This window comes from Lacrimispora amygdalina, assembly GCF_900205965.1.
Lineage (GTDB): Bacteria > Bacillota > Clostridia > Lachnospirales > Lachnospiraceae > Lacrimispora > Lacrimispora amygdalina_A.
The window spans coordinates 1-57,671 of sequence record NZ_OAOF01000001.1; the positions used below are offsets into that span (position 1 = coordinate 1).

52 protein-coding genes (1 of these 52 running past the window's edge) are annotated in these 57,671 nt (G+C 43.6%); 14 read left to right on the plus strand and 38 right to left on the minus strand.

The genetic code is table 11. The features are described 5' to 3' along the window. Positions 1 to 622 precede the first annotated feature (622 nt). The 9 genes from CRO04_RS00005 to CRO04_RS00045 all read right to left on the minus strand — a co-directional run bounded on the left by CRO04_RS00005 (position 623) and on the right by CRO04_RS00045 (position 10,303). The gene (locus tag CRO04_RS00005; protein WP_097002185.1) at positions 623 to 958 is read right to left on the minus strand and encodes a hypothetical protein; all 336 of its coding nucleotides are present in this window, start codon (positions 956 to 958) and stop codon (positions 623 to 625) included. 15 nt (positions 959 to 973) lie between these two features. After that, on the minus strand, positions 974 to 2,956 hold the full coding sequence (locus CRO04_RS00010; RefSeq protein ID WP_097002186.1) for a deaminase domain-containing protein: 1,983 nt from the start codon (positions 2,954 to 2,956) through the stop codon (positions 974 to 976). 18 nt (positions 2,957 to 2,974) lie between these two features. Further along, complete coding sequence (locus tag CRO04_RS00015; protein ID WP_097002187.1) at positions 2,975 to 4,132, minus strand: pentapeptide repeat-containing protein; 1,158 nt, start codon at positions 4,130 to 4,132, stop codon at positions 2,975 to 2,977. Beyond that, positions 4,116 to 4,766: a hypothetical protein gene (locus tag CRO04_RS00020; protein WP_097002188.1), complete on the minus strand. Its 651-nt coding sequence runs from the start codon at positions 4,764 to 4,766 to the stop codon at positions 4,116 to 4,118. Before CRO04_RS00020 ends, CRO04_RS00015 begins: the two co-directional genes overlap by 17 nt. 13 nt (positions 4,767 to 4,779) lie before the next feature. Next, positions 4,780 to 6,162 carry a contractile injection system protein, VgrG/Pvc8 family gene (locus tag CRO04_RS00025; RefSeq protein ID WP_097002189.1) on the minus strand — a complete coding sequence of 461 codons (1,383 nt, stop codon included), beginning with the start codon at positions 6,160 to 6,162 and terminating at the stop codon, positions 4,780 to 4,782. Then, positions 6,155 to 6,661: a hypothetical protein gene (locus CRO04_RS00030; protein ID WP_097002190.1), complete on the minus strand. Its 507-nt coding sequence runs from the start codon at positions 6,659 to 6,661 to the stop codon at positions 6,155 to 6,157. The genes CRO04_RS00025 and CRO04_RS00030 overlap by 8 nt, the downstream gene beginning before the upstream one ends. A gap of 14 nt (positions 6,662 to 6,675) precedes the next feature. Continuing rightward, positions 6,676 to 8,082 (minus strand): hypothetical protein, encoded by a 1,407-nt coding sequence (locus CRO04_RS00035; RefSeq protein ID WP_097002191.1) that lies wholly within the window; start codon positions 8,080 to 8,082, stop codon positions 6,676 to 6,678. Between the two features lie 31 nt (positions 8,083 to 8,113). Continuing rightward, a complete protein-coding gene (locus CRO04_RS00040; protein WP_097002192.1) occupies positions 8,114 to 8,446 on the minus strand; it encodes a DUF4280 domain-containing protein in 333 nt (110 codons plus the stop codon). A gap of 300 nt (positions 8,447 to 8,746) precedes the next feature. Further along, positions 8,747 to 10,303, minus strand: a complete 1,557-nt coding sequence (locus CRO04_RS00045; RefSeq protein WP_097002193.1) for a flotillin family protein — start codon at positions 10,301 to 10,303, stop codon at positions 8,747 to 8,749. A 262-nt stretch (positions 10,304 to 10,565) separates the two neighbouring features. Here CRO04_RS00045 and CRO04_RS00050 point away from each other — a divergent pair, with 262 nt between their 5' ends. Then, the gene (locus tag CRO04_RS00050; RefSeq protein WP_097002194.1) at positions 10,566 to 12,107 is read left to right on the plus strand and encodes a class I SAM-dependent methyltransferase; all 1,542 of its coding nucleotides are present in this window, start codon (positions 10,566 to 10,568) and stop codon (positions 12,105 to 12,107) included. A gap of 58 nt (positions 12,108 to 12,165) precedes the next feature. Here the strand turns inward: CRO04_RS00050 and CRO04_RS00055 are convergent, their stop codons facing one another. Genes CRO04_RS00055 through CRO04_RS00065 form a run of 3 tightly spaced genes read right to left on the minus strand, consistent with a single transcriptional unit; the run spans position 12,166 to position 15,944 of the window. Next, positions 12,166 to 13,353 (minus strand): mandelate racemase/muconate lactonizing enzyme family protein, encoded by a 1,188-nt coding sequence (locus CRO04_RS00055; protein ID WP_097002195.1) that lies wholly within the window; start codon positions 13,351 to 13,353, stop codon positions 12,166 to 12,168. 17 nt (positions 13,354 to 13,370) lie between these two features. Beyond that, positions 13,371 to 14,720 (minus strand): APC family permease, encoded by a 1,350-nt coding sequence (locus CRO04_RS00060; RefSeq protein WP_097002196.1) that lies wholly within the window; start codon positions 14,718 to 14,720, stop codon positions 13,371 to 13,373. A 27-nt stretch (positions 14,721 to 14,747) separates the two neighbouring features. Beyond that, on the minus strand, positions 14,748 to 15,944 hold the full coding sequence (locus CRO04_RS00065) for a mandelate racemase/muconate lactonizing enzyme family protein (protein WP_097002197.1): 1,197 nt from the start codon (positions 15,942 to 15,944) through the stop codon (positions 14,748 to 14,750). A gap of 242 nt (positions 15,945 to 16,186) precedes the next feature. Between CRO04_RS00065 and CRO04_RS00070 the strand changes: the two genes are divergently transcribed. Continuing rightward, positions 16,187 to 16,927, plus strand: a complete 741-nt coding sequence (locus tag CRO04_RS00070) for a FadR/GntR family transcriptional regulator (protein ID WP_097002198.1) — start codon at positions 16,187 to 16,189, stop codon at positions 16,925 to 16,927. Between the two features lie 98 nt (positions 16,928 to 17,025). Beyond that, on the plus strand, positions 17,026 to 18,453 hold the full coding sequence (locus CRO04_RS00075; protein ID WP_097002199.1) for an amino acid permease: 1,428 nt from the start codon (positions 17,026 to 17,028) through the stop codon (positions 18,451 to 18,453). A 96-nt stretch (positions 18,454 to 18,549) separates the two neighbouring features. Here CRO04_RS00075 and CRO04_RS00080 read toward each other — a convergent pair whose 3' ends face one another. From CRO04_RS00080 to argC, 9 genes are all read right to left on the minus strand, one after another. Continuing rightward, the gene (locus CRO04_RS00080; protein ID WP_097002200.1) at positions 18,550 to 19,395 is read right to left on the minus strand and encodes a bifunctional 5,10-methylenetetrahydrofolate dehydrogenase/5,10-methenyltetrahydrofolate cyclohydrolase; all 846 of its coding nucleotides are present in this window, start codon (positions 19,393 to 19,395) and stop codon (positions 18,550 to 18,552) included. A 22-nt stretch (positions 19,396 to 19,417) separates the two neighbouring features. Next, positions 19,418 to 20,044 carry a cyclodeaminase/cyclohydrolase family protein gene (locus CRO04_RS00085; RefSeq protein ID WP_097002201.1) on the minus strand — a complete coding sequence of 209 codons (627 nt, stop codon included), beginning with the start codon at positions 20,042 to 20,044 and terminating at the stop codon, positions 19,418 to 19,420. A 110-nt stretch (positions 20,045 to 20,154) separates the two neighbouring features. Next, positions 20,155 to 21,063, minus strand: coding sequence for a helix-turn-helix domain-containing protein (locus CRO04_RS00090; RefSeq protein ID WP_097002202.1), 909 nt, complete (start codon positions 21,061 to 21,063; stop codon positions 20,155 to 20,157). 196 nt (positions 21,064 to 21,259) lie between these two features. Continuing rightward, positions 21,260 to 22,456 (minus strand): aspartate aminotransferase family protein, encoded by a 1,197-nt coding sequence (locus CRO04_RS00095; protein ID WP_420323203.1) that lies wholly within the window; start codon positions 22,454 to 22,456, stop codon positions 21,260 to 21,262. Continuing rightward, a complete protein-coding gene (argB, locus tag CRO04_RS00100; protein ID WP_097002204.1) occupies positions 22,449 to 23,345 on the minus strand; it encodes an acetylglutamate kinase in 897 nt (298 codons plus the stop codon). Before argB ends, CRO04_RS00095 begins: the two co-directional genes overlap by 8 nt. Positions 23,346 to 23,383: 38 nt before the next feature. Further along, entirely contained in the window at positions 23,384 to 24,610 is a 1,227-nt protein-coding gene (gene argJ, locus CRO04_RS00105; RefSeq protein ID WP_097002205.1) for a bifunctional glutamate N-acetyltransferase/amino-acid acetyltransferase ArgJ, read from the minus strand. 1 nt (position 24,611) lies between these two features. Beyond that, on the minus strand, positions 24,612 to 25,004 hold the full coding sequence (locus CRO04_RS00110; protein ID WP_097002206.1) for an ACT domain-containing protein: 393 nt from the start codon (positions 25,002 to 25,004) through the stop codon (positions 24,612 to 24,614). A gap of 16 nt (positions 25,005 to 25,020) precedes the next feature. Beyond that, the gene (locus CRO04_RS00115) at positions 25,021 to 25,467 is read right to left on the minus strand and encodes a GNAT family N-acetyltransferase (RefSeq protein WP_166432432.1); all 447 of its coding nucleotides are present in this window, start codon (positions 25,465 to 25,467) and stop codon (positions 25,021 to 25,023) included. Between the two features lie 31 nt (positions 25,468 to 25,498). Continuing rightward, positions 25,499 to 26,539 (minus strand): N-acetyl-gamma-glutamyl-phosphate reductase, encoded by a 1,041-nt coding sequence (gene argC / locus CRO04_RS00120; protein ID WP_097002207.1) that lies wholly within the window; start codon positions 26,537 to 26,539, stop codon positions 25,499 to 25,501. A 223-nt stretch (positions 26,540 to 26,762) separates the two neighbouring features. On the opposite strand from argC, the gene CRO04_RS00125 reads away from it, so the two are divergent. After that, on the plus strand, positions 26,763 to 27,980 hold the full coding sequence (locus CRO04_RS00125) for an argininosuccinate synthase (RefSeq protein WP_097002208.1): 1,218 nt from the start codon (positions 26,763 to 26,765) through the stop codon (positions 27,978 to 27,980). A gap of 169 nt (positions 27,981 to 28,149) precedes the next feature. Continuing rightward, a complete protein-coding gene (locus CRO04_RS00130; protein WP_097002209.1) occupies positions 28,150 to 30,198 on the plus strand; it encodes a methyl-accepting chemotaxis protein in 2,049 nt (682 codons plus the stop codon). 53 nt (positions 30,199 to 30,251) lie between these two features. Here the strand turns inward: CRO04_RS00130 and CRO04_RS00135 are convergent, their stop codons facing one another. From CRO04_RS00135 to nifS, 6 genes are all read right to left on the minus strand, one after another. Next, complete coding sequence (locus CRO04_RS00135) at positions 30,252 to 30,728, minus strand: GNAT family N-acetyltransferase (RefSeq protein ID WP_097002210.1); 477 nt, start codon at positions 30,726 to 30,728, stop codon at positions 30,252 to 30,254. A 40-nt stretch (positions 30,729 to 30,768) separates the two neighbouring features. Further along, entirely contained in the window at positions 30,769 to 31,659 is an 891-nt protein-coding gene (locus CRO04_RS00140) for a patatin-like phospholipase family protein (RefSeq protein WP_097002211.1), read from the minus strand. Between the two features lie 173 nt (positions 31,660 to 31,832). Then, positions 31,833 to 32,954: an N-acetylmuramoyl-L-alanine amidase gene (locus CRO04_RS00145; protein WP_242974294.1), complete on the minus strand. Its 1,122-nt coding sequence runs from the start codon at positions 32,952 to 32,954 to the stop codon at positions 31,833 to 31,835. Then, on the minus strand, positions 32,951 to 34,030 hold the full coding sequence (gene mnmA / locus CRO04_RS00150; RefSeq protein WP_097002212.1) for a tRNA 2-thiouridine(34) synthase MnmA: 1,080 nt from the start codon (positions 34,028 to 34,030) through the stop codon (positions 32,951 to 32,953). Before mnmA ends, CRO04_RS00145 begins: the two co-directional genes overlap by 4 nt. A 15-nt stretch (positions 34,031 to 34,045) precedes the next feature. Further along, the gene (gene nifU, locus CRO04_RS00155) at positions 34,046 to 34,483 is read right to left on the minus strand and encodes a Fe-S cluster assembly scaffold protein NifU (protein ID WP_097002213.1); all 438 of its coding nucleotides are present in this window, start codon (positions 34,481 to 34,483) and stop codon (positions 34,046 to 34,048) included. Between the two features lie 40 nt (positions 34,484 to 34,523). Beyond that, entirely contained in the window at positions 34,524 to 35,708 is a 1,185-nt protein-coding gene (nifS, locus tag CRO04_RS00160; protein WP_097002214.1) for a cysteine desulfurase NifS, read from the minus strand. A 169-nt stretch (positions 35,709 to 35,877) separates the two neighbouring features. On the opposite strand from nifS, the gene CRO04_RS00165 reads away from it, so the two are divergent. From CRO04_RS00165 to asrC, 6 genes are all read left to right on the plus strand, one after another. Continuing rightward, positions 35,878 to 37,419: a polysaccharide biosynthesis protein gene (locus tag CRO04_RS00165; protein WP_097002215.1), complete on the plus strand. Its 1,542-nt coding sequence runs from the start codon at positions 35,878 to 35,880 to the stop codon at positions 37,417 to 37,419. 455 nt (positions 37,420 to 37,874) lie between these two features. Next, positions 37,875 to 38,561, plus strand: coding sequence for a Crp/Fnr family transcriptional regulator (locus CRO04_RS00170; RefSeq protein WP_097002216.1), 687 nt, complete (start codon positions 37,875 to 37,877; stop codon positions 38,559 to 38,561). Positions 38,562 to 38,643: 82 nt separating this feature from the next. Continuing rightward, complete coding sequence (locus tag CRO04_RS00175) at positions 38,644 to 39,411, plus strand: formate/nitrite transporter family protein (protein ID WP_097002217.1); 768 nt, start codon at positions 38,644 to 38,646, stop codon at positions 39,409 to 39,411. Between the two features lies 1 nt (position 39,412). Beyond that, positions 39,413 to 40,432: an anaerobic sulfite reductase subunit AsrA gene (gene asrA, locus CRO04_RS00180; protein WP_097002218.1), complete on the plus strand. Its 1,020-nt coding sequence runs from the start codon at positions 39,413 to 39,415 to the stop codon at positions 40,430 to 40,432. After that, positions 40,422 to 41,216: an anaerobic sulfite reductase subunit AsrB gene (asrB, locus tag CRO04_RS00185; protein ID WP_097002219.1), complete on the plus strand. Its 795-nt coding sequence runs from the start codon at positions 40,422 to 40,424 to the stop codon at positions 41,214 to 41,216. The genes asrA and asrB overlap by 11 nt, the downstream gene beginning before the upstream one ends. A gap of 15 nt (positions 41,217 to 41,231) precedes the next feature. After that, complete coding sequence (gene asrC, locus CRO04_RS00190; protein ID WP_097002220.1) at positions 41,232 to 42,194, plus strand: sulfite reductase subunit C; 963 nt, start codon at positions 41,232 to 41,234, stop codon at positions 42,192 to 42,194. Between the two features lie 66 nt (positions 42,195 to 42,260). On the opposite strand, the gene CRO04_RS00195 is transcribed toward asrC, so the two are convergent. Beyond that, positions 42,261 to 42,593, minus strand: a complete 333-nt coding sequence (locus CRO04_RS00195; protein WP_097002221.1) for a phage holin family protein — start codon at positions 42,591 to 42,593, stop codon at positions 42,261 to 42,263. A gap of 164 nt (positions 42,594 to 42,757) precedes the next feature. On the opposite strand from CRO04_RS00195, the gene CRO04_RS00200 reads away from it, so the two are divergent. The 3 genes from CRO04_RS00200 (at position 42,758) to CRO04_RS00210 (ending at position 46,788) form a co-directional block, all read left to right on the plus strand. Beyond that, the gene (locus CRO04_RS00200) at positions 42,758 to 44,524 is read left to right on the plus strand and encodes a LytS/YhcK type 5TM receptor domain-containing protein (RefSeq protein ID WP_097002222.1); all 1,767 of its coding nucleotides are present in this window, start codon (positions 42,758 to 42,760) and stop codon (positions 44,522 to 44,524) included. Next, a complete protein-coding gene (locus CRO04_RS00205) occupies positions 44,505 to 45,224 on the plus strand; it encodes a LytR/AlgR family response regulator transcription factor (protein WP_097002223.1) in 720 nt (239 codons plus the stop codon). Before CRO04_RS00200 ends, CRO04_RS00205 begins: the two co-directional genes overlap by 20 nt. A 112-nt stretch (positions 45,225 to 45,336) precedes the next feature. Next, on the plus strand, positions 45,337 to 46,788 hold the full coding sequence (locus CRO04_RS00210) for a carbon starvation protein A (protein ID WP_097002224.1): 1,452 nt from the start codon (positions 45,337 to 45,339) through the stop codon (positions 46,786 to 46,788). A 45-nt stretch (positions 46,789 to 46,833) separates the two neighbouring features. Here CRO04_RS00210 and CRO04_RS00215 read toward each other — a convergent pair whose 3' ends face one another. The 10 genes from CRO04_RS00215 to CRO04_RS00260 form a co-directional block, all read right to left on the minus strand. Then, positions 46,834 to 47,820, minus strand: a complete 987-nt coding sequence (locus tag CRO04_RS00215) for a hypothetical protein (RefSeq protein ID WP_097002225.1) — start codon at positions 47,818 to 47,820, stop codon at positions 46,834 to 46,836. 15 nt (positions 47,821 to 47,835) lie between these two features. Beyond that, complete coding sequence (locus CRO04_RS00220) at positions 47,836 to 48,447, minus strand: Fe-only nitrogenase accessory AnfO family protein (RefSeq protein WP_097002226.1); 612 nt, start codon at positions 48,445 to 48,447, stop codon at positions 47,836 to 47,838. A 15-nt stretch (positions 48,448 to 48,462) separates the two neighbouring features. After that, the gene (locus CRO04_RS00225) at positions 48,463 to 48,753 is read right to left on the minus strand and encodes a PqqD family protein (protein ID WP_097002227.1); all 291 of its coding nucleotides are present in this window, start codon (positions 48,751 to 48,753) and stop codon (positions 48,463 to 48,465) included. 1 nt (position 48,754) lies between these two features. Continuing rightward, on the minus strand, positions 48,755 to 50,149 hold the full coding sequence (locus tag CRO04_RS00230) for a hypothetical protein (protein WP_097002228.1): 1,395 nt from the start codon (positions 50,147 to 50,149) through the stop codon (positions 48,755 to 48,757). Continuing rightward, positions 50,127 to 50,954 (minus strand): homocitrate synthase, encoded by an 828-nt coding sequence (locus tag CRO04_RS00235; RefSeq protein ID WP_097002229.1) that lies wholly within the window; start codon positions 50,952 to 50,954, stop codon positions 50,127 to 50,129. The genes CRO04_RS00230 and CRO04_RS00235 overlap by 23 nt, the downstream gene beginning before the upstream one ends. Next, complete coding sequence (locus CRO04_RS00240) at positions 50,929 to 51,912, minus strand: hypothetical protein (protein WP_097002230.1); 984 nt, start codon at positions 51,910 to 51,912, stop codon at positions 50,929 to 50,931. The genes CRO04_RS00235 and CRO04_RS00240 overlap by 26 nt, the downstream gene beginning before the upstream one ends. A 48-nt stretch (positions 51,913 to 51,960) precedes the next feature. Next, positions 51,961 to 52,269 carry a 2Fe-2S ferredoxin gene (locus CRO04_RS00245; protein WP_097002231.1) on the minus strand — a complete coding sequence of 103 codons (309 nt, stop codon included), beginning with the start codon at positions 52,267 to 52,269 and terminating at the stop codon, positions 51,961 to 51,963. Positions 52,270 to 52,282: 13 nt separating this feature from the next. Beyond that, complete coding sequence (locus CRO04_RS00250) at positions 52,283 to 54,913, minus strand: nitrogenase component 1 (protein ID WP_097002232.1); 2,631 nt, start codon at positions 54,911 to 54,913, stop codon at positions 52,283 to 52,285. An 18-nt stretch (positions 54,914 to 54,931) separates the two neighbouring features. Further along, complete coding sequence (gene nifE / locus CRO04_RS00255) at positions 54,932 to 56,287, minus strand: nitrogenase iron-molybdenum cofactor biosynthesis protein NifE (protein WP_097002233.1); 1,356 nt, start codon at positions 56,285 to 56,287, stop codon at positions 54,932 to 54,934. 83 nt (positions 56,288 to 56,370) lie between these two features. Then, a protein-coding gene (locus tag CRO04_RS00260) for a nitrogenase component 1 (protein WP_097002234.1) crosses the window boundary here: on the minus strand, positions 56,371 to 57,671 show its 3' portion. Its footprint extends 73 nt past the window's final position; 1,301 of the gene's 1,374 nt are visible here — the last part of the coding sequence; its start codon lies beyond the right edge, outside the window — the gene reads right to left on this strand; it ends in the stop codon at positions 56,371 to 56,373.

Here is a 57,671-nt window from a genome sequence, read left to right on the forward strand (position 1 = left end):
AGTCTTTTCCCGTTGCACCTGATAGCTGTTAGGATTGCAATTACCTCCTGTTCGTCTTCCGGTTGCTTTTTCAGAAAAATGTCGCATACAGACCAGTTTTTCATATCCCTCAAGTCGCAAAATCGCAACCATTTATAAATTCCTGAACTGGTAAATACTCGCCTTATTTTGCTTCAAAAGTAGAGATGAACCATGGGGTCGAAAATGAAGCAGGTTAAAGGCAGGTGCACCTTATGGCGCTCCTGCCGATTCGCAGCTGACGGCAACGCCGACTGCATAAGGATTTTATTTGGAATAATGTATTTTCACAGGTGGCTGTAAATTGGAAAAGAGGCACCTTTTAGGTGGCTGTCACTGCTCTGATATCAACCAAATTTAAAAGGGTTAAAGGTGGCTGTGTAGGTACACCGCATAAAATATCACCAATTTATTCTTATCAAAATATACCGTTCACCTTTTTAATTTGAGCGAAATTTTTTGACTCATTCAATATTGTAACTAAGTATTATATTTTGCCTAAAAAGATCTCTATACCTAAATAAATCTTTCATGCATTTCCAACTCCAAAATCCCAGAATTGCTATTCTACGGCAATTCCGGAACTTTAAAGCTAATTACATAATTATTTTTCATTTAGTAAATGATTCAGTAAAATTAAATCATTTTTAAAATCAACAAACTCTTCTTGTAACTCTTTCATGTAATATTCCATATTATCTTCGTTAATTAATTCTTGCAATCTTGCTTTCATAAATTCAATTTCTTTATTCTGTTTTAATAAGACTAATGCAAAATTAACATAAATACAACACTCGTCAGTTTGTGTGTAACTCTTAGAATACTCTGCCTCTCCTATTGTAGCATATAAAGTCTGATTTAAAGGATATCCAATATTATTATAGAATTCTTCAAAATCATCAAGTACTGCTTCTTTTCGTTCCATATAAGACATTATCATTTACAAAACTCCTCTCTATTCTCCTGCGTAGATATTTAATTTAATATTAGGAAACTTTCTTCTAAACTCAAATATTACATTTGTACAACTTTGACATGCAGGTGCTTCAGTAAATAGATTTATAGTCCCCTGTATACTAGGATTATCTATTTGTGAAGCAATATCTTCTAAAATTTTAACCTCAGTATCATGAAATCTAGAATATTCTGCTCCTGGTTTTCCAGCCTCAACATATGTACTAAACATTCTTTCCGATTCTGGCTTTAAGTATGAGAAGTCTCCCAATTCTGCACCTTTACTTGTGGAACTATTTATCTGACTATGTGCAATAAAATCCTTTTTTATTCCTTGTATATCCACATCTGCGCTAGCCATATTACCTTGATTTCTCAATTTGCTATTTGGCATTTGATCCCTTATTTCTGCCACTCTGCTACTAAGAGTTTTTTTAATATTACCCGTCCCCTCAGCAATAGCACCGGGACCATCTCCGCTCTTCTTAATGGACTTAGACAAATCATCCGCTTCTACCTTAGGTTTTATATTAACTTTATGATTTCCAGTACTATCCAGTTTATTCTTAACCATTTTCTTTACATTTGATAAATAATCTGTTATCAAATCTCCAGTATTGGATAATGAATCAAAATCTCCAACTGTTTCAAAGGCTAGTTTGGGTCCTTTGTTCATGCCCATTCTTATGTCATCGATAATATTTCCTGTTTTTTTCCCTGCTTTCATAATTGCATCATCAAAACTTTTTGCTGTTGCTTTTCCTAAGTTCTTTAACCATGCTTTATTTATCTTTGATGCAGTTTTTTCGATAACTGTTGATTTTGCTATTCTTAGAGAATCCTTTACTAATTCTGCCTTTTTAGTCAATTTTAATGTTTTTGATATTTTACCCACCTGAGATATGTCGTCTATCTTTTCAGCACCTTGGACCATTTTAGCCGTTTTTCCCACAGTAGTTCCTGTCTTTACCTCTCCAACGCCAATAAGCCACGTGGCAACCTCAAAAACTGCCTGTCCAACCACCTCCGCTCTGTCTTCCGGACTCCCATTGACTACCTTATCATCCCAAAAGGTCTTTACCCCATCACAGATAGCCGGAATACTTTCGTCTGGATGTGCAACAATGGAATTAATCCCCTCCAAAGCCGTAACCGGGTCTTCTATCAGGGTGGCAATTCCGTCTACTGTTCCCAGCAGTCCCTTCACCACAACTCCTCTGACCCCCGCACCAACTACTGAAAATGCATTACTTTCTGCCCCGGGACCTCTCTGATCGGTTAATTCTCCTACAAAATCAGATAATCCAGGAATATTCTGCTTATAAATAAATGAGCCTGCTGCTGCTCCCTTATTTGTGATTTGGTTTCTAATAAAATTCAGTGGTCCTCTAAGCACTGGAACCGGAAGCTCTAACATGGGATATTCTTCTATTACTGCTCTTCTGTACTTTAGAAAAAATTCCAGCAATATGGGACTGGTCGTTAATAATATATACTCAGGCGATGCTCCTTGAGTTGTTACTCCCCGCATCAAATCTGAATAGGTGTTTGCCAATTCTGCTTTCAACTTTTCCACAATCCGTTTATTTTTCGGCTCTGTCACCGTGATAAATTCGGATACCTTCTGGTCAACAGCATTCTGCATCTGGTCAACTGTTATTTTTGCCTGTCCAACCGCCGTATTAACTGTTTTTTTTATCTGGGCAACCTTGCCAGTAACCGAGTTTTTTATCTGATCAACCTTCTCTACGGCTTTTCTCTTGATAGGTTCTATTATCTTCGGTATGGCCGCCACAGCTTTCCTTGTAATCTGTCCAACCTTGACTGCACCGGCACGTACTGCTGAGGGAATGGAAGCCACAGCCCTGCCAAGTGCACTGTGGGCCACCTTCTTCGCAGCTGTTTTGACTGCCTTTTTCCCGGCATTTACTACTTTTGGGACCAGTGATTTTACTTTCTTCAGCGCATTTCCCAATCCAAGCATAGCATCTCTCCTTTCATTTTACGGCAGGAGCTTTATTTGATCAAGCTGTTCCTGACTGAATTCGCACTGTTCCAGCTGTTTTTTACTAAAACGACTCCGATATAGGACTGCATCTTTAAAGATTGCTCCCCTTAAATCAGCCCCCTCAAAATCTCCGCCCATTATCGTAGCTTTGCTGAAGTCTGCTTCCTTCAATATGGCATTCTTAAAACTCACCCCAGTAAATCCTGTATTCTTCCACTCGTTTGCATGATTTTTTCCAGTAAATGCCACACAGTACTGTAGATTTCCCCTGGTTAAGTCCGCTTTTTCAAAACATGCATCATGGATCATTGACACCATTAAACTGGCCCCTCTTAAATCGCTCTCTTTAAACCGAGCTCCTATCAGCAGACAATTCCTTAACCGTATTCCCTCCATGCTGCTCTTTCGAAAATCTGCATAACGTAAGTCTCTTCCGCAATAAGACTGCTCCTTTAAATCCAGATTCCTAAAATCCTGAAAACAGCAGGACTGATCCTTGCTCTCCTCTAGGCATCGTTTTCTCTCTTCCAAGTCCTTTTCCCGATCTTCCATATGTACCAGGTCACACAACTCAAAGTACTCCCCAGTCTGGATCTCAAAATGTTTCTCTTTGATAAAAGCCTCATACTCACTTATCTCCAGAACCTCCATCAGGCTGCAGCGCATCAGTTCCGTAACATATTTATGAAATGGATTTAACAGTTTCAGCATGATTCCTTCTATATCAGCAACATTAATCTGTCCGATATACTTTTTTGATTCACGCTCCAGTTTTTTCCATAGTTCTTCATAATGCTTATAAATAAATGAAAAGTCTGCTTCTCCTACTCGAACTCCCTCATTTACATACCAATTCTTGTCATAAACCATGACTGCATATGTATAGTCATGGTTTATGATATTGGTTCTAAGAAGATGAAAGATAAGAAATCCGATCCTGATTTGATCGTTCTCCTGAATTTTTGCAATATTTACACATATACTTTTAAAACTTTCTAAGTACTGTTTTTTCATTTCACTTAAATTATTCTGAAAATTGTGTTCCAAATCATTTAACGCCAGCTCCAGTGAGGGAAATATATCTTTTTCGTGAAAACGATTTAAGGCAGGTGACATATTATCTGATGGCATAAGATCACCTGCTTTCTGCATTCAGCCCTTTTTCCTGACCTGATTCCTCTGGCTGGAGCTTTTCTTTTATGGTCATCAGCATCTGCAATATTACCTTTTTCCATTGTTTTTTCTGATGAATACTGCAATTAAATGCCCCCATAAGCAGACAGCTCCGGTGCTCCATAAAAAACATAAGATTATATATCTTTCCATCTAGCAGCGGAACATCAAAGCCAAAATAGCTGATATCCTTTTCTCCTGCCTTAACCGTCTGACTATCCTCAATTTTTGATGCCGGATAAAGGCGGGCAATCTGCTTTTCCAGAATGTTTTTAGCCTCTTTTACTTCATCATTTTCTATCTGACCGCTTTCCTCCATTGTAAATGTTAAGTTGACTGTAGTATCCTCTCCGCTATAAATATAATCCGGACGATCTTCTCCTGGATATTTAACCTTAGCAAGGTCCTCATCCATCAATTTAAAATCAGATGGCATCATCATAGCCAGACTGCCATCCATGATTTCCTTTTCCTCTACGTCATACTTTTTGTACTTCACCACGATAAATCCGTTTTGGATATTGTTTTCCAGGGTATATATTTCCTGTTCTTCCCCCTTCTTTGCCTCCTTCAGCTTTCTCATAATTTCTTCTGAATCTGTTCTATTATTCATAGTTATCTCTCCCTCAGCCTTTTATATGTACAATATCATCAACAATAATGCTGGAAGTAGGAGTTGCAAGCACAATCTTCTCATTTGACTGCAACTCAATATCCCCAAAGCTACCTGATATTTTTTCAGCATTTAAATGAATATCAAGACAGCTCTTTATTCTGATTCCTGAACTTTCATCAAGCTTCATTCGAAGCGCATTTCCTCTGGTACTGATAGATATACTCTCAGGCTTGAAGGCCAGTTCATTTCCTTGCTCTGTACTAAAATATTTTACATTTGATTTTCTGGTTTTTGAATTTTTATCACCATCGGTACGAAGGACCATTCCGGCATAAGCGTCCTCTTCCTTTTCTGTTGGAAAACACAGAAGAACCTTTTCGCCTTCTTCCGGCATACTGTGCCATCCCGTAGAGCCTTCCGCTGCATAAGGTGTAAGAAATGGAAACCATGCAGCCTCTGATAAAGACTGGCTTTTATCTATGGATAAATGAATCTTTATTTTGTCTCTTTTAACAGCCAACACCGTTCCTTCTATAGCAGTCCCCTTTAACCCGGTATGATTAATGACATGCTCTTTCATCCCATTTTTATTTTTCAAAACATAGCGGCACTTTAAGAATCCGTCCTTCATTTCTATTGTTTTTTCTTCTATGATGAAAGAAAATCCTTCATAGGAAATCCTGTCTCCAATTCCATAATGTGTGGTGCTCTCAAATTCCCAGGATATTACATCCTGCTCCGTCCAGCCACTGAAATTACTGTCTAATATCAGGTATTTTCCTTCATTCTTAGTAATAACATGGTTTTTACCTGTCTCTGCAGCTGTCTCACCTGACGGTACCCCAACAAATATCTTAGGAATATCAAAACGGACGTCAGGATATACCTGGGCACCTGTCCGGGAAGCCGCTCTTTTTAAAAATTCCCAATCGGTTTCCCCATACTGAACCAATACGGACACTTGTGACTTGCCATGGGAAGCAAGATCCAGCACATCTCCTCCATATTCATTCAAAAGAGTTTCAAACAACCGGGAAAAAGGCTTGTCTTTATTTTGAAAGCTTTTGTTCTTCTTTTTAACATCCATTAAAAACGAAACACTTTTCATTATTATTTCTGCTTCATAAACGCTTCGATCCTGCCTTATAGTTATTCCTACAGGAATCCCGGAAAAAAGAGTCTCTTCGCCTGTATCTTTTTTAACCTTAATTCTTACAACGGTTTTACTGGTCAGTCTGTGAATTCCCTGATAACTTTCCTCTTTTAAAATACCTAATAAATAAGCCTTTCCGTGTTCACCCGGACATAGTTCTATCTTCAGTGATTTAATACAGCTGATTTCTATTGGAATATCAACTATGATATCCTCAAACGAATATTGTCTGTTATTCATTGTTTTCCTCCTGAAGCTTTACAGAAAAAAATCGGATTCCTGCAGGCTCTTTTCTTAGAATTGTTTCTGCCAGATTCAAAGATACGATCAGATACTCCTGCTTTTCAAAGGCTATCCGGAAAATATGCTTACCACTAATTCCATTTTTGTTTAAAGTTAGACTGGCATAGTTCATATTCTGTTCTTTAACTACACAATCCGCCAGTTCAATGGCAACCCGCCAGTATACCTTTTGCCCTTTCTGGTTCTTATCAGTTATAAAAACTGGAAAAGCATTCAGTTTATCTGAATAAAGATCTAAAAGCTCCTTAAAATCATCCGATACATAAAAAGCATGGCGAAACAACTGCCTGATTGGTAAATAATCTACAAACACAGTATCTTCTTTAAAATCAGCATAGACAGAACATGCTTCAGTTGTCTCAAAATCCACAGTATCTGGCTGAATTTTTAATCTATTTCCAATTCTCTCATCAGGCATCATCAAAAAATATTCCATAATTTCTCCTTATATCAATTGATTTTTACTTCCTCTCCGCATAGATCAATTTTATCGTCAATAAGAATCTGACTTGTTTTGCATTTTAAAAGGACCTGCTCCTTTGCAACAAGCTTTATTGTCTCATCCGCTTCCAGCTTAATTCCTTTGTCTGACTGAAACCGGATAGGACCGGAACTGATTATCTCTATACCTGATTCCTGATTAAGACGCAGATAAACTTCATCCTCTACACAGGTGATAAGGATTTCATCCGGACTAAAACGGATTTCTTTTCCATCTCTGGTCCGGAATATTTTAACATCAGGGTCTTCCATATCATCAGAATCTTCCTCTTTTACACGAACAGACCCGCTTCCTACTGCATCTGATTCATCCCATGTAGGAAATTGAATCAGCACAGTGTCTCCCTTTTCCGGCATACAGTACCAGCCAACACTGTCTCTGGCAGTATATGGGGATCCATAAGGAAATTCCCAGGCTGTTGATTTCTTTTGATCATGGTCTATTTCAAGATGAACTTTTATTTTATCCCGTATTATATCAATAACAGTGCCTTTCAGGGAAATCCCTGCCAACTGCCGGTTATGCAGCTCCTCTGTGCTAAATCCTTTTTTGGTGGACAGTTTATAATAAAAGTTGAGGATACCATGAACCACCTCTGCTCTTTTTGACTTTATGTATAAAGAGATACCCTGATAGACAATGTGATCTCCAATTTCATAATTATTTTCTGATTCTATGTGAAATTCCACTGCATCCTGCTCTTGAATTTCTGTATCTGAATTTTCAGAATACTTCATAAAGAATTCAACATCCTTTGTTATATGGTATCTGGGAGTTTCTATGGTTCCCCTGTCGATACCGGCTGAAATTCCAAACATGATTTTGGGAGAATCATGGAGAATTGAAGGTATTAGCCCTGTATGATAATGGGAAGCCAATCTTTTTAGTAATTCCCAATCTGTCTCCTGATATTGAAGAATCAGTCTATCCAGATTATTTCCCTCTGAAACATAGTCTATGATATCTCCACCCGGGTACTTTTTTTCAATACTCTGCAGAAGCTTCTTATAAGTCATGGTTTTATCCTGGTACGAATGGGACTCCTTTTTTAAATCCATTTTAAATGAATTGGAAACTGCAGAAACCTTTAGATAATATAATCCGCTTATGGTCTCTGTTTGGATTTCCCGTATCATACCCTTAAAAAGAACTTTAGAATCTTTTTCCTTTGTTTTTAAGGTAATTTGTTCATCCTTTAAATTTTTTTTCACATAACTATCCTTGCTTTTTTCATCCAGTATTGCAGTCAGATGCATTACTCCATGCTCATTAATTTCCTGAATTATTATTACTTCTTTTATCTGCTGAATACACTCCAAATTTGTAGCTAGCTGAGAATAGGTTATTACCGGCATATTAACTTACCTCCCTGATCTATTTCTATTTCTACTGCCCTGACTGGTTTATTTTTATAATTCCACCTTGCATACAAGGCAACATACACGTATTTAGCAATACCATTTCTCCCTGAAGCTGATGATCTTTTTTCCCATTGATCCATTTCAGCGCAATTAGTGGATTGCATGGAACCGGAGGGTCAGTCTTGGTACACAATCCAAAGGGCATAATATTTTCATTGGATATATGATCAGCCACCGTTGCCTGGTTCTTACCCCCAATCTTTGCCCCATGACTTTTAGGTACCATTAACTGGCTTGTTGATGTTCCAAAGGAACATTTCAATAAAGCGCCTTCTTTTACATAATAGATTTCAGCCATAACATTTTATCTCCTTTTTTCTAAAATCTCACTTTATAGAACATACAAGATTAAATTATTTTAATTATATAATAAATTGTTACAAAAAACTCATTCATGTAATAAATAACACCCTACATGTAATTTTTGGTAAGATTTTGTCGATCATATCAACTTTGGTATCAACTTTGGTCAATCTATAGGTTGTTCTGCATTACAACTGTAGACATTTTCATCACATGGTATCGCATTATTTATGGAAGTAAAAATTCCACATAAAAAGCGGTACCAGAGATTTTCTCTCCGATACCGCCATCTTCATTATTCTGTTGGTTCTGTATCTGTATCTATACCCTCATCTATATCTGCTTTTGCCTCTGTTTTCTCAACCACCGCCTTATCTTCCTGCTTAATGGTTATCTCCGGCACACCGCTGATGTTAATATTCCTGTTTACCTTCGCATCATAGGTTCCTGCCTTTACGATATCTCCTAAGTCAATCCCGGTAGTTTCCTTCATGGATTCAAACAGCTTTGCCATAACGGCCGGAACATTGCCGGATACGGAATCAAGGCTGCCGCCTTCCCCGCCTCCGATGATCGTGATCTTATCAATCTGGGAAAGGGGCTCTGCGATCTTACCTGCTACATCCGGTAATACCTTGATGATCATCTCGGCAACAGCCGCATTGTTGTATTTCTGGTATGCCTGGGCTTTCTTTTCCATGGCTTCGGCTTCCGCAAGACCCTTTGCCTTAATGGCTTCGGCTTCCGCTTCACCCACCATACGGATTCCCTGGGCTTCCTGCTCTTTTGTATAACGCTCGGCTTCTGCACTTGCTTTCTGGGCTTCTGCCTCCTGAACCTTTTCGAACCTTTTTGCTTCTGCGTTCTTCTGGCGCTCATAAAGCTCGGCCTCTGCCTTCTGCTGTCTGGCAAATTTATCAGCTTCCGCTTTCTTTCTGATTTCCGCATCAAGAGACTTTTCCATAACCTCGGCTTCCCGCTGCTTAATCAGTACTTCCTTCTCCTGCTTTGCAATATCTGCATCAGCCGATGTGATTTCAATTGTCTTACGCTGCTCTTCCTGCTGGATCTGGTATGCAGCATCTGCTTCTGCCTTTTTCACATCAGCGTATTTCTTTAAGTCAGATTTCTGAATATCAAGTTCATTGTTCTTGATCGCTATTTCCCGCTCAGAGTTGATCCTTGCGTCATTGGCCTGTTTGTCAGCAGATGCCTTTGCAATGGCAATTTCTTTATCCGCTTCTGCTTTTGCAATGGCTGCTTTCTTCTTGATCTGTGATATGTTGTCAATACCAAGGTCGTCGATGACACCATTGGCATCGGAAAAATTCTGTACATTAAAGCTGACAATATCCAGTCCCATGGCTGCAATGTCCGGCATGGCATTTTCCTTTACCAGTTCCGCGAATTTCATACGGTCGCTGACCATCTCTTCCAGTCTCATGCGGCCTACAATTTCACGCATATTACCTTCTAATACTTCTCGTGCCACCCGGGCTATGTATTCCGTATCCTGATTTAAGAAGTTCTCTGCTGCCAGAGAAAGGCGGGTTGGATCACTGCTGATTTTTACATTTACTGCTGCGTCAACCTGAATGTTAATGTAATCCGCAGTAGGAACTGCAGTGGATGTCTTAACATCAATCGGAATCAGTTTTAAACTTAATTTGTCAATTCGTTCAAGAAACGGAATCTTGATACTGGCTTTTCCGATCACTGTCTTTCTTCTTAAACCGGAAATAATAAATGCCATATCTGGCGGAGCCTTTACATAGCCTGACATCAGGATTGCCAGAAAACCTGCGATCAGAACAACGGCAATAATTGTGGAATACAAACTCATACTCATCATATTTTTTTCCCCTTCTATTGGTGTAGTATTTTGACCTTCTTTTTAATACAGTCATAGTTATTATAACAAATTAGACTCTTTCATTCAATTCAACAATACTTAAGCTTTTCTTAACAAATTATCCGAATTTTATATTATTAGCAATGTTTTTTCTATCAAATGCCTGTCCCGGCCGTGTTTCGCACATCGGCATGTACCTGGAGAATATACTGATAAGAGAGTAATAACATTATAGAAATATGAATATTTGAAAGGAGTTTTCATGGACATTCAGGATCTGCACCTTGAAGCTGCAAAAAACAGCAGAAACTATAAAACATATGAAGAAATGGGGGATTATTATCATCTGAACGGCAATCTCAAGCGGGCTTATCTTTGCTACGCTCACAGCCTGTTCTTATGCAGCAGTCCAAAAGACGTTAAAAGACTGACTGCAAGTATGAAGGACCTGGAAAAGGGCCATTCAGCCCAGATACCGGCTGCCGCTTTCTTAATTCCTTCTGTCCCCGGTCTAAATATGATGAAAGCAATTATACAGACATGCGTCTTAAACAGAGAAGGTGTAAAAACGATCATTGTTATGGATGATGAGAGTTCTGCCGATGTCTCCCAATGGCTGAAGGAGCAAAATGAAATCAGGATCATTTCTGTAAAAGGTCTGACACCTGGCGCAGCATTTAATAAAGCCAGTGAGCTTACTGATAAACAAGAAGATTTATTATTTCTGGGAAAAGGCTCTGCACTGCTTCCCCATGCTCTGTTCCATCTGCGCATGTCCCTTTATAAGGAAGATTCCATCGGAGCCGTTAATGCTGTCACTAACGGACCCGCCTTTGGTCTGACAGATTTTAATTCCCCTATTGACCGGGCCAGCATTTATGCTGATGAACACAATCTGCCCGGAGATGAACAGATGGATCCGGTTTTAATGCCTTCCTGCAACACCGTGCTTTTACGCAGAGATCTCTATGACGAAAGGGGCGGCTTTGATGAACAGTATCTGACCCAGGAAGTTACAGAAAAGGATTTTTCTTTTCAGCTTCTTAAACTGAAAAAAATCACTTATTTATGCCACCACGGCTATGTTTACACCTTTGGTGTGGAGCAAAGCAATCAGGCCCGCTGGAGCGATTACAATCATTTTTATCAGAAATGGAACGTACGGCTGAATTATTCCCTGTTCCCACGTCCGGATATTCTGGCACTGATTAAGGATCCTTCAGAAGCTCCCATAAGAGTCCTGGATGTAGGGTGTGCCTGCGGTGCCTCCCTGCTTGCCATTAAGAAGAAATACCCCTCTTCTGAGCCCCACGGAATCGAACTGGATGAAGGCGCCTGGAATATCTCATCTATGCTATTCCCTGTAACCCAGGGCAATGTGGAAGAAAATCTGGATTATGAGGAAGGATACTTCGACTATATTATTTTTGGAGATGTACTGGAACACCTTCATCAGCCTGGCGCTGTACTGGAAAATATGAAACGGTATCTGAAACCAGGCGGAGCCATACTGGCAAGCATCCCCAATATCATGCATATTTCGGTAGTCAGTAATCTGTTAAACGGATACTTTACCTATGAGGAAAGTGGAATACTTGATAAGACCCATCTGAGGTTCTTCACAAAAAATGAGATCACACGCATGTTCTCCCAGGCTGGTTATCAGCTTGAAGATATTGGAGTTAACAGGATCTATATCACACCTGCCCAGCAAAAGCTGATTGAACAGCTCTGCTCCATCAGTACCAGCAGTATGGATGCATTTACTACCTATCAGTATTTAATCCGGGCAAGGAAAAAATAATTATAGCAAAACAGGCTGTGAGCCATCTGCTTCACAGCCTGTTTTTAACCAGTTCCTTCTATTCAATTGACTGGAACATACGCGCACTGCTGATGGCTGACTCCAAAAATTCATTTCCAATACCCGGAAGCGTGGGCAGTGTAAAGAATCCATTTTCCGGCTGGAGATTGTATTTTGTCAGATTCTTTGAGGTTTCCATGCGATTGCAGACATGATGCTCATGTATGGTGAAATTGGGGATAGCTGCTTCTAAGTGAAGAGCCGCATTGGTTGCCAGAGGACTGCCTGCCACATGAATCTGAATGGCAACGTCATAAATATATGCCAGATCACAGATCTTCTTCACCTCTGTGATTCCTCCGCAGTTTCCAATATCCGGCTGGGCCAGCTGTATTAAATTCTTTTCAAAATAAGGAGCATACTGCCAGCGGCTGAATATCCTCTCTCCATTCGCAATGGGGACGGAAATATTCTTAGTAATATATTCTGATGTTTTGATACCAGGAGTATTAGGTTCTTCAAATGCCCATATCCCGTATTGCTCCGCCAGTCTTCCCAGCTGCACCGCACTTAAAGCATCCGGATAAGAATGATTTTCCATTATAATATCTACATCAGGACCAACAGCCTCTCTGACCGCTTTCATCCGGGCCTCAACCATTCTCAGTTTCTTCGGGTCGAGAAGTCCTGTAGTATCTAAGGAAGTCAGCTTTTCCCCCTTTTGGTTCCGGTCAAAAAAGTCTATCTTAATGGCATCATAGCCTTCTGCCACTGCCAGAAGGGCGTTTTTTGCATAATCGTCTGGAGTCACAGCCCAAAGCTGCTTCTCTCCTTCTTTCCCCCAGCCAAACTGCAGCTGACTGGCATAACAGCGCAGTTTATCTCTCAGCTTACCGCCCAGCAGAACATAACAGGGCACATTAAAATATTTCCCTTTAATATCCCAGAGGGCCACATCAATGGCTGCAATTCCTGAAAATACCACCGGACCGCCGTTCTGCCCCCAGAACGTACTTTTGTACATCTTCTCCCAGATTGCTTCCGTATCCAGGGGGTTCATTCCTATCACAAGCTCCGCCAGGTCACAAACCATGCCATATGCAGCACTTCCCCCTGTCCCGTAAGCCATACCTGCCTCACCGTCCCCAAAGATACCCTGATCTGTGTAAATGCGGCAGCCGATTGGACTGTTCATACGATTGTCAGCAGTTTGAAGGCGAAATACATCAATTTTTGTTATTTTCATAATTATTTACTTCCTTTCTATCCTAACTCTACCATTCCTTCTGTATCCACATGCGTCTTTCCTGATCTGTGGCGCAAAATGGCATATGTAAAGCAGATAATTAACGCGGTGATATTAAATCCAGCAAGTGCCGGTGTTAAAGACCGCATGGAATTCCAGGCGATTACTGCCTGAACAATAAATGCGACTGCGAGGACAGAATAATACAGCGGATTACTCATATGCATTCTGGCCTTTGCCCATTTAACCGGCATCTTTTGCGGAACCTTTGTCAGGGAATAAAACAACAGGAAATTATAAACAGACATAATCAGCATCATATTGTTTACAATGGTCTTTACTGAAAATCCAAGCAGCACCGGGATCAGCCCTACAATCAGCTGTATGGTGAGAACCACATAAGCTCCCCCTTTCCGGTTCACTGCTCCCAGTTTTTCCGGAAACCATCCGTCTCTGGAAGCTTTTAAAAATGGACCGCACATTGCACCATAACTGGAATTCATGGTTGTCAGAAGTGCCATGATAGGACCTCCAAACATAAACACGTAGAACAGTGCCTTTGGAAGAATCTCTCCTGCAGCCAGAGTAAGCGGCTGGCCGGCAACCGTCTCAAGAGGAAGTACCGTAGAATCTATGAGGGCGGCTCCGCAGTATACCACCAGCAGAACAGGTACTACAGCCAGCATGGATAACGGCATATTCCTTGTTGCATTCCTCGTCTGGGCACCGTAATTCACATTAAATTTATACCCCTGGCAGGAGTAGACCAACAGCATAACTGCCGCCCAGAACCCTTTACTCCCTCCTTTAAAAAATTCGCTGTTTCCAAAATCAAAGGCCGGTGTAAAATCAGCCTTACCTGCACCTGCGATAATGAACAGAAGAAGAGAGGCGATCAGAACCGCACTCATCACTTTTTGTGCCCTGGCCATGTTTGCAACACCCAGCATATTAATAAAGTAAAAGAAAAAGAGGAAAAAGATCCCTACAATCATTCCATTTGCATCAGGAAACATGGAATTTACATACCAGCCAAGGGCTGTGGCAAACAGTGACATCCCCAGAGTCTGCAGGGAAAATCCTACGATGTACATTCCACCAGCTTTCTGCCCCCCAAGCATCGTGATGATGGAATAATCTCCTCCGGAGTACTTTGTAACAGATGAAAAAATGATAATCGGCAGATTGGTGACAGCACCGAGACAGACCGCCACAAAGTAAGCCAGCCAGGCCGAATAACCGGTAAGACCTATGGCGGGTCCGATAAGGGTGATCACCCCTGCTCCGATTACCTGACCAATTCCAATCGCCCACAATTCCGTAAAACCAAGAACACCATCTTCCTGATGAACCCCATTTTTGCCCATAATAAATACCTCCTCCGCATGCGATTACTACATGGACCAGAACAACTTATCCCCTTCAATTGATACCTTTTCCCCATTGATAACAAAATCAGACAGCTCATTCCCTAGACCCGGAAGATCCGGAACTTTAAATTTACCATTTACAGGCTGATAATCATATTTGCATAATTTTTTATTAAAATCACACAAATTCACAATATGGTGCTCATGGATCACAAAATTAGGAATCACACATTCAATCTGAAGTGCTGCAGCCGTACAGATAGGACTGCCGCATGCGTGAATCTGCACTGCCACATCGTAGGTATAAGCCATGTCTGCGATTTTCTTTGCTTCCGTGATCCCACCACAGGTTCCAAGATCCGGCTGTATTACCTGCAGGGAGGCATTCTCAAAATATTTCGCATACTGCCATCTGGTATAGATTCTTTCCCCGCTGGCAATTGGGAAATTCAGGCTTTTTGATATGTACTGTGCTGTTACAGGATCCGGAGTATTAGGCTCTTCATAATAGAAAATATTGTATTTTTCAATTGCTCTCCCAAATTGTACAGAAGACTGCGCATCCAGGAAGGAATGATTTTCTATGATTAAATCTACCTTTGGTCCGATTGCGTTACGGACTGCCTCTACCCGTCCTGCAATTGTCTGAAGCCTCTCAGGCGGCAAAAGTGTGGTTCGTTCTGTATCGCTGTAGCTTGTGCCATCCTCCTTGTAAGTAAAAAAATCAATCTTTATGCAGTCATACCCTTCAGAAACGGCTTTCTTTGCATATCTTACATAGTCCTCTGTTGTATAAGCTGCTTCCATGGAGGGCTGCCATCCGAACTGCAGCTGGCTGGCATAGGTTCTTAAATGATCCTGGCGTTTTCCTCCCAGCAGCTTATAGACCGGCACTCCGAAGAATTTCCCTCGTATATCCCATAATGCCAGATCAATAGCACTCATTCCTGCCGTAAAAACGCACCCGCCATTTTGTCCCCAGAACGTCTGCTTATAAAGCTTAGTCCAAATCACCTCATTATCCAGTGGATCCATTCCGATAATAAGTCTGGATAAATCCTGTACCATTCCAAATGCACCTGTAGAGCCGATTCCGTAAGCCATTGCGGCTTCTCCATCACCGTAAATTCCTTCGTCCGTATAGATCCTGCACAATACCGGCTTCCAGTTCGGATTCTCCGGATAGTTAATCTGAAACACATCAACCTTTGTAATTTTCATGTAATACCTCCTTGTTTGTTTGTTCACTTGTTCGCTAGGTTAATCGTACATCACCTTAAGTCCGCTGTCAATACATTGTTATAATTTTATGTTTTATCTAATTTTAGATCCATTTTATTGTGCATTTTATATAACTCATATTTCTATTTATCCAAAATCATGGGAGCCCCATTGAAAAGGAATTGCAATATCAGACGTTTTGTGCCAAAATAGTGATAACTAAAAAAAGCGAGTGAAAAAAGATGAATGATAAAAAACCAAGAAAAATTACACATATATCAGCTGTGGAACAAGTATGTGAAAGTCTGAAACAATCCATTCTTGCAGATGAATGGCAAATCGGCGAAAAGCTGCCATCTGAGAGCAGCCTGGCAGAGCTTTATGGTGTAAACCGCCTGACAGTTCGAATGGCACTTCAGAAACTGAATACGTTAGGGATTGTGGAGACGAAGGTGGGGGAAGGGACTTACATTAAAAAATTCTCTCTTGGAGACCTTTTTTATGACATTTCAGACTTCTTTTCTTCAAAAAAACCAATTGATGAAATCTATTCTCTGCGTATGCTGATTGAGGTGGAGTGCTGCAGACTGGCGATGATTCATGCCACCAGTCATGATCTGGAGAATTTAAAAAAGCAGCTGGACCGGTATCTGGCAGCCCGGGAACGCTTTCAGCAAACAGCTACTGAAGACTGCTTACAGATATTAGTAGAAGAAGATCTTTTATTTCATTATCACCTTTTCCGCATCAGCCACAATACGGTTTATGCTGATTTATTTTTATTAATAAAAAACATTATCCGGCAGTATTTACTGGAGATCATACCCAGGAAAAATAATCTCTGGCTGGAAAAGAAGTACAGCGAAGATCCGGACAACCATGTAACAATTTACAAAGCTTTACTGGATAAGGACTTAGATGCATGCAAACAGGCTTATAATGAAGCACTATCCATCAATCTTGTAATGGAGGACAGTGAATAAGGAAATGAAACGTTCCTCATTTTTTTGTATTTTTTTATTTCGTATAACTTTTCCAATAAAAGAAATAATAAAATAAAAAGCAAAAAGTGAGGAGCCCAATGAAACAGAAAGCAAATGGTCTGACTGCAGGCCACTTAACAATGATGGCACTGGGAACCGTGATCGGCGGTTCCTTTTTCCTCGGGTCTTCCGTAGCCATACAGGCCGCAGGTCCCGGGATTATACTCTCTTATCTGATATGCGGAGTTATGGTCTATTTCATCCTGTTTGCTCTTTCTGAAATGACCGTCTCCAATCCTTCCTCCAGTTCCTTCCGGTCATTCGCCTCAGAATATTTAAGCAAGGGCGCCGGATTCGTCGTTGGCTGGGTTTACTGGACCGGAATGGTAATCGCCATGTCAAGTGAGGCGACTGCTGTATCTTTGCTGTTTCGGACATGGTTTCCCAATATATCCATACCAATTCTGGGAACGATTCTGATTCTGGGAGTGACTCTTATTAATCTTCTGGGTGCCAATCAGCTCAGCAGTCTGGAAAGCATTCTTGCAGGAGTAAAGATTGTGGCTATCCTGGGATTTATTCTTTTTGGCGCTCTCATCGTATTCGGACTTGTTCCCGGTTATCAGCCAATGGGATTTCAGGTCTTAAGGTCTGAACCCTTCCTCCCCGGAGGCATTAAAAGCCTGGCAGGCAGCATGCTGATCGTACTTTTTACCTATGCAGGCTTTGAGATCATCGGACTTGCAGCCAGCGAAACACGTGATAAGGAAAGAAATATCCCACGGGCAATTCATCTGACCGTAGGATGGCTGGTATCACTTTATATTCTCTGCATTTCCGTTCTGCTGCTTCTGGTACCCACTTCATCCTTAACCGGTGATGTCAGTCCCATGGTGACAGCCCTAAACCGTTATCAGATGACCTGGGCTGGCACTGCCATGACAGTTATATTAATCAGCGCAATTTTATCCACCATGGTAGCTGCCATGTTCGGAATCGGCAGAATGCTTCGTTCTCTGGTAGAAGATGGTCTGGGGCCTGGTTTTATAAGAGACAGAACCGATGTACCCTATCGGGGTATCCTGTTTTCCGGCTGCTCCATGCTGCTGTTTCTTTACTTCGGACTGTTTTTTCCGCAAGTATATTTGTTTTTAATCAGCTCCGGTGGATTTGCACTTCTTTTTACGTATATCATGCTGATGGCTACTCATATCCGTTTCCGTAAAAAAAATGGAAAACCGGAAGGGAACTGCCGGCTGTGCGGATTCCCATACAGTTCCTTATTCACGCTGGCAGGTCTTCTCATCGCCATGTTCAGTATGCCGTTTATAGAAGGACAGACTCTGGGATTTTTCACAGGAATGGCTTTAGTTGCGTTTTTCTCCGCCTGTTATCCCCTGGTACGTGCCACAACTAAGAGGAAGAATCAGAACCCAAAACGCATACCGGAAGATACTGCACAGCGCCGCCGGCTGTTAACGGAATTTTCGGAAGAAATTCATCATTCCGATCTTCCTAAGAAATAAAGATTGAAACAATAAAAGGAAAGCGCCAGAAACCGGTCTGATATCCTGTGATACCTCCTGGTTCCTGACGCTTTTTCATTATTTATTTGTTTTTTATCATCTGCTTCTATGCTTTTGGGCTGCCATCACCAGATGCTTTGCCAGAACCGCTGTGGTTACGGTTCCTACACCGCCCGGTACAGGGGTTGCCATGGAGGCAATACCGTCCAGTGAATCAAAATCCACATCTCCGCAAAGTTTTCCATCGTTATCCACATTAATCCCTACATCAATTACAACAGCATCTGCTCCCACGAAAGAGGCATCTATCATCTTGGCCTTTCCGGCAGCGGCTATTAAAATCTGCGCATCCCGGCAGGTTTTTTCCAGTTCCTTTGTACGTGTATGACAGATGGTAACCGTCGCATTCTCCTTTAGCAAGAGCATGGAAAGAGGACGGCCCACAACCATACTTCTTCCCACAATAGCTGCCCGTTTTCCGCACATGTCAATATCATTGGCTTTTAGCACCTCTATTACTGCTTCTGCCGTACAGGGAGCGAAGCCCTCATCCTCTCCGGCAAATACGCGGGCGATATTCTCCGGAGAAATTCCGTCTAAATCCTTATCCGGATCAATCATATGCTCGATTTCACGTTCATTGATCTGTTTTGGCAGCGGACGAAGGAGTAAAATTCCGTCTATCTCCGGATTATCATTGATTCTTCTGAATTCTTTCTGAAAGTCTTCATCTGAAATATCTGCCGGAAAGGAAAAGCTTTCTGCCTGCAAACCGAAGTTCTCCATTTTCTTTAATGCACCACGCTCATATGACATATCGTCGGGCCGTTCTCCAACCCTTACAATCGCCAGTTTTGGTGCTGCCCCTGAAAGCCCATGTAAAAGCTCCGTTACTTCTTCTCTGATTTTTGCAGACACAGCTGCTCCCTTTAATGTTATCACGATGCCTTTTGCTCCTTTTCTTTTACTTTAACGCTGCCTCCACGTTTGCATAGATTTCATCGGCCCGTCTCATTCCAGTCTCAGCCAGCATGTCTGCTTCCTGATCCAGCTTATCTGCGATTTCCCGCTGCTTCATAAATTTTGTATTGATGGATACGTTCATCTTTGCTCCTAAAAGTGCGGAACGAAGAAATGTTACCCCCACTCCCACATCGCTGACTGCCAGACGGCTTCCTTTACGAGCCAGAATATCCATGACTGCAATCGCCTCAAGTGACTGTTCCATCACAGCCTTGGGAACCAGACTGGCTGCCAGAAGATGGGTCTCCAGAACCTCCGCCTTATGCTTTTTCTCCTCTTCCGTTCCGGATGGGAGCCCATAAGCTGCCGCCAACGGGGCAAATACCTTTGCATCCTCATCAGCCAGCCTTAAGAATTCCTTCTTTATATCCTCCAGCTTTATAAGAAGAAGCTGCATCTCTTCTTCCACATCTGCATACTTCTTTTTTCCCAGAGTCAGATTAATTACCATCTCACCTAATGCCACGCCCTGGGCACCCCCAAGAGCTGCCGCACCTCCGCCTCCTGGTGTTGGCTTTTTGGAGGACAGTTCTTCTAAGTACCCAGATACTGTAAGATCCTTTATCATCAATATGTTCCTCTCTTTCCGGCATTATTTTTTACCATTATATCGGCCTTTTCAAAAAAGTACAAGGACATTTTCGTTGTTTTTCAACTGGATTCAACAGAAATCTACAATTATAGAAACTTAATTGATCGTTCATCAAGCTCAGAACGAAGCCTGAAATCAGTACATTTAGACGCAATGGGAGAAAAAATCCGCATTGTTTCTTCTGCCCGTCTTTTCCATGTTTCCGGGTCCACAAACTCAATTGTTCTCATGTTGTGAAGGCGGTCAGATAGCGCTACCAGAGCTCCTCTGTCATCAGCACTTTTATGAGTCAGCTTAAATTCTTCGTACGATAAAAGAATTCTACTAACATCAGATCCAGCCTCAAGAGAGATTTTTTCCTTATATTCTCCCCGCCACACATCATGAAGAAGTCCGGCACAGACAGTATTTTCATCTGCTCCCATATCAGCCAGGATAATAGCCACATTTAACGGGTGGGTGATATATTCCTCTCCGGATTTTCTTTTCTCTCCTTCATGTAATGATTTTGCCAGCTCGTAAATCTTTCTTAATTTCCTATTGTCATACTCTGTTTTATTATCTTTTAATGTAAGGCACAGAATCTGCCACAATTCCTCTGGTTTTTTATATATCTGAGTTGTTTTTATATATGCTTCCATCAAATGTCTGTCTCCTTTTACTGAGGCATCACGAACATAGACAGCCCGTAATAAAACAGGGGAGTATCCGAATACAGAAGTAAAGGATTTGGTGAATCCGCTGTGGGTTTCCCAGCCATAGTCCAAAGCTGCATCTAGAATCCGTCTTCCTTTTGCAATTTCTTTTGCAGCCATTAAAAGCTTTCTCTGCCTAACATATTCCATAGGTGAAATTCCGAATTTACTTTTGAAACATCTGGTAAAATACCCAGGGGAATAACCCGCCCAGGCAGACAGCTGCAAGATAGTAAACTCCTCTTTTATGTGCTCATCAATGAGTACGATAATCATAGAAATCCTGTCTTCGGCATCCATTTTCGTCTGCCTCCTTTCTTTTTTCCACGTGGTAGCTTTATTATAATGCAAAGAAGAGAAATCTGCTGTTCCTAAAATGATTTTTTGACAACTGGAAAGCTGCGGATAAACGCCTGTCAATAAGTCAGCCGTAAAGATATAAAGCCGATAACCCAGTTACTCGGTTATCGGCTCTCTCCTATTTCAGTCATTGTATTTATTTTTGTTGTTCCAGCACAGCAGACAGTTTTTCCACCATCTCATCTACATGCTCTTTTTCAATTACAAGTGGTGGAACAAACCTTATTATATTGGTACCTGCACTGATTATAACCAGCTTCTGCTCCATCAATGCCTGGCTGATAATAGGGGAAACCGGTACGGTAAATTCCAGTCCCTGAATCAGTCCCATCCCCCTTCTGGCTGTTATGATATCATACTCTTCTTTCAGTTTTACCAGCTTTTTGGTCAGATAATCCCCAATTTCCTTTACATGATTCACGATATCCCGTTTTTCAAACAGCTCTAAAACCTTGTACGCTGCAGCGGTCACAAACGGATTTCCACCGTAAGTAGTGCCGTGATCTCCCGGCACCATGGCTGTAGCCGCTTTTCCTGCTGCCAGGAATGCACCGATTGGAACTCCGTTGCCAAGCGCCTTTGCAACCGTCATCACATCGGGCTTCACGCCATATTGCTGCCAGGCGAACATGGAGCCTGTGCGCCCCATTCCGCACTGTATCTCGTCAAGGATTAACAGAATATCATTTTTATCACAAAGGTCTCTTACGCCGGATAAAAACTCCTGGGTGGCAGGATAAATCCCTCCTTCTCCCTGAACAGTTTCCATAATAATGGCACAGGTTTTTTCATTTACAACAGCCTTCACACTTTCCAGATCATTGAAATCGGCAAACTTTATTCCGGGGATTAAGGGTTTAAACGGCTCCTGATAATGATCGTTTCCGGTTACGGAAAGTGCCCCCAGGCTTCTTCCGTGAAACGAATGGTTCATGGCGATAATTTCGTGGTCATGACCGCCGTCCTTATTATAAGCGTATCTTCTGGCGATTTTTAAAGCTCCCTCAATGGCTTCCGTTCCACTGTTGGTAAAAAACACTTTATCCATCTGGGCTGCCTTTAAAAGCAGTCCTGCCGCCTCTACAGACGGTACATTATAATAGAGATTTGAAATGTGAAGCAGTTTATCTACCTGAGCCTTTACCGCCTCATTAAATTCCGCATCATTATAGCCAAGACCAGCTACTGCAATTCCTGCAAAAAAATCCAGGTATTCATTTCCTTCCGTATCATAAAGCCTTACTCCGTCCCCATGGTCAAAGACAACTGGAAAACGGTTATAGGTCTTATAAATCTCTGATTCCGCCTTATCGATATATTCCTGTTTATTCAGCATGATAAAAACGCTCCTCTCCCGGGCTTACGATTGCAGTTCCGATTCCTTTGTTTGTAAAGATCTCAAGCAGCAGACAGTGGGGAATTCTTCCGTCCATAATATGTACTCTGGACACCCCGTGTTTCATGGCATCAATGCAGTTTTGAAGTTTGGGGAGCATTCCGCCTCCAAGAGTTCCTCCGCTTACGAACTCCTGAGCTTCATGAATTGACATTTCAGAAATTAAAGAATCCTTATTCTGAAAATCCCGGTAAACGCCCTCCACATCCGTCAAAAAAGCCAGTTTCCCTGCCTCCATGGCTGTTGCAATGGCACAGGCTGCGTCGTCTGCGTTGATGTTATAGGTTTTAAAGTCCTCATCAAAGCCTACGGGACAGATGATGGGAAGAAAATCCTTTTCCAGAAGATCATTAATAATCTGGGTATCAACCTCTGTGATATCGCCTACAAAACCAATGTCCTCTCCATTGGAATAGCGCTTCTGGCATTTCAGCATCATACCGTCTTTCCCGCTGATTCCCACAGCCTTAACCCCCAGCTCATTGACAAGCTGTACCAGGCTTTTGTTCACCCGGTTTAAAACCATTTCTGCAATCTCCATAGTGGCTTCATCCGTCACCCTTAAGCCATTGATAAAATGAGGCTCCATGCCGGTCTTCTCCACCCATCTGCTGATCTCTTTTCCGCCGCCGTGGACAATAATAGGCTTAAATCCTACCAGCTTCAAAAGTACCACATCCTGGATTACCTGTTTTTTCAGTTCTTCATCTACCATGGCGCTGCCGCCGTATTTTACCACGATCGTTTTACGGTTAAACCTCTGTATATAAGGAAGTGCTTCAATCAACACTTCGGCTTTCTGCATAATGCTCTGATCCAGCTCCATTTATTTTTCCTCTCCTTCTTTGGGTCTGCTCCCTATTCTTAAGAACGGTAATCTGCGTTGATTTTCACATAGTCAAAGGTCAGGTCACAGCCCCATGCCGTTGCAGAAGCATCTCCCATCTTGATGTCAGCAATCGCAGTCACTTCCGGCTGGGATAATATCTTTGTTGCCTCTTCCTCGCTGTAGGGAAGTGCCACACCATCTTCAATGATCTGAAGCTTTCCTGCTGCGCTTTCAAAATACAGATCCACTTTTTCAGGGTCAAAGGTGGCTCCGGAATATCCCATAGCACAAAGAATTCGTCCCCAGTTGGCATCATGACCGAATATGGCTGCTTTAGTCAGACTGGACGTAATGACTGATTTTGATAAAGTCACAGCCTGTGCCTTTGTCTCTGCGCCGATAATTTTTACTTCAAATAAAGCCGTACAGCCTTCTCCGTCCCCTGCCATCTTCTTTGCCAGCGTTTCATTCACAAAATTAAGTGCCTTTATAAATAACTGATAATCTTCATTTTTTTCGGTAATCTCTTTATTACCAGCCATCCCGTTTGCCAGAAGAAGAACCGTGTCGTTGGTAGAGGTATCTCCGTCCACCGATATCATGTTGTACGTATCTTTGATGTCTTCCCGTAATGCTTCCTGTAAAAGTTCCTTGGAAATCGCAGCATCTGTGGTCACAAAGCTTAGCATGGTGCACATGTCAGGGTGAATCATTCCAGAGCCCTTGCACATGCCTCCAATGGTTATGACAGCTCCGCCAGCCTCTAACCGGACCGCCACTTCCTTCTTCACGGTATCGGTTGTCATAATGGCCTGTGCTGCAGCGGTTCCGCTTTCCTCGCTGCCGTCCAGCATCACTGACATTGCCTTTACACCCTCTGTGATGCGGTCGATGGGGAGCTTCATTCCTATAACACCGGTAGAGGCTACAAGAACAGAATCTTCCGGAATAGAAAGACACTGAGAAGCCGCTTTTGCAGTCTGGCTGCAGTAAGAGAATCCCTCTTCTCCGGTACATGCATTGGCAATTCCTGCATTTACTACAACTGCCTGGGCAAATGGCGAACTGGTCACGATCTCTTTATCCCATTTAACCGGAGCAGCTTTTACGATATTGGTAGTAAATGTACCTGCTGCCTTACATGGAACCTCACTATAAATCATCGCCATATCTTTCCTGTTGTTTTTATATTTAATGCCCGCTGCCGTTGATGCAGCTTTAAATCCCTTTGCTGCTGTTACTCCTCCGTTTATCTGTTTCATATTACACGTCCTCCCTGTCGCCGATTATGGTATAACCTGCTTTTGCAAGCTCCTCTAAAGCATTTTCGTACTGCTCTTTTTTAACAAGTATGTAATCTGTCTGAAAGGTGGATATGGCAAAAATACCGATTCCATGATCCGCCAGCACCGTTGATATCTTAGAAAGGATACCAATGAGGGAAAAATCAAGAACACCTTCAATCCGAAATGCCTGAAACCCATCCTCCCTCTCCATAGTGTGTTCCGGAACTGATTTTGTCTCGCATACCAGAGACAGTTCCTCATCGGTCTTTCCCATGAACCAGAATCCTGATTTTTCATTCAGGTTTGCCAGATCTTCCGGTCCGCTTAATTTGCATACAGTAAAGTCAGTATTGATCCGTTTTAATTTCATAATCTCATTTCCCCCGTTAACTGATAAATTTAGTCTGGTTATTTTCACTGATGGCTAAATCATAATAATTCAAATCATCACGGAAGGTGAAATTTTCTTTTTTCCAGAAATGATTTCCCAGATTATTGGAGCAAAAGGCAATTAAATTCACTTTATGAATTCCCTCTTTTCTTAAGCGGCTGACCGCTTCCTGTACCATTTTATGACCGACTCCGTGCTCCCTGTATTCTTCTGCCACACAGACATGATAGAAGGTCCCTCTTCGCCCGTCATGACCGCACAGGATTGAACCGGTTATGGTTCCATTCTCTTCTGCAACCACGCTTAAATCCGGGTTTCTCTGAAGAAAACGACCGATCCCTTCTTCGGAGTCATCTGCCGCACGGATTCCGAATCCCTTAATCCCGGACCAAAGTGCAAAAACATCTTTATAATCTTCTATCGTCATTGTTCGAATTATCATAATTTACCTCTGATCAATCGTTGTTAAATAGTTACGGAAACACAGGAATCAGCTTCAGTCCCTTGTTTTCCTCCAGCCCAAAAAGTATGTTCATGTTCTGGACTGCCTGCCCTGCTGCTCCCTTAACCAGATTATCCATCGCCCCCATCATCACAATCCGGTTGGTTCTGGGATCAATCTTAAAATTCACATCAACAAAATTGCTTCCTTCCACCCATTTTGTCTGCGGTGTCACATCTTTATCCAGTACGCGGATGAAAAACTCGCTTCCATAATACTTGTCATAAACAGATTTCACTTCCTCATAGGAAACCTGACTGGATAATGATGCATATGCGGTTATAAGAATGCCCCGGTTCATTGGAACCAGATGAGGGGTAAAGCTGATGGTAACCGGCTTTCCTGCACCGTAAGAGAGCTGTTCTTCTATTTCAGGAGTGTGCCTGTGTACCCCCACTCCGTAGGCTTTTATATTCTCATTCACTTCGCAGTAAAGATTGTCAGTCTTTGCTCCTCTTCCTGCACCTGAAGTTCCTGATTTTGCATCGATGATAATCGTATCAGGATTAATCAGGCCTTCTTTTACTAACGGATAAATGGTCAGTTCCGAACAGGTGGGATAGCAGCCCGGATTGGCAATCAGTCTTGCCTTTTTAATCTTATCTCTGTTAAGTTCCGGAATACCATAGACCGCTTCCTTTATATATTGAGGAGATTTGTGCGGAATCTTATACCACTCTTCATAGACGTTTACATCCTGAATCCGGTAATCTGCACTTAAATCGATGACTTTGGTTCTGGATAATATTTGTTCACTTAAAACAGAGGCCAGAAAACCCTGAGGTGTTGCCGTAAAAATAACGTCCACCATTTGTGCCAATGCTTCTATATTATCATCCATGCAGGAATCGCCGACGATTTCAAACATATTCTGATAGATGGAAGCATATTTCTGGTCCACATAACTTTTGGAACCGTACCATTTGATCTCCACGTCATCTCTCTGGAGTAAAAGTCTTGCCAGCTCACCGCCTGCATATCCGGTTGATCCTATAATTCCTGCTTTAATCATCGTCATCGCTCCTTTTTATTCTCTATTGTGTATCAGTCCTGACCGCTTCATTCAACGGACTTTTAACGTTCCTCCCAGGATTTTCATAATTATACATCTCTTTTGTATATTATGCAAGATGTTTTTATATTTTTCATTTTATGCTTGCATTATTCCTGATTTTGTTGTATATTTATGAAAGTTCAACAAGGAAAATACAAAAACCATTGAGGAGGAATCATATATGAAAGAGAAAGTAATTTTAGCCTATTCCGGCGGACTTGATACCACTGCCATCATTCCATGGTTAAAGGAAAATTTTGATTATGAAGTTATCTGCTGCTGCATCGACTGCGGCCAGGGAAATGAACTTGATGGTCTGGAGGAGAGAGCCAAATTATCCGGCGCTTCCAAATTATATATCGAAGATCTGGTAGATGATTTCTGCGACAACTACATTATCCCCTGTGTTCAGGCGAATGCAGTTTATGAGAATAAATATCTGCTGGGTACTTCCATGGCTCGTCCGGCCATTGCAAAAAGACTGGTTGAGATCGCAAGGAAGGAAGGAGCTACCGCCATCTGCCACGGAGCTACAGGAAAGGGAAATGACCAGATCCGTTTTGAGCTTGGCATCAAGGCTCTCGCTCCTGATTTAAAGATCATTGCACCATGGCGTATGACCGATATCTGGACGATGCAGTCCCGCGAAGACGAGATAGAATACTGCAAACAGCACGGCATCGATCTTCCTTTTTCAGCGGACAACAGCTACAGCCGTGACCGTAACTTATGGCACATCAGCCATGAGGGCTTAGAGCTTGAGGATCCAGCGAATGAACCAAATTACGATCACCTTCTGGTGCTCGGTGTATCACCGGAAAAGGCACCCGAAGAAGGGGAATACGTGACCATGACCTTTGAAAAAGGCATTCCTGTCAGCGTGAACGGAAAAGCCATGAAGGTATCCGATATTATAACAACATTAAATGAGCTGGGTGGAAAACACGGAATCGGCATTGTGGATATCGTGGAAAACCGGGTTGTAGGTATGAAATCCAGAGGCGTTTATGAAACTCCTGGCGGTACCATTCTGTTAGAGGCACATCAGCAGCTGGAAGAGCTGGTTTTAGACCGTGCAACCATGGAAGTGAAAAAAGACATGGGAAATAAATTCGCGCAGATCGTATACGAAGGAAAATGGTTTACACCACTTCGTGAGGCGGTTCAGGCATTCGTTACCTCTACTCAGGAATACGTAACGGGAGAAGTGAAATTCAAGCTTTACAAAGGCAATATCATAAAAGCGGGCACAACTTCCCCATACTCCTTATACAGTGAATCTCTTGCTTCCTTTACCACCGGTGATCTCTATGACCATCACGATGCAGAAGGCTTCATCACTCTTTTCGGTCTTCCGTTAAAGGTTCGTGCCATGAAGATGCAGGAATTAAAAAAATAAAAAATTTTTCTATGACAGGTACTGCCAGCTGGATTCCCAGCGGCAGTACCTGTTTTTTTATTAAGAACAATTGACAGCATTATCCTCTTGCTTTATAATTGCTCTGATTACATATTAACCAATTTTAACAAAAGATGAAAAATAATAAAACCCAGACCAGGAGAAAAAAATGTTACAGAAAAAACGAAAGCCTAACACCGGCACCAAAAACTCTATTAAACGCAAGCTTCAGATCAGTATCGCTGCTTTATCAACAATTATTACCCTTCTTTTTGGAACTGTTAATTCAATCATTGTCTATCGGGATGCCAGAAATAACATGCATCTGAGAATTCAGGAAAACACCAACGCCTACAACCATTCGGTTGAAAATTCCATACTCATCTATAAGACTAAAATCCAGGCAGTCTCAAAAGATAACAGAATAAGAATCACCTCCAGTGCATCACAGCAGCTTAAGAATGACCTGGATCAACTGGCACAGGAGAATGGATTTGATTCCATCGTCGTTTGTAATCCCCAGGGAATCACTTCGGATGGAACCGATGTCAGTGACAGGGAATATTTTCAGAAATCCACCGGAGGAGAAACTTATATCTCTTCCCCTCTCTTAAGCAAGACAACTGGAAAAATGATTATGATTCTCTCAGCCCCGATCAGAGGTGACGGAAGCAAAGGTATTGTATTTGCCAGGCTTTCCTGCGATTCTTTCAGTAAAATGATCAATGACATCTCCCTTGGCAAATCAGGCTACGGATTCATTGTGGATAAAACAGGAACTGTTGTTGCACATAAGAATCAGGATAATGTGAATCAACAGTATAATTACATCGAAGCTGCCAATGCAGATTCCTCAATTTCTGAGGCAGCCAAGATGGTAAAAAACATGACAGCTGGTAATTCCGATATTGAAGACATTCATTATAAAGGTAATGCACTTACCGTTGGATATGCCCCCATTCCAAATACGGACGGCTGGTCCATCGGTGTAACCGCCAAAACATCTGAACTTATGGAAGGATTTTACATTTCCATTATCACTATGATCATTTTTATCGCTGTATTTTTAGTTGTTGCTTTGGTATGTGCCATGAGAATTGCCTCCCCCATTGTAAATCCCATTATAAAAATGGTGGAGAGACTGGAACTGCTTTCTCAGGGAGACCTTCATACCGAGGTTCCTGAATATGTGAGCGACGATGAGATCGGCACACTTTCCACTTCCCTAAAATATACCGTATCTTCTCTTCGCTCCATCATCAATGATGCAACCACTATTTTAGACGGGGTAGAGAAGGGTAACTGCACCCAGACCATCAAATCTGAATATAAAGCAGATTTTATCCAGCTTAAGACATCGATCAATGGAATTATTACCAATTTAAATACCATCTTCGGAAATTTCAGAAACTCCATTAACCAGATTTCAAGCGGAGCAGATCAGATCTCTTCCGGAGCGCAGCTTTTAGCTTCCGGTACAACGGAACAGGCAGCCACTGTAGAAGAGTTAAACGCTTCCATATCCAATGTGGCTCATCATTCTGAAGAAAATGTGGATACTGTATCAACAGTCAATGAATATGTAAAGCAGACCGGAATAGAGCTTGCGAAAGGAAATTCCTACATACAGAATTTAAACCAGGCCATGACTGAAATCGGAGAGGCTTCAAAACAGATCACAAATATCACTAAGGTGATTGAAGATATTGCATTCCAGACCAACATTCTGGCACTGAACGCAGCAATCGAAGCAGCAAGGGCCGGAGAGGCAGGAAAAGGCTTTGCTGTTGTTGCAGATGAAGTCCGCAATCTGGCTGTCAAGGTATCGGAGGCAGCCGGAGAAACCTCTTCCCTGCTGGCACACTCCTCTTCACTTGTGGAAAACGGAGAAACCTTATCAAAAGAAACGGTAGAAATACTGAAAGGTCTTGCAGACAAGGCAGACTTCCTTGGTGAGTCTATGGAAAAGATCCGGAGTGCTTCTGCAGAGCAGGTGGATGCGATCCAGCAGATCAACACCGGGTTAACCCAGGTATCCTCCGTAGTCCAGACCAATGCGGCTACTGCAGAGGAAAGCTCAGCTTCAAGTGAAGAACTGGCTGCCCAGGCTCAGGCTATGAAAGATGAAATCAGCTGGATTCAGCTGATGGGTGACAGTGCAGCAATAGAACAGCCACAGCACGAACCGATGGATGCAATAACGGAAGATAAATATTAAAGAAACAGATACCACCAGCCTGCAGCATCAGGCCGGTGGTATCTGTTTCTTTTTTAAGTCTCTGCCAGATCATTTAACTTCTGACCGGCAATCCGGTAAACAGTCCATTCATCCATGGACTCGGCTCCCATGGAACGGTAAAAGTCAATGCTGGGCTGATTCCAGTCCAGACACCACCACTCCAGTCTTCCACACCCCCGCTCTCTTGCAATGGCACCTAATTTGTGAAACATTGCTTTTCCAATTCCCTTTCCTCTGTACTCAGGCCTTACAAACAAATCTTCCAGATAGATCCCGGCTCTGCCCAGAAATGTGGAGAAATTATGGAAAAACAGGGCGAATCCCACTTCTTTCCCATCTGCCAGGGCAAAGAGCACTTCTGCTTTTTTCTGATCAAACAGCCAGTTTTTCAGCAGCTCCTCTGTCGCCACTACCTCATCAAGCATTTTCTCATACTCTGCCAGCGCTTTGATAAATTCCAGTATCAGCGGCGTATCAGATTCCTCTGCATATCGAAAAGTCAGTTCCATATTATTCCTCCTGCGTTCATTTTTATATAGTATACTGTATTTAGGTTGTTTTTTCCAGAGCGCGCCTGATCCTTGGCATCATTTTTTTAGTATATACGTAACCGCTCTCCATACATTCCTCCATGTATTCAAAGGTCAGAAGCCCTGCCCCTTTTGGAATCGGCGGCTTTAAAAGAAGAATTTCACCGCTGGAACGACAGTCTTTTAACTCTCTGCTCATAATAGAAAATGAGTGAAATGCAATCTCCATGATGGAATGATCCTTGGGCATATCATATGCATCACCAATATCGACAGCTAACACTCTGGATTCTCCTGCTGCAATGAACAAATCCACCGGAAGATTGTTGGTAACTCCTCCATCTACCAGCATATACCCGTTGATAGGCCTTGGGGAAAATACGGCCGGAACAGATGAACTGGCCATCATAATATCACATAACAGCCCGTTTTTCTGCCACTTCACATTCTCCTCACGAAGTGCAGATATAGGTGCCTTCTCTTCAAATAAATTGGTGAACACAACGGTGTTGCCGCTGTTTAAGTCAACTGTGGGAATCAAAAGCCCCTTCTGGCAATCCTGTATCTCCAGTCCTTCGGTTAAATCACAAAGATAATGCAAAAGCCGGTTGCCTTTGATTAACCCCATCAGTAAAGGACTTCTGTGAAGCAGCACCTGGGGCAGAAACAGAAGAACTCCCAGAATATTGGGATCTATATAATTATCTCCATGTTTTGCCAGCCATCTTACGTTTTCTCTCAACGCACCGATGTCCATTCCGGAAGCGTAAAGTCCTGCCACAATGCTGCCCGCACTGGCTCCTGCAATCCGGTCAGGCAAAAGACCGTTTTCTTCCAATGCCGTAAGAACGCCCACGTGAATCGCTCCCTTGGTTCCTCCTCCTGATAACGCAAGCCCATAATCTGCCATGTTACTTTTCTCCTTGCCTGGTAGAAACGTTTCAGGAAAATGTATGCCTTTTCATGGTCCATTATGACCTTTGAACAGGGTAAACATAGCAGAAAAGCCAGAAAGCAGTATGGATTAAACCACGCCTGCTTCCCGGCTTTTCTTAGATGTCTGTATTGTGAAATGAAAATATATCAGTTTCCGCCTGCATAATAGGCATCGATACCATCTGCGATTCCTTTTGCAATCTTGTCCCGGTATTCATCCGTCGCCATCTTCTTATCTTCCTCAGCATTACTCATAAAGCCCATCTCCACTATGGTTACAGGTATCTTACACCAGTTAATTCCGCTCATGGAATCCGTCTCCTGAACCCCACGGTTTCTGAATCCGGTCTGATTGCTGATTCCATTCACCACTGTCTTTGACAGAGCTGCACTTTTACCATAAAGACTGCTGTTATAAGGATTTTTTTTAGTCTGGCACATGGTCAGGGCACCGGCTATGGAGCTGTCATTTAAGGAATTCGCATGAACTCTTATGAAAATATCCGCTCCGCTTTCATTTGCCATATTGGCCCGCTCCGCATTACTGATATTGACATCATCGGTTTCACGGATCATATAGACCCGATAACCTCTGTTAAGCAGTTCCTGCTTCAATTTCAGGGAAACCGCCAGAGTCAGCTTGTACTCCGGAATTCCGGTGGCAGATCCCTGGGTTCCGGATGCTACCTTTGCTTTCATCTGGGATGAGCCGGGTCCGATGGGTTCCTTCTCCGGATTTCCCTTTGCCTGGTGTCCCGGGTCAATGGCAATCAGTCTGCCGTTTCCGCTTCCGGCTATGACTGGTGCCTGGGTTGACAAAACCGCCGGTTTGTCCGCAGATAAATACTTAGAAGACACGTAACATTCCTTATTTTCATAGATGACACGGCTCCAACTCTCACTGTATCCGGTTCTCTCTAAAGCTGCTCCCTGATTCAGAGTGGCCGCTATCTGGCTGGAGACAGAAGGCTGGGTTCTTACGTTCACTCCGCTTCCTGTGATATAGACCGTCTCATTTACTTTTTGAAATTCAGGAGCTGTCTCTGTTGTCACCGTGGCTTCGTGGGAAATTTTTTCAGCAGCCGCTCCCTCTTTCTCTCCGTCTTCAATGGTCACCGGAGCAGGATCGGCTTCTTCACTTAATTCACCATTGGCCTCCTCCACAACCGGTGCCTGTACTGCTTCATACTTTTTCCCACAGCCCGAAAGCAGGAAGACACACAAAAGCAGAGCCATCGGAAACAGCCATCTGTTCTTTCTGATTATCACAGTATGGTTCCTCCTCCCACTACATACTCACCCTGATAGAATACCACGGCCTGTCCGGGAGTGATTGCCCGCTGCGGCTCCTTAAATCTGCATTCCACCACGCCATCTTCCAGTTCTTTTATGGTACAGGCCGCACCTTTATGGCTGTAACGGATCTTTGCCATTACCTCCATCTCTTCTCCATGAAGACCGTCAACTGCCATCCAGTTTAAATGTCCGGCACAGAGAGTGTCAGAATAGACATCCTCTCCTTTTCCGATGACTACTTCGTTAGTCTCAGGACGAATCTCTACCACAAAAACCGGATAACCAAGAGATAAGTTTAAACCTTTTCTCTGTCCCACGGTATAATGTGTGATACCTTTATGACGTCCGATCACCTGACCATTTAAATCTACAAAATCACCTTCCGGTGCTCTCTCCCCTGCGTTCTCTTCTATAAATCCCGCATAATCGTGATCCGGAATAAAACAGATCTCCTGGCTGTCCGGCTTATGGGCCACTTTCAGATTGATCTGGTCAGCAATTTCCCTGATCTGATCCTTGGAATAGGCACCTACCGGCATCAGGGTACAGGAAAGCTGCTCCTGGGTCAAGTTATAAAGCGCATATGTCTGGTCTTTTGCGGCAGTTACAGACTTCTTTAAGGCATATCGTCCGTTGGGAAGCTGGTCGATCTGGGCGTAATGGCCTGTAGCGATATAATCCGCTCCGATATCTAAGCTCCTCTTTAAAAGAGATTCCCACTTGACATACCGGTTGCAGGCGATACAGGGATTGGGAGTGCGTCCTCTCTGGTATTCGTCCACAAAGTAATCAATGACCTGGGATTTGAATTCTTCTTTAAAATTCATAACATAATAGGGAATCCCAAGATCCCAGGCAACTCTTCTGGCATCGTCTACGGCACTGAGCCCGCAGCAGCCGCCGTTCTCTTCCTGAGTCACGTTATCCTCATCCTGCCAGATCTGCATGGTTACGCCGATGACGTCATAGCCCTGTTCCTTTAACAGCCAGGCTGCAACGGAAGAATCCACGCCGCCTGACATTCCTACTACTACTTTCGCTTTCTTCATAGAATCCCATTTCCATTAATATTCTTCTTCTACTTCTTCCTCACCGATATCAGATTTTGGCTTTTCCAAACCTTCGATCTTAATGTTATGCTTGGTTGCGTAATCCCACAACGCCGCATGAATAGCTTCTTCGGCAAGCAAGGAGCAGTGAACTTTTACAGGGGGCAGACCATCAAGTGCCTCACATACAGCCTTATTGGTTACCTCCATCGCTTCCTGAATTGATTTTCCTTTTACCATCTCTGTAGCCATGCTGCTGGTAGCAACTGCCGCACCGCATCCAAAAGTTTTAAATTTTACATCCTGAATAATCTGGTTCTCATCGATATCCAGATAAATTCTCATAATATCGCCGCATTTTGCATTACCAACTGTACCCATGCCGCTGGCGTTCTCTATTTCACCCACATTTCTCGGGTGCTCAAAATGATCCATTACTTTTTCTGTATACATATTCTATATTCTCCATTTCTGGTAATTCATCTACCCTCTTTTAGTTCCCCTGATGCTTGATATAATCCTCATAAAGAGGAGACATACTGCGCAGTTTGGCTACGATCTCCTTAATGGCTTCTACCACATAATCCATCTCTTCCATGGTATTTTCCTCGTCAAGAGTCAGACGAAGAGAGCCATGTGCGATCTCATGAGGAAGGCCGATTGCCAACAGTACATGAGACGGATCTAAAGAACCGGAAGTACATGCAGAGCCGCTGGATCCGCAGATCCCTTTCATATCCAGCATGATCAGTAAGGATTCTCCCTCAATAAACTGAAAAGCAAAATTTACATTATTGGAAAGGCGGCTCTTTCTGCTGCCGTTAATTCTGGTATATGGAACCTCTTTCAACACGCGTTCCATTAAATATTCACGAAGCTCGGTCTCTTTGCGGGTTCTTTCTTCCATTCCTGCCACTGCAAGCTCCACCGCTTTACCGAAACCTACGATTCCCGTTACATTTTCTGTTCCTGCACGGCGCTTTCTCTCCTGTCCGCCTCCATGAATAAAGGAACGGGACTTCACGCCTGTTCTGATATATAAAAATCCGATTCCCTTTGGTCCGTTAATCTTATGACCGCTGGCGCTTAACATATCAATATGATATTCATCTACGTTAATGGGCACATGACCGAATGCCTGAACTGCATCGGTATGGAATAGGATGTTATGCTCTTTTGCTATCTCACCAATTTCCTTAATGGGTTCAATGGTGCCGATCTCATTATTGGCAAACATGACAGAAATGAGGATGGTGTCAGGACGAATGGCTTTTTTCAGCTCGTCTAACTTTATGGATCCATTCTCATCTACATTCAGATACGTGATCTCAAAACCGCGTTTCTCTAAATACTCACAGGTATGAAGCACGGCATGATGCTCGATTTTACTGGTAATGATGTGTTTTCCTTTTTCTGCATAGGCCTCTGCTGTTGCAATGAGAGCCCAGTTATCGGATTCAGAACCGCCGGCTGTGAAATAAATCTCGTTTGTCCTGGCTCCCAGGGAATTGGCGATGGTCTCTCTGGATTCCTGAACCGCTTTCTTGGAAATACCGGAAAATTCGTATACGGAAGATGGATTGCCATAATATTCCGTAAAGTAAGGCAGCATGGCTTCTACGACCTCTGGTCTGGTTTTGGTCGTCGCTGCGTTGTCTAAATAAATCAGTTGTTTCATATTTGTTAGTTCCGCCTTTCTGTAGTTCTAAAGTTAAAAGCTTCATCTACATTTTCTATTATACACACATTTCCTAGAAATTCAATAGGAATGATTCTCATTATGATTATGTCATGAATAAAGAACAATTTCCATATATTTATAATAATTCTCTTTTTCAGGAGATTTCATGAATGATTCTCTAAAGATCCCCAGGAAACTTTCAAAAAGGAAATATGCTCTTCTGACCGGCACGCTTCTTCTTACGTCAGCCGGGCTCATCACCCGGGTGCTGGGTTTTTTTTACCGGATCTTCCTCTCCCGTACCATCGGAGCTGAGGGTCTGGGTATCTTTAATCTGATTCATCCGGTGTTTGGAATCTGCTTTGCTCTTTGTGCAGGCTCCATACAAACCGCTATATCCCAGTCCGTAGCCGCTAATGTGAAGAAGGGCCGTTCTGTTTTTAGAAGTGGTCTGATCATCTCAGTGGCTATTTCCATGATACTGGCTTATTTCATTATTCAGTTTAAAGATTTTATTGCTGGTTCCATATTAATGGAGCCGCGCTGCGCACCTCTCCTTATATTTCTTGCAGTATCGGTTCCCTGCTCAGCCATTCATGCCTGTATCAACGGTTATTATTATGGTATGCAGCGTCCCTCTGTTCCGGCATTGGCTCAGATCATGGAACAGATAATAAGAATCGGTGCCGTTTTCCTCATTGCCGATATTATGATCCAGTCAGGAATCACCATTACGGTTCAGCTGGCCGTATTTGGCCACTTAATCGGAGAAGCTGCGTCCTCCCTGTTTACTGTTTTTGCCTACCGCTTTTTCCCGCCGGTTATGGCTAAAGACTTTGCTTATGATTCCTCCCATTTTAGTGAAACAGCTCCGGGACTCATGCATCTGGCACTTCCTCTTATGGGAAACAGGCTGGTTTTAAATATTCTTGCCAGTGCGGAGGCCATTCTGATCCCCAGCAGACTGCAGATGTCAGGTCTTTCCGATTCGGCCGCATTTTCCGTATACGGCGTGTTAACCGGTATGGCGCTGCCCTTTATTTTGTTTCCCTCCACCGTATTCAATTCTCTTGCAGTACTTTTACTGCCTACAGTGGCAGAAGCTCAGTCCGAAGGCAATGAAAAGCGGATCGGAACCGCTATCTCTATGTCCCTTCGGTACTGTATGTATGTGGGAATTCTCTGCATCGGAATCTTTACCTTATTCGGGGATGACCTGGGCGTCAGTGTATTTAAAGACAGTTCTGCGGGTCAGTACATGACCGTGCTGGCATGGCTCTGCCCATTTCTTTATATGGCCACCACCATGGGAAGTATCTTAAACGGACTTGGCAAAACCTCCATTACCTTTACCCAGAATGTGATCGCCATGACACTGAGGCTTTTGTTTGTGATTTTTGGTATCCCCCGGCTGGGAATATTTGCCTATCTGGTGGGAGCTCTGGCAAGTGAACTGCTTCTGGCTTTCATGCATGTGCTTACTTTAAGGAAAATGGTGGATTTTATATGGAACGCATGGGATATGATCGCAAAACCATCGGCACTCATGATACTGGCAATCGGTATCTATTATGCTGTCTTTACCTTTGCCGATCCATTTGCGTGCCTGCCCCTGTTTATTAAAACAGCACTACATATTGGAATCGTAAGTATCTTTTATCTGGTGCTGCTATTGGGGGTTCATGTTATGAAACACGGTGAGGACTAAAAGAAGTAAGCCAGGTAAAAATCCTCAGAGCTGAGATGTTCTGGGGATTTTTTGCTGTTACATGGCAGCTCTGGCTTTGCGTATCCTTATTTGGGGCATAGTCAGGAACCTATCTGCTGCTATGCCCTAAATAGTGTAGAATAGATCCTAAAATTGGAGAAATGGGGCAGAGGGAGTGAATAGATTTTATCAGTGCCTCGCAAGCTTGATAACTGCGGGGCATGAATAAAGATCCGACTGCTGATATGCCCCAAACATTATAGAATGCATCATAAAATTTGAATAATGGGACAGTAGGAGATAAATAATGTTATCTATGCCCCATTTGGAGTACGGACACTTTTTCAAAACACTATTTTCCTGCTCCTTGCGTTGGATTTCATGGTATAGTATAATACACGGATACAGCATGCAAATGAAAGGCAGGTGTAAGAGCTTCTTTATGAAGCGGATTAATGGATATCAAAGAAGCCTGTTTCAGTATTGAATTTTTCAAAAATATATCAGAAAAATCAGCCGCTGCACTGATTGCCTGCGGCAGCCTCCGTCGTTTTCCAAAAGGGGCACACTTATATTGGGATAAAGAAATGAACCATACTCTCTATATTGTAATAGACGGTTTCGTATCCCTGTATAAAATCAATTCCCAGGGAGAAAGAAAAACGGTTTTTCTTTTAGGAAAAGGGGAATTGGTTAACGAGGAGGTTTTGCAGAATATGCCCGCCTCCATTAACTGCGAAGCATTCGAATCTTCTCTGGTTCTGTGCTTTGGGAAGACGGATCTTCTGGCTGTCATGCGTCATGATTTTGAACTGACGAAACTGATACTTGATTCCCTCGCGTTAAAAAACCGACGCTTATACCGCCAGTTAAAGAACACCTCCAACTCCGTACATGGGGAAAAGAAAATTGCTGCAAAGCTGTGGCGCCTGTCTAAGGATTACGGAATTCCCCATGAGGAAGGGACCTTAATCAATATGGATTTAAGCGTCACTTATCTGGCCGATATGTTAGGGTCCAGACGGGAAACTGTATCCCGTCAGCTGAAGCATTTAACTGAACAGGGGCTGGTCCATGTCAAGCGTGGGAAAATTATCATCCCTGACAGAGACGCCCTGTCTGTTTTTTTTAAGTCACCGTGATTTTGATCACGGTGATTTTTTTATTTCTTTATTATACTGTTTTTGTGGGTAGTTTGATAAAAAATAAACAAGGAGGTTGTTTATGTTTCAGGAAGAATATTCAACGTTAGCAAAAGCAGCAGAAAATAAATCGAGATTTCTGAAAAACAATCCTGTAGGCTACTGGGTTGCTGCCATGCTGGCAGGCATTTATGTCGGTTTTGGAATCCTGCTTATTTTTTCCGCAGGAGGTATGATCTCAGATCAGCCTTACGTCAAGATTATTATGGGTGCATCCTTTGGCATCGCCCTCAGTCTTGTTATCATGGCAGGTGCGGAACTGTTTACCGGCAATAATTTAATTATGGCAGGCGGAGTTTTCAGTGGTACGGCCACAGTTTGGGAGGCAGGAAAGCTGTGGGTGGTCTGTTTGCTTGGAAACTGGGCCGGATCCATTCTTCTTGCCCTGATTTTCTGGGGCGCAGGGCTGACAAAGGGTCCTGTGGGAGAATTTATGGCAAATGCTGCTGCTGCTAAAATGGCAATCCCTCTTATCCCCCTCTTTTTAAGAGCAGTTCTCTGCAACATCCTGGTCTGCCTTGCAATCTGGTGCGGCTTCCGCTGCAAATCAGAAAGCGGGAAATTAATCATGGTATTCTGGTGTCTCTTTGCATTCATTACAAGCGGCTATGAACACAGCATTGCCAACATGACTCTGCTCACTGTGGGAATCTTAAGCCCAGGTAATGCGGCAGTCTCCCTTTCCGGATATTTTTACAATATTCTGGTTGTAACTCTTGGCAATATGGCAGGCGGAATTTTATTTACGGCTGTTCCCTACTATCTGATTTCCAGAAAAAAGGAGGCGTAGCATGGGATATATCATGAACTTAAAAGAAGTCAATGAGGTGTTTTGCCAGTGGAAAAAGGATTCCGTCATCTATGCTCCCATGCTGATGAAAAACGGAGGGGCATTTTCTGATACGGATGCGGTTCATTACGGCGAAATCCAGTCTTTTGAAGAAATTGTATTTGATAAAAAGTCAGATTTTTCTTTTAAAGAGATTCTTCTTCCTATCTCGGAAACCTTATTTTATTTTACGGAAGATTCCGTAAAGGAACCGGAAGCTCCGGTAAAGCAGGCCATCATTTTTCTGCGCAGCTGCGATCTTCATGCAGTGAAACGCTTAGATACCATGTATCTCCATAACGGCGCAGAAGATCCATATTATAAACGTCTTCGGGACAGGGTGAAATTCGTACTTATGGGCTGTAAGGAATCCTTCGAGAGCTGTTTTTGTGTGGACATGGGAACCAACCGTTCAGACGACTACCATGCTTCCATGGAGCTTTCCAAAGAAGGTGTGAGAATTGATAATAAAAATCCCCAATGGGAGGAATTGTTTGCTTCAGGCTGTACAAAACAGGCAGATGTAACCCCTTCTTATGTATCTGAGACAGAAACACAGGTAAACATCCCGGAGTCTCTCTCCTTAGATGTCATGAAATCATCCATGTGGAAACAATATGACAGCCGCTGCATCAACTGCGGACGGTGTAATTTTGTTTGCCCTACCTGTACCTGTTTTACCATGCAGGACATTTTTTATACCGATAACGGCAAAGTTGGAGAGCGCCGCAGAGTATGGGCTTCCTGCATGACAGATGGCTTCACTGATGTGGCCGGAGGCGGCAGCTACCGTCAGAATAACGGTCAGCGCATGCGCTTTAAAGTCATGCACAAAGTATATGATTACAAGAAGCGCAATGGGATTCATATGTGTGTAGGCTGCGGCCGGTGCGACGATGTGTGTCCGGAGTACATCTCATTTTCCCACTGCATCAATCAGCTGGAAGATGCTATGAAGGAGGTAAATGAAAATGAATCATAACGAATATCTTCCCTTCCGTTCTGAGATCAGGGAGGTAATCCGTCATACAGACATCGAATACACCTTCCGCATGGCTTATCACGGTGTGGTAAAACCAGGTCAGTTTTTCGAGGTTTCCATTCCCAAATTCGGGGAAGCTCCCATTTCGGTCAGCGGCATCCGGGAGGATTCCGTTGATTTAACCATTCGCCGGGTAGGAAAGGTGACTGGGGAAATCTTTGAGCGTTATCAGGGAGACAGTCTGTTTTTGAGAGGTCCTTACGGTAATGGCTTTGACTTAGAAAATTACCGGGGAAAAGAGCTGCTGGTCATAGCCGGTGGAACCGGTCTTTCTCCTGTGAGAGGCGTGGTTGATTATTTCTCCACTCATATGGACGAAACAAAGGGCATGACCCTCATCGCCGGATTTAAGACACCGAAGGACATTCTTTTTCTGGAAGACTTCGGCAAATGGAAACAGGCAATGGAAGTTATACTGACGGTTGACTGCGCAGAGGATGACACTGCCTGCCAGATTGGTCTGGTCACCCAGTATATACCGAAACTGAAGCTGAAAAACAAGGAAGAAACCACTGCAATCGTGGTGGGGCCACCTGCCATGATGCGCTTTACCACTCAGGGACTTTTGGATGTCGGACTGAAAGAAGAAAATATCTGGATTTCCCATGAACGGAAAATGTGCTGCGGAATCGGAAAATGCGGACATTGTAAAATTGATGACACCTATGTGTGCCTGGACGGACCTGTCTTTCCATTTACCAAAGGCCGCAGACTTTTGGATTAGAAAGGGGAATGTCTTATGGATACAAACACAAAGGAACTGAAAAAAAATGCTTTCCGGGTCACAAAGCACAGAGGTCTTACCGCCTCCCGCATCCGGGTTCCCGGCGGTCACTTAGAGGCCAGATTCTTACCAATGATTCAGAATATTGCGGATACCTACGGAAACGGAACCGTTCACATTACCTCCAGGCAGGGATTTGAGATCCCTGGAATACCATTTGCGGATATTCCAAAGGTCAATGCCCTCCTTCAGCCGATTATTGAAGGTCTGGATATTAACCAGGGGGAGAAAGGACAGGGCTACAGTGCAGCCGGAACCCGCAATATTACCGCATGCATCGGCAATAACGTCTGCCCCTATGCCTGCTATAACACAGCGGCTCTGGCAAAAAAAATAGAGAAAGCAGTTTTCCCCAACAATCTTCATTTTAAAATCGCACTGACCGGCTGTCCTAATGACTGTGCCAAAGTGCGGATGCACGATTTCGGTATTATGGGGATGACACTTCCCCACTACGATGCTGACCGCTGCGTCAACTGCGGTGCGTGTGTAAAGGCATGCAAACGGAAGTCTACGGGAGCTCTCGAAACGGTAAACTGCAAGGTGACACGCAATCATGAGACCTGTATTGGCTGCGGGGAATGTGTGCTTGCCTGCCCGACCAGGGCATGGACCAGAAGCCAGGAAAAGTTTTACCGTCTCACACTTCTTGGACGAACCGGAAAGAAAAATCCCCGTATGGGCGAGGATTTCATTAAATGGGCAGATGAGGACAGCATTTTAAAAATTATTCTCAATACCTATGATTATGTGACAAAATACATTGATACTACTGCTCCCGGCGGGAAGGAACACATCGGTTATATCGTGGACCGGACCGGATTTGAGGAATTCTGCCGCTGGGCGATGAAAGATGTGTCTCTGCCTGAGGAGGCCAATGTGTATAAGCCACTCTATTGGAAGGGTGTCAAGTATTAGAACCATAGAAAAAGACAGGACTTGAATCCTTATCCCGGGATTTAAGTCCTGTCTTTTTCCTGGTATTTAATCCTTATCCTGAAACAGATTGTTTAAAATAGTAATAATAAAAGCTGCAAACAGCGAGTTAAGAAAACCGCCCATGCTGATATTTCCCACCAAAGAATCGGCAATCATAATCGTCCAGGCATTTACAATAAAGCTGAATAAACCCAGTGTCAATAGATTGACCGGTAATGTAATGAGTAATAGAATCGGCCTTACAATAAAGTTCACAAGCAAAAGCACCATTCCCATAATAAGCAGTGCGGACAGGCTTCCGATATAAATTGTGTTAAATACAAATGAAAGCAGATAGATTGCCAGTATAATTGATATATATTTTATAAATAATTTCATTTGGCTTTCCTCCAATCAATACATCTTTTACTGCCATTATATAAAATGGAAAAAATAAATGCAAGTGTCCATCGGTAGAATGCCAGGAAACAACACACTGTATTTTTACGCAATATCTGATATAATAATACCAGTTATGAAACAGCCAGTATAGGAGGAAACTTATGTCCACTGCTATGTTCTTCAGTCTTTTGTTAAATATCGGTCTTCTTGTCCTGATTGCAACACTGCTGACCAAAATTCCCATAGTCCGCAGAATGCTCCTGTACGATCAGCATTCTGCCGGGTGTGGGGTCATGCTGGCCGTGATCTTTGGCTCCATCAGCATCATATCCACCTATACAGGCGTCCGGGCTCAGGGGGCCATTGTCAACACCCGCGTGATCGGCGTGCTGGCTGCCGGGCTTTTAGGCGGTCCATATGTGGGAATGGGAGCTGCTGTTATTGGCGCAGCTCACCGCTATCTCTTTGACATAGGTGGTTTTACCGCCACGGCCTGTGCCATCTCCACGCTGGTAGAGGGTATTGCAGGCTCATTATTCTCCCGGCGTTTTAAGGCAGGTAAAATGGACAGTGCCGGTGTGTTTTTTCTCACCTTTTTTGTTGAGCTTTTACAGATGGTGATCATTCTTCTCATTTCACGGCCATTTACTGCCGCAGTGCAGCTTATAAAGGTGATTTCACTCCCGATGATGACAATGAACGCATTGGGTATGCTGATATTTCTAGGCACATTTAATATGGTATTTATAGAAGAAGACAGCCAGTTTGCCGAACGGATGCGGCTGGCACTTGGAATCGTGGAGCAAAGTCTCCCCCATCTTAGCAAAGGCTTACACAGCACCCCGGATATGCAGGCAGCTGCCGAAATTATCTTTCAGTCCACCTCCTGCTCCGGAATACTGATCACGGATACCCGGAAGGTACTGGGTATAAAAACCAGTTCAGAACTGGAGGATATGGAAGAGGATACAGTTCTTCCTCCCATACTTACTTCGACTCATGACAGGAAACCAACTGTTTTCCATTATGCTGGAAAAGGGGATCCTTTATATACAATACTAAAAAACCATATGATAGTAGCTGCTCCCATTATTGAGATGAACCAGATTACCGGGAGCCTGACCATGATTTTTAAGAAACACTGGCAGCAGTCCCAGTCTGATTTAAATTTCGCCTCGGAACTGGCAAGGCTTTTCTCCACCCAGTTTGAGCTTTCGGAGCTGGAATACCAGAAAAAGCTGCGGCGCAAAGCCGAATTTCGGGCACTCCAGTCTCAGGTGAATCCCCATTTTCTTTATAATTCTCTTAACACCATCTCCTATGTCTGCCGGGAGAATCCGGACCGGGCAAGAGAACTTCTTCTTACCCTGTCCTCGTATTACCGTCAGACACTGGAGAATAATTCTTATATGCATACACTGAAAACAGAGCTTCATCACGTAACCAGCTATTTAGAGCTGGAGAAAGCCAGATTTGAAGAGAAACTTCATACGGAAATTAAGAACGACTTGCAAATAAGCTGTTTTCTTCCGGCTTTCATTCTGCAGCCTCTAGTTGAAAATGCGGTACGTTATGGTTTTGATAAAAGCGGAAACCGCTACGTATCCATCTGCGCCCGAATGGAGGAACATCTTATAAAAATCTCCGTTTCCGACAATGGGCCCGGAATTCCTGAGACGATCATACACCAGTTATATAATGGGGAACATTACGGCGGTTTCGGAATGGAAAATGTACATAAACGGTTAAAAAGTATCTATGGCCAGGAGCATGGTCTTCAGATCCAAAGCTCCAATTCTGGTTCTGAACTCTATTTTACCATTCCAGCCGATCCTGATCCCCGCTATGAAGGGGAATATGGTGCAGCAAGAGAACGTGAATTAACTATTGACAACGGGGGGATTAATTATGAAAATCGCAGTCATTGACGATGAACGGCCGGCAAGAAAAGAATTGATACATCAGATACTTTCGATCTGCCCAGAAAGTGAAATCATGGAAGGAGACAGCGGTAAATCAGCACTGGAGCTGTTTGGCCATCACCTCTTTGATATTCTTTTTCTGGATATCAGTTTAAATGATATGGAAGGAACTACACTGGCTGCGGCCGCCAGACGTATGCTCCCCCATGCCCAGATCATTTTTGCAACTGCATATTCCCAATATGCCGTTCAGGCATTCGAACTGGGTGTGAATAACTACATTTTAAAACCGTTTGATCCGGAACGGCTGCGCAGGATTCTTGAAAAATGCAGACATGATCTGGAAGGAGAACAAAAAAAGGAGCTGTTTCCGTCCCACAAGCTTCCCATAAGTGTCAGCCGGACTATTATACTTCTTGATATCAGACAGATTGTCTTCATAGAAACCTGCTGCAGAAGCTGTATTCTCCACACAGTTACCAGGGATTACACGGAAAACCAGCTGCTGGGTGAATACGAGAAGCGTCTTTCCTCCTGCGGTTTCTTCCGTATCCACAAAAGCTACCTGATTAATCTGAATTATATTTCTGAACTGTTTCCCTGGGCAAACAACAGTATGGCTGTTAAAATGCAGGGATTTGAAAAGGAAATCCTTCCAATTGGAAGAGAAAAAATCAAACAGCTGCGGCAGATCATCGGTATTTAGCTGCCGTTTATGCATATATACCTGCTTTTCATCCATTTTTTCTTTATTATTATACACATTTAACTATAATAAATGGTAATGAGAAGATTTTTCAATATTAGGAGGTAGGTATATGATAAGTTTCTTTTTATGTCTGTTTCTGCTGATTGCAGGTTATTTCTTCTACAGCAGAATTGCAGAAAAGGTCTTTGGCCCCGATGACAGAGAAACACCGGCTCTGGCTATGACGGATGGAAGCGACTATGTTCCCATGGGAACTCCACGCATTTTTTTAATCCAGCTGTTAAATATCGCCGGACTGGGTCCCATCTTCGGAGCTCTCGCCGGAGCCTGCTGGGGTCCCAGTGTATTTTTATGGATCACCTTCGGTACTCTTTTAGGCGGCGGTGTACATGATTACATGATTGGTATGATGTCCATGCGGCATAAAGGCGCCAGTGTATCAGAGCTGACCGGTTCCTATCTGGGCACCGTCATGAAGCAGATCATGCGTGTATTTTCCGTGGTCCTTCTTGTTCTGGTAGGTGTGACCTTTTCTACGGGTCCTGCAAACCTCCTGGCTATGCTGACCCCCCATGTGTTAAATTCCAGATTCTGGCTTGCAGTTGTACTGATTTACTATTTTGTTGCAACCTTTGTTCCCATTGATAAGGTGATCGGTAAAATCTATCCCTTCTTTGGAATCTGCCTGATTGTAATGGCTCTGGGTGTTGGAGGAGCCATACTGTTTCAGGGTTATCACATTCCGGAAATCACACTTTCCAATCTTCATCCTGCCGGAACACCGATCTGGCCCACCATGTTTATCTCCGTTGCCTGTGGTGCCATATCCGGTTTTCATGCCACCCAGTCTCCTTTGATGGCACGATGCCTCACCAATGAAGCGGACGGACGAAAAGTGTTTTACGGTGCCATGGTTGCAGAAGGTGTTATTGCACTGATCTGGGCTGCCGCAGGGGTTGCTTTTTATGACGGAACCGGCGGTCTGTTAACAGCACTTGGAAATGGACAGTCCAGCGTCGTCTATGAAATCTGCTTTAAGCTCCTTGGACCTGTTGGCGCCGTTATCGCTATGATCGGAGTCATAGCATGCCCCATCTCTTCTGCTGACACTGCTTACCGGAGTGCACGTCTGACCTTGTCAGACTGGTTTAAACTTGACCAGAAGCCTATAAAGAACCGGCTGATCCTCACTGTACCGCTTCTGGCAGTGGGATCCGTATTAACACAGTTTGATGTTCAGATCGTTTGGAGATACTTCTCCTGGAGCAATCAGACACTGGCTATGATTGCACTGTGGACTGCAAGCGTTTATCTGTACCGCAAAAAAAGGTTTTACTGGATCACAGTGCTTCCTGCAACCTTTATGTCAGCCGTTTCAAGTACCTACATACTCATGGCAAAGGAAGGACTGAAAATTTCCACTACAATCGCTTATCCAATCGGAATTTTGTTTGCTGCTGTCTGCTTTGGTACCTTTTGCTATACCACGGTTCTTGGAAAAGGCACACATGCGAAAGCTGCTGCCTGTGAGACTGAGTATGCTGCTGCGAAATCAGAATAAAAAGTATAAAAAGGGGAACCGCCGAAAAATCGGCAGTTCCCTTCTTTATTCCCTCATTGCTTTATTACACAGGGAGCAGTTAGCACAGTCGGACGGACTGCAGTGCATTCCGGGCCGGGCAAACGGCTCTAAGGTAAAGCCGCAGGACTTTAAGTCAAACCGGTCTTTCTCAATCATCACTTCCCCTGATTCCTGAAAAAACTCCACTTTGATTCCAGATACGGTAAGAATATCATCATAGAGGGGATGGGGCTTTATATGGGGAGAATATTTTTTCATCACTCCCTCCTCCGTCTGGACATAGATGGAGTGATCACAGGTAATAAGTGCCTTAATCTCTCCGTCTTCTGTAAACGTAAGAGAATTACTGTCTGCGTTAATTCCGATCTGATCCGGATCAAATGCAGTGATTGTACCAAGGGGAGTTGATACCAGAACAGGGTCTGCCGGTTCCACTGATTTTAAACTTCCTGACTCATACAGCGACAGCCCTACCTTTGTATCCACCTTTCCCAAAGGTGTCTGGATCTCTGCCCTTTCTCCCGGAAATAAAGTAATGCTTTTAATATCTCCGCTTTTATAAAAGCAAAGACCGTTAATCATTGCCTGAAATTCTGTAAAACCAAGATCGAAGGTCAATGATATGTTCAGCTCCCGTTCATCTTCCTCTGTCCAGAAACCGCTGATCTGCCCATCGAGAACAAATATCCGGTGAAGCTCTCCTGTGGGATAAAATTTGATCAGCTCTGCTGGAAGCTCTCCAATGGGAGTAACAACCTCCTGCTGCTCTTCCAGTGCCACACTGACCACCATTCCCTGCTTATCAAATTCCACGGACGGCTTCTTTTTTCTTCTTCCATTTTCTGTATAAGCCGGAATCAGCTCACCTGCCTGTGTAACAATCATATTTTTTTCAGAAAGCGTTACGCCGGAAAGCTCTCCATCCGGATGACAAAGAAAGGAATCCACACCTCCGAGAATGCCATAAGCAGTCTGAAGTGTTCTTGCATCTATTACCATATAATTTTTCATCTCTTTCACCTCATGTTAACACTGTTTTCTGGTTACTGTTACCTGTATTCCGCCCTCTTTCTGGCGAATTTTTTTTTCAAATGACGTATCTGCTTCCAGCCATGGCGGAATATGGGCACAGACAAGGTGCAGTTCGAGAAATGGAATATTGGAAAGAAAGGTTAAAAGTGCCTTTTTAGAGGAAATATCCGGACACTCTTTTTGAAGCTGAACCAGATCCAGATAGTAGATTCCGGGAGTTTCTGTTTCCACAGGACCTGCATTTTTAATTATTTCTTCTTTCCTTCTGCGCTTCTCATCACTTTCTTCCATATCCTTTACCATTCCGTCAAAGGTTTCCTGGTCCGCTTTATCTCCACAAAAGATGCAGTATCCTCTCTGGTTAAATACCGAAAAGGGAATACCGGAAAGCTCTCTGCACAGTACTGCTTTTGCATCCCCGGTAAGGATCCGGACTGCTTCGGTTTCTGCTCTCAGCTCCCCAATGGTTTTTCCTTTTATAGCAGGAAAGGAATTGTTCCTTACTGCCAGCCACTGCCCTTCCTTCTTTTCATAAATCACTACCTGATTGCAGTCCAAAAAAGGAACCAGTTCCTGATTTCTGCTGATCACCGCTATTTTATCCATCTGCACGATCCTCCTTTATCCTTCCACCTCAACTATATTTCCATGGATCAGTTTTGCAAGAAATTCCTCCAGTTCCAGTCTGGCATCTTCCTCGTCAATATTTTTTTCCTCAGATAACAGAGTAATCAGCTCCCCCACTCCTGCTCCTCTCTCCAGGCTGTTCCATAAAAAAATACAGATTTCATTTACCGAAGGCAGACCGTTTAGGGAACCACACTGACTGTCTCTCTCATCAAATATACAAAATTCCCCTCCAAGTTCTTTTAACGTAAACCCGGGCTTCAGCTTCACATTTTTGATCTTCATATCAGCCCCTTAACCTTTCTATGTCCACTCCGCTTTTTATCAGTTCCAGATCCTCTCTGTCATATCCGGTGCTCACCATAACTGCGCCGGTTGTCAGCCACATAACAATCAGTCCGCAGATTTTTTGTATCATCAGAATCAGGAGATATGCGCTGATTTCCTCTTTTTTAAAGCTTTGCTTCATGGACTCCGACAAAAAACGTTCTGCTTCTGATCCGGCCAAAAAGCGGTTTAAATCCTCTTTTTTCAATAGTCCATACTGTTTAATTGTCTGATAATAAGCCACTGCGGATTCGATTCTCCGTTTTTCCTCCTTTGCCTGTACGGTGGTATATCCTCCAGCATAAATCACAGGAACACAGCCCATTAACCCGGCAATTCTTTCTCTTAATTTCTGCTTATCATAGTAATTGGTCTGGGGATCCCGGATCCGCTCCATTATGGTCTGGGTCCGCCTTACTGTCCGGCTGCTATCCGGATTTCCCTCCATAACCGTATAGGAGCCGGCAGCTGTCACCATTTTTACCCGTCCCAGCATAGCGGGCGAAATATCCTCCAGACTGCAGGGGTAGATACCGTCAAACACCACCGTATCCGCATATACTGCGGCGTCCTCTAAAATATCATCCTTTCTCCTGCCCATACCAGGTGCCTTCATGGCTCTCACATGAATGCGGTTCTGCTTTATATTTGCATTAAGAAGGGTCAGAGCTTCCCCCTCTATTCCGTCAGCCAGTATTAATAAATTCTGCGGCTCTGTCTTTTGAAGAAGGGGATACAGACTGGCAAAAGAAGTGATAGGAGTTTTCACAATCAAAACCAGTACATCCGTTACTGTACCTTCTGTCCCGACAGACAGGCTTCCGTCAAGACGCATTCCTCTTGTAATTTCCAGCCTTGTATCTGCATACATGGAATCTTTTACAACCAGCTCCCCCTCTTTTGCCCCCTCTATCACCATTTGGGCGGTCTCCCGGTCATTTGTGATCTCTTCCACCAGATCAACACTTTCATCAGTTGCAGGAACAGCATTATGAATGACATAGGCCTCCAGTGCATTAGCTGCCAGTTTAATCTCCTTTGCAAGGAGGACCGGACTGATTCCAGCCGCCGCTTTTTTCTCACAATAGGATAAAAGCTGATTTGCCATACGTGCAGACTCACCGGTGCCGCATCCTGCGGTCTGGTTGATCTCACCAATTGCTGCGGCAGCCAGCCGGATTCCCTGGTTTACATATAAATCCCGGCCCTCCAGCGTTCCTGCCACCTCTGCAGCAGAAAAGCTGTAAGTCCCATTTACCAGAATCTGCCCCTCACAGGAGAGGACACGGCATAGACTCTTAATTCCTTCCGCCAGTTTTCTCCTGCCATCTTCAAATTGAATCTCCCGGATCATTCCTCTTTCCCCCTGACATTATGGATTTTAATAAATTTTCCCCCTTTTTTATATCCAGGCTGCTGACACTTAAATCAAATTTACGGGCCGCACTATGAATAAATTCATAGAGATTGCAGTTTCCTGCCCGCTCTCCAATGCCAAGCAGTGTTCCATCCACCATATCTGCTCCTGCCAGTGCCATAACCATGGAGTTAGCCACTGCCATTCCGAAATCATTGTGCTCATGTACCTCTATGGTAATTCCGGTCTGTTTCATTTCCCGTACCAGTTCTCCTGCCCTTCTGGGGAATAATACTCCAACTGTATCTGCAAGGCGTATGGTCTCTACGCCCTGCCGCTTCATCAGCCGGACCAGCGAAACCAAAAAAGCCACATCTGCCCTTGAAGCATCTTCCAGACCTACCGTTATGGGAATCTGATAATCCCTGGCAACCTGAATACACTCCTGCAGAGTATTTTCAATCCATTTTTTATTTTTCCCGATCTTATTATAGATCTGCGCATAAGACACAGGGGTCCCGACATGAATTAAGTCCGGCTTCTGCCTTGCGGACTCTTCCACATTCCCGGGATTCAATCTGGACCACAACGAAATGACTGCCTGTTTTTTCTTTTTCATGATTTCGCTGATATAATGAACGCCTTCTGTCCCCACGTCGTAAATCCCCGCTTCGATTTCTGAAACGCCAATGCTGTCCAGGAACAATGCCAGACGCACCTTATCAGAAGGAGAAAATACGACACCCGGGCACTGTTCGCCATCCCGAAGAGTGGTATCAACTATTTTGATTCGCCTTTTCATACTTATCACACTCACTCATCATTGTTAAAAACTCTTCATCAGTTACTTCCCCGCCCTTCTTAATGCTGAGCCTTTTAACCATTTCCAGAAGATGCTCAACCGGATAGCGTTCTTCCATCTGGTACTGTTTCAATTTATACCGGATCGACATTCCGCCGGAATGTTTTCCCAAAATCACTTTCCTTGATGCTCCCACAAGTTCCGGTGGAAACGACTCGTAATTAGATGGTTTTTTCAAAACTCCGTCAACATGCAGTCCAGATTCTATATAAAAGATCTTTCTTCCGATAACAGGAGTATGACCTGGTATCTGTGTATTGGTCATGGCTTCAAAGATGTTTCGTAAGTCGGCCAGTTTCTCAAAGCTGTTGTTGGGTTTATAACGTTCCACCACTCTCATGGCCAGAATGACCTGCTCCGTTGCTGCCTTGTTGCCAATTCCGGTAAATGTGGTCATCACTGTACCGTTATGGTGATTTTGTAAGTAATCCGCTGCAATGGCAGAAGCACAAAAACAGGAATTTTCCGGATACAGAATGGGAGAAGCCTGAATTAAAAGCTTCATTCCCCGTTCGTAAATATCACGGCTTTCGTAGATCAGTAAATCGTCCAGACCCGTAAGCCTTAATTTATTGTCCGGGCTGGCACTTTCCAGCCCTCGCAGCTCCGATACATCATTGATCTGAATATTGCGAATATATTTCCCTGTCCCATTACAAAAAGAGGAGAGAAAATACTCAATTCCGGGATATTTCCAGCTATCCGACGAATTCGGAAGTTCCATATACCAGGTGATTCCCTTGGGTAAATCCCCCTGCATCAGCTGATAGATTTTGGGAGTTAACACGGCTCCCCATATGCAAAGACTCTCTAACGTCTGTGCAAAATCAAAAATAAGCTCCCTTTTTAACGGATATTCCTCCAGCATAGTCAGTGTGGCATCAATGATTCTAATCAAAAGCAGCCCCTCCTTTTCCCAGTGCTCCCTGCCGTATCATAACAGGTATTAAATGATCAAATCCCCAACCGGCTTCCCTCCCTCAAAGTGCTCATCAAAAATTCGTTCTACATCATCTGCGGATACATTGCCATACCAGACTCCCTCCGGATACACCACCACAACGGGACCCTTATCACAGATTCCAAAACAGCCGGTATTGTTTATTACCACCTCTCCGGATAAGTCCCTGTCTTCAATCTCCTGCATAAAAGCCTGGATTAAGTCCACCCCACCTTTCTGGTAGCACATCCCTTTTTGTGTTCCGTTGATTCTGCAGCTTGTGCAGATAAATACATGATATTTTGGCTGTACCATTTTTCTCCTCCTCTTACATGGCTTCCGCCGCTTTTTTTACCGCATCTTCAATCATGTCATATGTATTCACCGGCTTTATCCCCAGTTTTGCCAGCTTTTTGGTGGGCTCCATGCCGATGCGCATGGCAATGACTCCGTTGCAGCCATTTAAAGCAGCTATAATCCGTTCTATTTTATCCTCTTTCTCCCCGCATTCCTCTTCCCCCTGGCAATACTGTTCCACATTACGTTTTCCAGCAAACCGGACTTCCCCGTTCCTGTAGTCATATAAATAAAATTCCTTTGCATGACCGAAGTGGGTATCGACTATAACTCCGCTTTTGGAAGCGACTGCAAACCGGTAGCTTTTTGAAACAGGAACAAAAACCTGCTTTTCCTCCCCAAGGAATCCTTTTAATTGTATGGATTTATCATCCGTTAACGTTCCCACTGCATCTGCCCTGCAGTGCTGGCAGTGATACATCTGGGGCATGATCTCTTCACACTGCTTTCTGATCTCATTTAGCTGCTTGTTTGAAACTGGCTCCACATGCTCCAGCGCGCTTCCCTTTACCGGAATCATCTGCATAATATTGGTGATAAAGCAGCCCAGTGATTTCACAATCTTTACCACCTCCGGTACATGACTGTCATTGATTCCCTTCACTGTTACGATATTGACTTTTACCAATATACCATTGGCAATTAGAAGCCTGATTCCCGCAAGCTGGTTTGCCACCATGAGAGCTCCTGCCGCATCGCCGGTGTATTCCCTGCCCATGAACCGGATATACTGATACATCTGTCCGCTGATATGGGGATCCACCGCGTTCATGGTTACTGTTACATGGGAAACTCCCAGTTCTTTTAGTTCACCGGCATACTGGGGAAGCTTCAGTCCATTGGTGGAAAGACAGAAGGTCACTTCCGGATTCTGCTTCCTTATGAGTTCAAACACTTTTTTCACATTTTCCCAGTTTTCCAGGGCTTCTCCCGGTCCGGCTATGCCCACCACGGTTAAGTTCGGCATTTTTTCCTTCACCGACAGATACCGCTTAAGTGCTTCCTCCGGTGATAAAATAGCAGAAGTGACTCCAGGACGGCTTTCATTGGGACAGTCAAATTTTCTTACACAGTAACCGCACTGAACGTTACAGGCGGGGGCTACCGGAAGATGGATTCTGGCAAACTGATGTGCCTGGCAGTTATAGCAGGGGTGCTCCTTTGTCTTGCGTTTCATAATCTCCTCTGCAGATTCCGGAACCTTTTTATGATCAATGGCTGTATCTTTGTAGTATGTGTTATATAAGGTCTCACGGAATGTGGTTTCAACTGTATCAATGAGCTGGTTTGCAATCTCATCCATATATTCCACGGAGCCTTCATAGCCCATCATCTTTAACCTCTGACCGCCCACATGGTCATGAATTGGAAACCCTCTGCGGACCAGCGGAAGATGTAAATCCTCTGCAATACGTCTGCCGTCAGAACTGCCTGCAAGGATATTTGCTTTATAGGTAAGAACCATATCCTCAATATCCTTAAAATCCGCTTTATCTGCAATTTTATACTCATCCACCAGATACAGACCGGCAAGATTCTCAAGCTCCGGTCTGATCAGTCCGTCAAGCTCCGGACATGCCGATCCAACCCCACAGACTACCGGCATAATTCCGCATTCACACATCATACGTACAGTGGAATATACCAGATCCGGCTCCCCAAATACGGCGGCTCTTCCGGAGGAATGGTATTTGTGGGAATCAATCATGGCATCTAAATAGCGCCCTCTCTCTTTTTTTTGTTCCTTAGGAATTTCATTCCCCGAAATACGGGACAGCGCATCTAAAAATGCATCCGTATCTCTTAACCCCACCGGCAGGGACAGCCGCTCATAAGGAACTCCATACGTTTCATACAGATATTCTCCCACTGAATTTTTATGATGAAATGCGGTTAATTCCAATGTAAATCTTGCTCCACCCATCTGCTTTAACCGGGCCAGGTCCGTTCCCTCATGGGGCAGGCGGTTGTAATGGGGATCGTGAGCACTGTCTAAATTATCAGATAAGTCAGGGAGCAGAATGGCATCAATTCCAAAAAGAGAGAGCATCCTCTTTAAATATCTGGTATCTGCAGGGCTGATGGGCGCAGTGATCACATTTACCATATCATTTTTTCCGGCATCCATTTTAATAGAAGATACAATGGAAAAAAGAGCTGCGAAATATCCCTCATACTGACTTCCGCCGTATCCGGGGGAATGGCAGGGAATCAGCGTGATGTCCCTGTATCCCGGATTTTCTTCCAGAAAGGACTGGAGTATTCCCGGAACATCTTCACCGATGGTTTCCGCCAGGCAGGTGGTCATCACTCCGATAATTTCCGGATGGTAAAGCTCAATTAAATTCTTTAATCCCTTTTTCAAATTTTCACTGCCTCCGTATACCGTTCCCTGCTCGGTCAGGGATGAGGAAGCGATATCCACCGGTTCATTGTAATGAGTCGCCATATGACGGCGGATGTAGGTCGCACACCCCTGAGAACCGTGAAGAATGGTCATACAGTTCTTCAGACCGTAAAATGCAGTTGCGCTGCCCATTGGCATACACATCTTGCAGGGATTTATATTTAGATTCACCAGAGGTTTTACTTCACTTTTCATTGTCACTCCGCCTTTCTGTCAGCTGATATAGCCCCATACCGGACTGTTTATGCTTTTATTGATTTCCATGGTGAAATTGACCACCCCTTCAAAACCGGCTAACGGGAACTTTCTTTCATGATTGTGATCACAAAATGCGATTCCAAGCTTATAGGCAAGAGGTCTTTCCTTTACACCTCCCACCAGAATATCCGCCCCTTTTTCTTTCATGAAGGTCTCTAACTCTGCCGGATTGGCATCATCAAGTATAATGGTGTCAGATTTCACCAGACTCTCAATCACTTCATAATCTTCCTTTTTCCCTGTCTGGGTACCGACCACCACAGTTTCCATCCCCATGGCCTGAAACTGCCGGATGAGTGAAATTGCCTTAAATCCCCCGCCTACGTAGATGGCGGCTTTTTTCCCCTCCAGGTTTTTCCGGTACCGGCCTAAGAAATTCTCCAGCTCCTCCGCTTTCTTCTTACAAAATTCCACTGCCTTTTTTCTTGCCAGCTCATTTCCTAGTGCCTCAGCTGTCCTGATTAAGGAAGTGGTGGTGTCTTCAATTCCAAAGAAACTGACCTTTATAAAGGGAATGCCAAATTCCTCTTCCATGCGGTTTGCCAGATAGGTGCTGGAGCCTGCACACTGAACAATATTTAATGCAGCCTTTGGCGCTTCAATCATATCCTCATAGCAGGTGTCACCGGTAAAACCTGAGATTACATCAATCCCGATCTCCCTGAAATAATTCTTGATGATCCACATTTCTCCTGCCAGATTAAAATCTCCCAGTATATTGATGGCAGTCCTTTTCTCCTGACTTTTATGGGGCAGAAGCACGTTCATAATGGCATCACATGCCATGCGGTAGCCGGTGGATTTATTACCGGAAAAGCCGGGAGACTTTACAGGAATCACAGGAATGTGATACTGCTCTGATTTCATCTTGCATAAGGCCTCCACATCGTCTCCGATTACACCAACGATACAGGTGGCATAGATAAATATCAGCTTTACATTATCTTCTTTCTCCATCAGCTCATCGACTGCTGCCTCAAGCTTTCTGATTCCGCCGAATATAATATCTGTTTCCTGCAAATCCGTAGAAAAGCTGTTTCTATATATATCCTCCCCGCTGGTTAAGGACCCCCTGATATCCCAGGTATAGCTGGAACACCCGATTGGGCCATGAACGATATGCCAGGCATCGGTAATGGGATTTAAAACAACTCTTGCACCGCAGTATACACAGGCCCGCTGTGATACGGAACCGGATACACTGTTGCTGTCACATGAAATCTGCCCCCCCAGGCCATTACACCCGTCTTTTACAACAATGGAACTTCTCCTGGCGTCCAATATATTCCTGTTGCTGCTCTCCGTTTCCATAGTCATACTCCTTTCAAAGCCCTGCCAATTAAACAGAAATAGGGAGGGGGCGGCTCCCTCCCTGGTTCCATTTTCGTTCTGATTTACATAACTACATCAAAATCTTCGTCAGCCGCATCCCGGTCCTGCCGGTCCATCATGGCATCTACTATTTTTTCCGTATAGCGGATTGCACCTGCGTATCCCACAGTAGCCTGTATTGGATTTCCGTAGCGGTCCAGTACCGGAAATCCCATACGTACCAGCGGTATATCTTCTGCTTTTGCAATCTGTTTTCCATAGCTGGAGCCTAAAAGAAGATCTACCGGCTCATTTTTAATCAGCTGATGAAGATAGAATAAATCCGTATCAGCCTTCACGATATATTCGCTTTCGTCCACCCCATACTGATCCATCAGCTCTTTGATCTCTTTCTCCCAACGGGCTTTTGGTGTACCCGTAATAATGTATTTCGGGCTCATTCCCAGTTCCAGGCATAAGGCTGTAAATCCATACACAATGTCAGGATCTCCGTAGATGGCGGCTTTCTTCTTATATACATACTGATGGGAATCCAGCATTAAATCCACCAGTCTGCCCCGCTCATCCTCCAGCTCCTTTGGAACCTCTTTCTTTGTAAATTTCTGAAGCTCCAGTATGAACTGATCTGTCAGCTTGACGCCCACAGGAACTGGAATATTGGAGAAAGGAACTTTGTATTCCTTTTTTAAATGCTCCGATGGTTCCAGTGAGCAGTAGATTCCCATGGAAATCAGCTTTTCACAATCTCCCAGTGCCTCAATATCTTTGGCTTTGGTACCTGCATTGTCATGAAAATATTCATTCTTCCCATCCATTGGGTGATCCAGTGTTCCGTCATGATCAGGAAAATAAATATATTTTGCACCCATCAGCCCTGCAATCCGTTTTAACTCCCTGTCATCTCCCGGATTGACCCAGCCTGGGAAAATGGCCACTTTTCCATTGGGCGTTCCTGTTTTCTTAGTCATATACCGCATGAAACCAATCATCATATTGGAAAATCCCTGGATATGAGACCCTTCGTAGGAAGGTGTACTTGCATAAAGAACTGTTTTTCCCTCCGGAACTTCCATATCCAGAATGTAGGAACCAACGTCGTCACCAATGGTCTCAGAAAGACAAGTGGTATGGATGGCCATAATATCCGGTTTATAGATATCAAAAACGTTCTTCACTGCTGTGTTGATATTGCTGCGTCCTCCGAATACAGATGCGCCCTCTGTAAATGAGCTTGAGGAAGCAATGGCAGGCTCCTTAAAATGCCGGCTCAGCACCGTCCTGTGATAGGAACAGCACCCCTGGGATCCATGGGAATGGGGCATGCACTTTTCGGCTCCCAGAGCGCAGAACATCGCGCCTACCG

Bases quoted from the DNA above. Each gene is read 5' to 3' on its own strand.
- CRO04_RS00225 (WP_097002227.1), bottom strand. From the start codon at position 48,753: ATGAAGATCAAAAATGTGAAGCTGAAGCCCGGGTTTACGTTAAAAGAA.
- CRO04_RS00230 (WP_097002228.1), bottom strand. From the start codon at position 50,149: ATGATCCGGGAGATTCAATTTGAAGATGGCAGGAGAAAACTGGCGGAA.
- nifE (WP_097002233.1), bottom strand. From the start codon at position 56,287: ATGGAAACGGAGAGCAGCAACAGGAATATATTGGACGCCAGGAGAAGT.
- CRO04_RS00195 (WP_097002221.1), bottom strand. From the start codon at position 42,593: ATGAAATTATTTATAAAATATATATCAATTATACTGGCAATCTATCTG.
- nifU (WP_097002213.1), bottom strand. From the start codon at position 34,483: ATGTATACAGAAAAAGTAATGGATCATTTTGAGCACCCGAGAAATGTG.
- asrC (WP_097002220.1), top strand. From the start codon at position 41,232: ATGGATACAAACACAAAGGAACTGAAAAAAAATGCTTTCCGGGTCACA.
- CRO04_RS00170 (WP_097002216.1), top strand. From the start codon at position 37,875: ATGGATATCAAAGAAGCCTGTTTCAGTATTGAATTTTTCAAAAATATA.
- CRO04_RS00040 (WP_097002192.1), bottom strand. From the start codon at position 8,446: ATGGCTGAAATCTATTATGTAAAAGAAGGCGCTTTATTGAAATGTTCC.
- CRO04_RS00165 (WP_097002215.1), top strand. From the start codon at position 35,878: ATGAATGATTCTCTAAAGATCCCCAGGAAACTTTCAAAAAGGAAATAT.
- CRO04_RS00005 (WP_097002185.1), bottom strand. From the start codon at position 958: ATGATAATGTCTTATATGGAACGAAAAGAAGCAGTACTTGATGATTTT.
- CRO04_RS00125 (WP_097002208.1), top strand. From the start codon at position 26,763: ATGAAAGAGAAAGTAATTTTAGCCTATTCCGGCGGACTTGATACCACT.
- argC (WP_097002207.1), bottom strand. From the start codon at position 26,539: ATGATTAAAGCAGGAATTATAGGATCAACCGGATATGCAGGCGGTGAG.
- CRO04_RS00110 (WP_097002206.1), bottom strand. From the start codon at position 25,004: ATGAAATTAAAACGGATCAATACTGACTTTACTGTATGCAAATTAAGC.
- CRO04_RS00050 (WP_097002194.1), top strand. From the start codon at position 10,566: ATGGACATTCAGGATCTGCACCTTGAAGCTGCAAAAAACAGCAGAAAC.
- mnmA (WP_097002212.1), bottom strand. From the start codon at position 34,030: ATGAAGAAAGCGAAAGTAGTAGTAGGAATGTCAGGCGGCGTGGATTCT.
- CRO04_RS00060 (WP_097002196.1), bottom strand. From the start codon at position 14,720: ATGGGCAAAAATGGGGTTCATCAGGAAGATGGTGTTCTTGGTTTTACG.
- CRO04_RS00025 (WP_097002189.1), bottom strand. From the start codon at position 6,162: ATGAATAACAGACAATATTCGTTTGAGGATATCATAGTTGATATTCCA.
- CRO04_RS00235 (WP_097002229.1), bottom strand. From the start codon at position 50,954: ATGAAAAGGCGAATCAAAATAGTTGATACCACTCTTCGGGATGGCGAA.
- asrA (WP_097002218.1), top strand. From the start codon at position 39,413: ATGGGATATATCATGAACTTAAAAGAAGTCAATGAGGTGTTTTGCCAG.
- CRO04_RS00220 (WP_097002226.1), bottom strand. From the start codon at position 48,447: ATGGATAAAATAGCGGTGATCAGCAGAAATCAGGAACTGGTTCCTTTT.
- CRO04_RS00130 (WP_097002209.1), top strand. From the start codon at position 28,150: ATGTTACAGAAAAAACGAAAGCCTAACACCGGCACCAAAAACTCTATT.
- CRO04_RS00010 (WP_097002186.1), bottom strand. From the start codon at position 2,956: ATGCTTGGATTGGGAAATGCGCTGAAGAAAGTAAAATCACTGGTCCCA.
- CRO04_RS00135 (WP_097002210.1), bottom strand. From the start codon at position 30,728: ATGGAACTGACTTTTCGATATGCAGAGGAATCTGATACGCCGCTGATA.
- CRO04_RS00065 (WP_097002197.1), bottom strand. From the start codon at position 15,944: ATGAAAATTACAAAGGTTGATGTGTTTCAGATTAACTATCCGGAGAAT.
- CRO04_RS00205 (WP_097002223.1), top strand. From the start codon at position 44,505: ATGAAAATCGCAGTCATTGACGATGAACGGCCGGCAAGAAAAGAATTG.
- CRO04_RS00140 (WP_097002211.1), bottom strand. From the start codon at position 31,659: ATGGCAGATTATGGGCTTGCGTTATCAGGAGGAGGAACCAAGGGAGCG.
- argJ (WP_097002205.1), bottom strand. From the start codon at position 24,610: ATGAAACAGATAAACGGAGGAGTAACAGCAGCAAAGGGATTTAAAGCT.
- CRO04_RS00245 (WP_097002231.1), bottom strand. From the start codon at position 52,269: ATGGTACAGCCAAAATATCATGTATTTATCTGCACAAGCTGCAGAATC.
- CRO04_RS00250 (WP_097002232.1), bottom strand. From the start codon at position 54,913: ATGAAAAGTGAAGTAAAACCTCTGGTGAATCTAAATATAAATCCCTGC.
- CRO04_RS00015 (WP_097002187.1), bottom strand. From the start codon at position 4,132: ATGCAGAAAGCAGGTGATCTTATGCCATCAGATAATATGTCACCTGCC.
- CRO04_RS00085 (WP_097002201.1), bottom strand. From the start codon at position 20,044: ATGATAAAGGATCTTACAGTATCTGGGTACTTAGAAGAACTGTCCTCC.
- CRO04_RS00045 (WP_097002193.1), bottom strand. From the start codon at position 10,303: ATGATGAGTATGAGTTTGTATTCCACAATTATTGCCGTTGTTCTGATC.
- CRO04_RS00030 (WP_097002190.1), bottom strand. From the start codon at position 6,661: ATGGAATATTTTTTGATGATGCCTGATGAGAGAATTGGAAATAGATTA.
- CRO04_RS00090 (WP_097002202.1), bottom strand. From the start codon at position 21,063: ATGGATGCCGAAGACAGGATTTCTATGATTATCGTACTCATTGATGAG.
- CRO04_RS00070 (WP_097002198.1), top strand. From the start codon at position 16,187: ATGAATGATAAAAAACCAAGAAAAATTACACATATATCAGCTGTGGAA.
- CRO04_RS00215 (WP_097002225.1), bottom strand. From the start codon at position 47,820: ATGAAAAATTATATGGTAATAGATGCAAGAACACTTCAGACTGCTTAT.
- CRO04_RS00020 (WP_097002188.1), bottom strand. From the start codon at position 4,766: ATGAATAATAGAACAGATTCAGAAGAAATTATGAGAAAGCTGAAGGAG.
- CRO04_RS00035 (WP_097002191.1), bottom strand. From the start codon at position 8,082: ATGCCGGTAATAACCTATTCTCAGCTAGCTACAAATTTGGAGTGTATT.
- CRO04_RS00055 (WP_097002195.1), bottom strand. From the start codon at position 13,353: ATGAAAATAACAAAAATTGATGTATTTCGCCTTCAAACTGCTGACAAT.
- CRO04_RS00075 (WP_097002199.1), top strand. From the start codon at position 17,026: ATGAAACAGAAAGCAAATGGTCTGACTGCAGGCCACTTAACAATGATG.
- nifS (WP_097002214.1), bottom strand. From the start codon at position 35,708: ATGAAACAACTGATTTATTTAGACAACGCAGCGACGACCAAAACCAGA.
- argB (WP_097002204.1), bottom strand. From the start codon at position 23,345: ATGGAGCTGGATCAGAGCATTATGCAGAAAGCCGAAGTGTTGATTGAA.
- CRO04_RS00115 (WP_166432432.1), bottom strand. From the start codon at position 25,467: ATGATAATTCGAACAATGACGATAGAAGATTATAAAGATGTTTTTGCA.
- CRO04_RS00210 (WP_097002224.1), top strand. From the start codon at position 45,337: ATGATAAGTTTCTTTTTATGTCTGTTTCTGCTGATTGCAGGTTATTTC.
- CRO04_RS00175 (WP_097002217.1), top strand. From the start codon at position 38,644: ATGTTTCAGGAAGAATATTCAACGTTAGCAAAAGCAGCAGAAAATAAA.
- CRO04_RS00200 (WP_097002222.1), top strand. From the start codon at position 42,758: ATGTCCACTGCTATGTTCTTCAGTCTTTTGTTAAATATCGGTCTTCTT.
- asrB (WP_097002219.1), top strand. From the start codon at position 40,422: ATGAATCATAACGAATATCTTCCCTTCCGTTCTGAGATCAGGGAGGTA.